The following is a 57671-nucleotide window of genomic DNA, read 5'->3' on the forward strand; positions in this document are numbered from 1 at the left end:
GCGGCTCGTAGTTGGTGCCCTGCAGCACCAGGGCATCGATGGTCTGCGAGTGGCGCTCGACATAGGACAGGCTGATGAACGAGCCCATGGAGTGACCGAGCAGAATCAGCGGGACATTCGGATACAGCGTCCGCACATGGCGATTGATCAGGCGCATGTCGGCGCAGACGGCTTCCCAGTGCTGCGTGCTGCTGACATTACCCAGCGCCTCGATGGGCACCGAGAGGCCATGGCAGCGATGGTCATGGGCGACGACGGCGTAGCCGGCCCGGGTGAAGTACTCGGCGGCGTCGGCATAGAGCCCGCTGTGCTCCGACATGCCGTGGGCAATGTGCAGGACGCCACGCGGCCGGGTCACCGGCCAGTGCCGGATCGGGATGCGATGACCGTCATCGGCGGTCAGGAAGGAGAGGCCGGGCTCGTTGCCCGGCGTGATCTGGTATTCAGCGCCGCTCTTGTTCATATATGCTGCTGAACCTCGTTTTTCAGGTCATTCAGGGGTGTAGCCTGTATGCAATCCGCCGTTTCTTATCGTGTTTCTGTGGCGGCGCCTGCTTCGCATCGCTTTCTTGTCCATCTCGAGATTACGCATCCCGATCCGGCAGGGCAAATGCTTTGGCTGCCCGACTGGATCCCCGGAAGCTACATGATCCGTGACTTCGCCCGCAATGTGTCGCGACTGAGTGCGCGCACAGCCGACGGAGCGCCGGTGACGGTGACTTCCGTCGACAAGTCGCGCTGGCAATGCGCGCCGGTCCGGGGACCGTTGCGGGTCGATTACGAGGTCTATGCCTGGGATCTCTCGGTGCGCAGCGCGCATCTGGATCAGCATCATGGCTACTTCAATGGCACCTCGTTGTTTCTGGCCGTGGCCGGGCAGGAGGACAGGCCGGTGTCGGTCGAGCTCTGTCATCCCGAGGGCGTGAGCGATGCCTGGCGCGTGGCCACGACGCTGACGCCGCTGGCGGCACCGTCATGGGGTTTCGGTACCTACACAGCATCCAGTTACGACGAGCTCATCGATCATCCGGTCGAGATGGGCTGCTTTGATCTGGTCGAGTTCGAGGCCTGCGGTACGCCGCATGCCGTCGTGGTGACCGGCCGCCACCAGGGCGATCTCGATCGTCTGGCGCGCGACCTGAAGCGCATCTGCGAGGCGCAGATCCGGTTCTTCGGCGGGCAGGCCCCGTTTGCGCGCTATCTGTTCCAGCTCATGGTTGTCGGGCAGGGCTATGGCGGGCTCGAGCATCGCAGTTCGACCAGTCTGCTCTGCAGCCGTGACGATCTGCCACTGGCCGGTGAGTCCGAGAGCCAGCCTGGAAACGGCTACCGCGGCCTGCTCGGTCTGTGCAGCCACGAGTATTTCCACAGCTGGAACATCAAGCGGTTGAAGCCGGCGCTGTTCATGCCCTATGACCTGCGTCGCGAGCAACACACGCCGCTGCTCTGGTTCTTCGAGGGCTTCACTTCCTATTACGATGACCTGTTCCTGGTGCGCACCGGACTGATCAGCGTGGACAGCTACCTCGAGCTGCTCGGTCAGCACATCACGCGTCACCTGCGCACGCCGGGGCGTTTCGAGCAGACCGTCAGCGAGTCCAGCTTTCATGCCTGGACGCGCTACTACAAGATGGACGAGAACACGCCGAACCGGGTGGTCAGCTATTACGTGAAGGGCGCACTGGTCGGCCTGTGTCTGGACCTGCTGCTGCGTCAGCACGGACACACGCTGGACGAGTACATGCAGCACTGCTGGCAGCGCTTTGCCCTGCAGGGGCGTGGTGTTGCCGAGGAGGATCTGCTCGCGGCCCTGGACGAGATCGTCACGGCTCCGGCGCTGCGCGACTTCATGCGACAGGCCCTGCACGAGACCACTGAACTGCCCTGGCAGGCGTTGATGGAGCAGGCCGGCATCACGGTCAGCCTGCGAGCTGGCGAGGGCGCCCAGGATGCGGGCGGCCGTCCCGGCAGTCGCAAGACCGTGCTGCCGTGGCTGGGCGTCAAGGTGCAGGCCGGCGAGGGTGGCGCGCAGATCTCTCATGTCACGCCGGACGGGCCGGCAGAGCGCGCCGGGCTGTCGGCAGGTGACTGCGTGGTCGCGCTTGACGGCCTGAGAACAAATGCCGCGAATTGGGAAAAACGCCTGCAGCGGCTGGCTGTCGGCGACTCGGTCTCGGTGTATGCTTTCCGGCGCGACGAGTGGCTGGCGACGACCTGCGTACTGACTGAACCGCCGCTGGATACCTGCGTGCTGGCGCTCGCAGATGACCCGGTGCAACGCGTCATCGCGGAAAAGTGGCTGCTCGATGCGCGAACCTGATTACAACAACATGATCCCGTTGGAGACACCCCCTCATGCAGGCTGACTTCTGGCAAGACAAGTACCCGTCCTCGGTTCCTTTCAACATCAACACCGAGGCCTACGATTCCGTTCTGCAGGTGTTCTCCGAGGCCGTGCACCGCTACGGCGATGCGCCCGCGTTCTCCAACATGGGTCTGACGCTGACCTACAGCCAGGTCGATGAGCTCAGCGCGGCCTTCGCGTCCTACATCCAGCATCACACCGACCTCAAGCCGGGTGACCGCATCGCCATCCAGATGCCCAACCTGCTGCAATACCCGATCGCGGTGTTCGGTGCCATGCGCGCCGGCCTGGTCATCGTCAACACCAACCCGCTCTACACCGCCCGCGAGATGCTGCATCAGTTCAACGATGCCGGCGTGAAGGCCCTGGTGGCACTGGCGAACTTCGGCAACCTGGTGCAGGAAGTGCTGCCGCAGACTGGCATCAAGTACGTGTTCATGACCGAGATCGGCGACATTCTGCCGGTGCCCAAGCGCTGGCTGGTCAATGCCGTGGTCAAGCACGTGAAGAAGATGGTGCCGGAGTTCAACCTGCCGCAGGCCATTCCGTTCACGCGCGTGCTCAAGCAAGGCCGTCGCCGCCCGCCGGTCGATCATGTGCCGACCCAGGCTGACATCGCCGTGCTGCAGTACACAGGCGGCACCACCGGGGTGTCCAAGGGCGCCATGCTGACCCAGGCCAATCTGGTCGCGAACATGCTGCAGGTGCGCGCGCTGCTCGCCACCAGCTTCGAGCCGGGCAAGGAGACGATGATCGTCCCGCTGCCGCTCTACCACATCTTCGCGTTCATGGTCGGCTGTCTGGCCATGATGGAGCTGGGTGGTCACTCCGTGCTGATCACCAACCCGCGCGACATTCCGGCCTTCGTCAAGGAACTGGGCAAGTACCGGTTCACCGCCCTGGCCGGTCTCAACACGCTGTTCGTGGCACTGATGAACAACCCCGAGTTCCGTCAGCTCGACTTCAGCGCCCTCAAGCTGACGGTCGCCGGCGGCATGGCCATGCAGATCAAGCCGGCCGAACAGTGGGAAGAGATCACCGGCTGCAAGATCTGCGAAGGCTTCGGCATGACCGAGACCTCGCCGGTGGTGACGCTGAACCCGCTCAATGCCATCCAGCTCGGCACCATCGGCATGCCGGTGCCCAACACCGAACTCAAGGTGATCAACGACGCCGGCGAGGAACAGCCGGTGGGCGAGGCAGGCGAACTCTGCGTGCGCGGTCCGCAGGTGATGAAGGGCTACTGGCAGCGTCCGGAAGCCACCGCCGACACCATTGATGCCGATGGCTGGCTGAAGACCGGTGACGTGGCGGTGATCCAGCCTGACGGCTACCTGCGCATCGTCGACCGCAAGAAGGACATGATCCTGGTGTCGGGCTTCAACGTGTACCCGAACGAGATCGAGGATGTCGCCGCATCGCACCCGGGCGTGCTGGAAAGCGCGGCCGTCGGCGTGCCGGACGAGAAGTCGGGTGAAGTGGTCAAGCTGTTCGTGGTGAAGAAGGATCCGGCCCTGACCGAAGATCAGCTGATGGCGCATCTGCGTGCCAACCTGACCGGTTACAAGGTCCCGCGCTTCATCACGTTCCGTGCCGATCTGCCGAAGACCAACGTCGGCAAGATCCTGCGCCGCGAGCTGCGCAGTGCCTGATACGCCGATGTCCGGTGAGCAGCAGGAGGGCGGCGCAGGCCGCCCTCCTGCTTTGCGGCGCGGGCGCCGGCGTGGTCCGGGCGAGGCGCGGCCGGCTCCGGTCTATCGTGGCGCGGCGGCCATTCCGTCCGACATCGACTGGTCCGGCGATCTGCCGGTGCTGGCGGTGCGTGAGCAGCTGATTGCGGCGGTGGCGGCGCACCAGGTGGTCATCGTGGCTGGCGAGACCGGCTCCGGCAAGACCACCCAGCTTCCCAAGATCTGCCTGGCTGCCGGACGTGGCCGCACCGGCCTCATCGGCCATACCCAGCCACGCCGCATCGCGGCGCGCGCGGTGGCGACGCGGATTGCCGAGGAGCTGAAAACCGCGCTGGGCGCGGGCGTAGGCTTCAAGGTGCGCTTCAGCGATCAGACCGCTGACTCAACCTATCTCAAGCTGATGACCGACGGTGTCCTGCTCGCCGAGCTGGGGCAGGATCGTCTGCTGCGTGCCTACGACACGCTGATCATTGACGAGGCCCATGAGCGCAGTCTGAACATCGACTTCCTGCTCGGCTACCTGAAGACCCTGTTGCCGCGCCGGCCGGATCTCAAGGTGGTGATCACTTCGGCAACCATCGATGTCGAGCGCTTCAGCCGGCATTTTTCCGACGCCCCGGTGTTCGTGGTGGAGGGCCGCAGCTACCCGGTGGAGATCCGCCATCAGCCGATCGCCACCGATGCGCCGCAGGGCAGCGAGGATGACGGCTTCGATCTGATCGAGGAGGCGATTCCGCGCGCGGTGGTCGAGGCGGTCGAGGACTGTCTGCGCGACGAGCGCATCGGCGGACGCCAGGGGCGCGGCGACTTCCTGGTGTTTTCCAGCAGCGAGCGCGAGATACGCCAGATTGCCGAGGCGTTGCGCAAGTTCGGTCCCCCGCATACCGAGATCCTGCCGCTGTATTCGCGGCTCTCGGTGCAGGAGCAGCAGAAGGTCTTCGCGCGTGGCAGCGGTCGTCGCATCGTCATTGCCACCAATGTGGCCGAGACCTCGCTGACCGTTCCCAACATTCATTACGTCATCGATCCTGGCTTTGCCCGCATCAGCCGCTACTCCTACCGTTCCAAGGTGCAGCGTCTGCCGGTGGAGGCGGTGTCGCGCGCCAGCGCCAACCAGCGCGCCGGTCGCTGCGGCCGCATCGCGCCCGGCCTCTGCATCCGGCTCTACAGCGAGGCGGATTACCTGGCGCGCAGCGAGTTCACCGATCCCGAGATCCACCGCACCAACCTAGCGGCGGTGATTCTGCAGATGCAGGTGCTGGGTCTCGGCGACGTCGAGCGCTTTCCGTTTCTGGATGCGCCCGACGGCCGTCTCGTCAATGACGGCTTCCGGTTGCTCGAGGAGCTGGGCGCGGTCGACCGGGACCGGCGCATCACCGCACTCGGCCGCCAGCTCGCGCGCCTGCCGCTGGATCCGCGCCTTGGCCGCATGGTGCTGGCAGCGGCCAGCCTGGGCGCCTTGCACGAGGTGCTGATCATTGTCGCGGCGCTGTCGGTGCAGGATCCGCGCGAGCGGCCCCACGATCGCCAGCAGGCCGCTGACGAGCGTCATGCCCAGTTCAGGGACAAGGACTCCGACTTCCTGTTCTTCGTCAATCTCTGGCAGGCACTGAGTGCGCAGAAGGAGACCATGACCGAGCGCGAGCGCCGCGAATTCGCGCGCAAGCATTTCCTGTCCTGGATGCGACTGCGCGAGTGGCGCGAAACCTATCGCCAGCTTGCCCAGCTGGCCGAGGATCTCAAGCTGCCGCTGAATCGCGAGCCCGCGCCCTACGAAGCCGTGCATCGTGCCCTGCTCAGCGGCCTGCTTTCGCAGATCGCGCAGAAAGGCGAGGAGCGCGAGTACCTGGCGCCACGCAACCAGAAGGCGCAGGTCTTTCCCGGTTCGGTGCTGGCGCGCAAGGGGCCGCCCTGGATCATGGCCGCCGAGCTGGTCGAGACCCATCGCGTGTTTCTTCGTCTCGTCGCGAAGATCGAGCCGGAGTGGGTGGAGAAGCTGGCCGGTCCGCTGCTCAAGCGCAGCTACGCCGAGCCGCACTGGTCGCGCAGTCAGGGGCGGGTGCTGGCCTGGGAGCAGGCCTCGCTGTTCGGTCTGGTGCTGTACAGCCGGCGCAAGGTCAATTACGAGCCCATTCAGCGCATCGAGGCGCGCGAGATCTTCATCCGCGATGCCCTGGTGGCCGGTGACTGCGAGCTCAAGGCGCCGTTCTTCCGGCACAACCGTGCCCTGGTGGCCGAGGTCGAGCGTCTCGAGGACAAGGCCCGGCGCCGCGATCTGCTGGTCGACGAGCAGGTTCTGTTCGACTTCTACGATGCCCGCATCCCGTCCGACGTGGCGAGCCTGAAGACCTTCGAGGACTGGCGTCACCGCATCGAGAAGGAGGACGCGCAGCATCTGTTCCTGACCGCCGAGCAGGTCATGGCGCGCGAGGCGGATGCGCGTTCGCTGCATGATTATCCCGACAGCCTGCAGGTGGCCGGCCATGAGCTGGCTCTGCGCTATGTCTTCGAGCCCGGTCACGAGGCCGACGGCGTCACGCTCGAGGTTCCTGTCGGCCTGCTTGCCGACCTGCCGGCGTCCCGTCTGGACTGGCTGGTGCCCGGACTCATCGCCGGCAAGGTCGAGGCCCTGATGCGCGGCCTGCCCAAGGCCGTGCGCCGTCAGCTGGTGCCGCTGCCCGACACGGTGGCCTGGGTGCTGGACGACCTGCGCTATGGCGAGGGCCGGCTGCTGGACGTGCTGACCCGGGCACTGACCCGGCGCGGCCATGTGCTGAAGCTCTCGGACTGGCCGCAGGACATCGAGGACCATTACCGGATGAACATCCGCGTGCTGGGGCCGCGTCGCCAGATCCTGGCCGAGGGCAGGGACGTGGCAGCACTGGTCGCGCGGCTGGCGGGCGGGCAGGACGCAGCCACCCTGATTGATCCTGACCTGCGGCGTCAGTGGCAGCGCAGCGGCATCCAGCAGTGGGATTTTCCGGATCTGCCCGAGGTGGTGGAAAGTCGCGAGAACGGCGTGCCGACGCGGGCCTATCCGGCGCTCAGGCTCACGCCGCAGGGGCTGGCGCTGGGGCTGGTGATGCGTGAGCGCGAGGCGCGCGCCAGCCATCGCGAGGGGCTGGTCGAGCTGATACGCCTGCAGTGTGCTGGCGAGGAAAAGACGCTGCTCAAGGCGCTGAACGGCGAGCGCGCCGCCGTGCTGTCGGCCTCCTGCTGGCAGGAGGCTGCAAGCCTGGGCACTGATTTTGTCCGTGCCGTGATCCAGGGCATCTTGGAGCGCGAAGAAACGCTGGTTTACACTCAGGCCGGATTTACCGCCTGTCTGGCGAAGGTGCGTCCGCAGCTGGTTCCGCAGGGTCTGGAATGGCTGAAGCTGCTGGTGCAGACCCTGGTCCTGGCGCATGATGTGCGCAATCGCTGCGAGGCGCTGACCTTGCCGGTGCAGGCCATGGCGCGCGAGGATCTGCGTGCCCAGTTGCTGGGCTTGCTGGGCGAGCGCTTCCTGGCGCGTGTGCCGGTGTCGCGCTGGCTGCATTACCCGCGCTACCTCAAGGGCATGGCGCTGCGACTGGACAAGCTGGGCAACAACCTGTTGCGCGATGACAAGGGCAGTGCCGAGCTGCAGCAGCGGTGGCTGGCGCTGCAGGGCCTGATGCAGCGATGGCGGGAGCGCGGGGAGGACCCGGCGCCGCTGGAAGATTACCGTTGGCTGCTGGAGGAGTACCGCCTGTCGGTGTTCTCGCAGCCACTGAAGACTGCAGTGCCGGTGTCGGCAGCCCGACTCGACAAGCTGTGGTCACAACTTGCGACCTGAACGAGGTATTCATGCAGCGTGTCGTCATCAGTGGCACCGGTCTTTTCACCCCCGAGCAGTCGATCAGCAATGACGAGCTGGTGACGGCCTTCAATGCCTACGTGCGCAGGCACAATGCCGAAAATGCCGAGGCCATCGCCGCCGGCACCCTGCAGGCGCTGGCCGAGTCCAGCGCCGAATTCATCGTCAAGGCCTCCGGCATCCAGTCGCGCTACGTGATCGACAAGACCGGCGTGCTGGATCCGGCGCGCATGTTCCCGCATATCCCGGAGCGTCCGGATGACCAGCTCGGCATCCAGGCCGAGATTGCCGTGATCTCGGCGCGCGAGGCGCTGGCCCAGGCTGGCAAGACCCCGCAGGACGTGGATGCCATCATCGTCGCCTGCTCGAACATGCAGCGTGCCTATCCGGCGGTGGCCATCGAGGTGCAGCAGGCGCTGGGGGCGGGCGGCTATGCCTACGACATGAACGTGGCCTGCTCGTCGGCAACCTTCGGTCTGCAGGCAGCGGTCGATGCCATCCGGGCCGGATCGGCGCGCTGCGTGCTGGTGGTCAGTCCCGAGATCACCTCGGCCCACCTCGAGTTCCGTGATCGCGACTGCCATTTCATCTTCGGTGACGTGGCCACCACCATGGTGGTCGAAGCGGCGGATACCTGCACCGTGGAGGGCGCCTTCGAGGTGCTAGGCACGCGTCTGCAGACCCAGTTCTCCAACGCAATCCGCAACAATTTCGGTTTCCTCAACCGCTGCGACGAGTCTGGCGTCGGTGCGCGTGACAAGCTCTTCCGCCAGGAGGGCCGCAAGGTCTTCAAGGAAGTCTGTCCCATGGTTGCCGAGCAGATTGTCACGCATGCTGGCGATGCCGGGGTGGCCGTGGACGATCTCAAGCGTCTCTGGCTGCATCAGGCCAACCTGAGCATGAACGAACTCATCGCGCGCCGTGTGCTCGGCCGCGATGCCACGCGCGAGGAGGCGCCGGTGATTCTCGACGAATACGCCAACACCAGTTCGGCCGGCTCCATCATCGCCTTCCACAGCTACCGGCATGATCTGGCCAGCGGCGATCTCGGCGTGATCTGCTCGTTCGGTGCCGGCTACTCCATCGGCAGCGTGCTGGTTCGCCGCTGCTGATCCCCAGAGGAGACTGATTCATGCGCATGCTTCGTCATTCCACCCTGGCAGCCGTACTCCTGCTGTCAGCCGTCAGCCCGCAGGCCTTGGCGGCAGACGCCGCCGACCCGTGGGAGGGCTTCAACCGGGCCGTCTTCCGCTTCAATGAAACGCTCGATCGCTATGTCACCAAGCCCCTCGCCAAGGGCTACCAGACGGTGACGCCGCAAGTCGTCGATGACGCCATCAGCCGTTTCTTCAACAACCTGTCCAGTCCGGTGACCCTGGTCAACCAGCTGCTGCAGGGCAAGCCGGCGGCGGCAGCAGCCACCACCTCGCGCCTGATCTTCAACAGCACCGTGGGTGTCGGCGGTCTGTTCGATGTCGCGGCCAGGATGGGCGTGAAACGCGAGAAGGAAGACTTCGGCCAGACCCTGGCGGTCTGGGGTGTCAAGCCCGGTCCCTATCTGGTGCTGCCGCTGCTGGGGCCGAGCACGGTGCGTGACACGGCCGGCAGGGTCGGCGACATTGCCAGTGATCCGCGCGTCTACATGAATGACGATTTCGCCATGGTGCTGGGCTTTGTCGAGGTGGTCGACGTGCGCGCCGACCTGCTGTCGGTGGAGAAGGTCATCGAGGGCGATCGCTACAACTTCATTCGCGACTACTACCTGCAGCAGCGCGAATTTGCCATTGCTGACGGCCGCATCGAGAAGGACGAGTTCCTGGACGAGGATCCTTCTGACGAGGTGTCGGGTGACGTGAGCGAGCCGACCGCGCAATGAGTACCTATGCACCGGGACCGCTCCTGGTGATCGAGGCTGACCAGACCGCCTGCGGGCGACTGGCTGGATGGTTGCGACAGGACGGCTTCGAGGTGGTCGCCGCCGTGTCGGCTGACGAGGGCTACCGGCTTGCCTGCGAGTTGCGCCCGGCCCTGATTCTCAGCGAGTTCTCGCTGGCCATGGCCAATGACTCGCATCTGCTGCGCAGTCTGCTGCAGGCGCTGCCGGCATCCTCCGTGATCGTGCTCACCGAGGATGCCGCCCTGGACGCCGCCGTGCGTGCCCTGCAGCAGGGTGCCAGTGACTTCCTGGTGAAGTCCCTGCTCAACGAGGATGTTCTGCGCGTCTCGGTACGGGCGGCACTGGAGCGCTTCCAGCTGCGCGAAGAGAACCACCGCTACCGCGAGCAGCTCGAGCGCGCCAACCAGCAGCTGCAGCACAGCCTGCAGCTGCTCGAGCATGACCAGCGCGCCGGACGCCAGGTGCAGCGTCGTCTGCTGCCACCCACGCCGCATCTGAGCAACGGCCTGACCCTGTCGCACATGATCCAGCCGTCACTGTTCCTGTCCGGTGACTTCGTGGACTACTTCAGCGTGGGGGTCGGTCGCACCGCCTTCTACCTGGCCGATGTTTCCGGGCACGGCGCCTCCAGCGCCTTTGTCACCGTGTTCCTGAAGACGCTGACCAACCGCATTCGCAGGCACTACGAGAAGCGTGCCAGCATGCTCAGCCTGTCGCCGGCACGCATCATGGCCGCGATGAACGAGGAGCTGCGCGTGCTCGACACCGGCAAGCACCTGACCTTGTTCTGCGGCGTCATTGATACCAACCGCCAGGTGCTGACCTATGCCCTCGGCGGCCATCATCCGCCACCGCTGCTGTGGCAGGAGGGGGTCACCACGCCGCTGCGCGGCCAGGGTCTGCCGCTGGGACTGTTTCCGGATGCCCGCTACGAGGAGCATGAGGTGGCGCTGGCACAACGGTTTTCACTTCTGGCCTGTTCAGATGGTATCCTAGAAGTCATTCCAGCCGGAGATCTGGTCGCCAAGGAAGCCTGGCTGCAAAGCGAGGTCACTGCCGCGAACGGTCAAATGGATACCCTGACGGAGCGCCTGGCGTTGGCCAGCCTGGCAGATGTCCCTGATGACATTGCCTTGCTGATGATTCGACGCGACGAATGACGATGGACGCCTGCAAGATGCACTATGCCGTGCACAACGGCACCTATGTTCTCAAGCTGCGAGGAGACGTTCGCGTCCCCTTGTGCACGTCGCTGGAAACCTTTGTCGAGGAGCAGATCGGTCATGACGACGATCTGCGTGCCGTGCTGATCGACCTGACCGAGACCGAGTCCATCGACTCCACCGCGCTCGGTCTGCTCGCTCGCATCGCCGTGCTGCTGCAGCAGCGCGGGCTGGGCAGGGCGGTGATCTTCTGCATCAATCCCGACATCCAGCACATTCTGGTCAGCATGGGCTTTGACCAGGTCTTCCGCATTCTCAACACCACGGCCGCGCTGCGCGACCGGCTCGACGAGGTGCCGGGAAACTGCATCAACGAAGAGTCGGTGACCCAGGCCGTCATCGACGCCCACCGCACCCTCATGGGTCTCAATGAAAGCAACCAGGCCTGCTTCCGCAGCCTGGTCGACGCCCTCGAAAGCGAGCAGCGTCAGCGTCAGTGAGCCGCCACGTCAGTTCAGACGTGGCTCCAGCAGCCTTTCCAGCTTGACCAGATCCGCCGCGAACAGGCGTATGCCTTCGGCCAGCTTGTCGGTGGCCATGGCGTTGTCGTTGAGCTGCCAGCGGAAGCCGGCCTCGCTGAGTTCGGGCAGGCGCGGCCGGATGGCCACGGCATCGGCTTGCAGCGCCGGAGCCAGCGGCGCGCTTTCCTGAGCCAGCGCATCGAGCAGGGCAGGGCCGATGGTGAGCTTGTCGCAGCCGGCCAGGGCACGGATCTCGCCGGTGTTGCGAAAGCTTGCGCCCATCACCACGGTGGCATGTCCGACGGCCTTGTAATAATCGAAGATCTCGCGCACCGAGACCACGCCCGGATCCGTGTCGGCGCTGTAGTCCTGCCCCGTTTCAGCCTTGTACCAGTCCAGGATGCGTCCCACGAAGGGCGAGATCAGGGTGGCGCCAGCTTCGGCGGCAGCCTGGGCCTGGGCAAAGCAGAACAGCAGTGTCAGGTTGGTTCGTATGCCCTCGCGCTCCAGCACGCGTGCGGCCTGGATGCCTTCCCAGGTGCTGGCGATCTTGACCAGCACACGCTCGCGGTCGACGCCTGCGGCCCGATAGCGCGCAATCACGCGACGTGCCTGCTCGACGGTGCCACGCTGGTCAAACGACAGCCTGGCGTCGACCTCGGTCGACACCAGACCCGGCACATGCTGCAGGATTTCCACGCCAAAGCCCACGGCCACGGCCTCGATCGCCGCGGTCAGGCGCTGCGAGGGTGCCACCCGGCTGGCTGCCGCCACGCCGCGCGCCAGGATGTCCGCGTACTGCGGGTCGCTGGCCGCTTTCAGAATCAGCGAGGGGTTGGTGGTGGCATCGGTGGGCTGCAGTCGCTTGATGCTTTCGATGTCACCGGTGTCGGCGACCACCACGGTGCAGGCTTTCAGTTGTTGCAGCGGGTTCAGCGGGGCATTCATGCAGAGATTCCTGTGGCAGCGGCTGCGTCGAGTAGAACATCCAGACCGGCGCCAGGCAAATGCGCACGCGTGCTCAGCACCTGGCGATAGCGCCGGCCGCCGGGCATGCCCTGGAACAGACCCAGGATATGGCGGGTGATCTGGTTCAGCGGGCAGCCGGCGGCCAGCTCGCGCTCCACGAAGGGCAGGTAGGCGTTGAGGATGTCGGCGCGCGAGGGCAGCTCGGTGTCACCCCAGAGTCGACGCGCCTGCACCAGCAGGTAGGGGTTCTGGTAGGCCTCGCGACCGATCATGACGCCATCGGTGTGCTGCCAGTGACCGACGATCTCGTCGACGGTCTTGATGCCGCCATTGATCTCGATGGTCAGGTGCGGGCGATCCTGCTTGAGGCGATAGACGTCGGTGTAGCGCAGCGGCGGCACCTCGCGGTTTTCCTTGGGCGACAGTCCGGCCAGGATGGCGATGCGTGCGTGAACGATGAAGTGCGTGCAGCCACGGGCAGCGACACGGTCGACGAAGTCGAGCATGTCCTCGTAACGCTCCAGCCCGTCGATGCCGATGCGGTGCTTGACGGTGACCGGGATCTTCACCGCTGCCTGCATGGCGGCCAGCACCTCGCCGACATGATCCGGCTCCGCCATCAGGCAGGCGCCGATGCGCCCCTGCTGCACGCGGTCAGACGGGCAGCCCACGTTGAGATTGACCTCGTCATAGCCCCAGTCCTCGCCCAGCTTCGTGCAGTGCACCAGATCCTTGAGGTCGCTGCCGCCCAGCTGCAAGGCGATGGGATGTTCCTCGGCCTCGAAGCGCAGGTGGCGCGGCACGTCGCCGAACACCAGCGCCTGCGTGGTCACCATCTCTGTGTAGAGGCGGGCATGGGGGTTGCACAGGCGCAGGAAGTTGCGGGCGTGGCGGGTGGTCCAGTCCATCATAGGTGCAATGGATAAATTTTTTGGTTGTAAAATCATCAACTTATCTATATAATTCAATGTGTTGGACGAATGAATTTGCACGCTCGTGTGCACTCATTTTCGCCTGAAAACGCCCTGTTTCGCCCTATCAGTGCACACATAGTGCACACGAAAAGGAGAGTGCCATGGCCAGTTTCACCCGTCTTGAGTCCGGCAACTGGCGTGTCCAGGTGCGTCGCAAGAACTGCTATGTCAGCGAGACCTTCCGCCGTCATGCCGATGCCCAGAAGTGGGCCTTGGAGACAGAGCGAAAGATCGACCAGGGACGCACTCCCACTCGACGATCCATTTCCGACCCGACCACGGTGGGTGATCTGATCGACCTGCATGTGACGGACATGCTGGAAGTGGGCAAGCCCATGCGCCGATCCAAGAGCTTCGTCATGGAGGCGCTGAAGACGCAGCTCGGCAACGTGAAGCTCAAGGAGCTGACCCGCGAGCGCTTGATTCAGTTCGGCAAGGATCGCGCAAGGCAGGGGGCAGGGCCGGTCACCATTTCCATGGATATCGGGTATCTCAAGCTCGTAGTGTCGCACGCGGCCGCCGTGCACGGAATTGACATCTCGCCAGAGCCTGTCGACCTTGCGCGTATCGCGCTCAAGCGATTAGGCCTGATTGGCAAGAGCAAGGAGCGGGATCGTCGGCCGACACCGAACGAGCTGCAGCGTCTGTTTGACCATTTCGACAATAACAATCGCTTGCGATTGCCGATGACGCGTATCTGCAAGTTCGCCATCGCGACGGCCATGCGTCAGGAGGAGATTTGCCGCGTGCGCTGGAGCGATGTGGACGTGGCTGGCAAGACCGTGCTGGTGCGTGATCGAAAGGACCCGCGCGACAAGGATGGCAACCATGTGAAGGTGCCGCTGATCGCTGCCACGGGTTATGACGCGTGGGCGTTGCTGGCCGAACAGAAGATTGCAGGGCGTCGGGAGCCGGAGTGCTTTCCGTATTTCAGCAAATCCGTGGGTACGGCTTTCCGCAGAGCGTGCCAAGAGCTGAAGATCGAGGATCTGCACTTTCACGACCTGCGCCACGAGGCGGCCAGTCGGCTGTTCGAGGTGGGATTCCGCATTGAGCAGGTGGCGCTGGTGACGGGGCACAAGGATTGGAAGATGCTGAAGCGCTATACCAACCTAAAGCCTGAGCATGTACATCAGGTTTCGGCTAGTCTAGGCAATGTGCGCTGGTCAGCATGATCCACTGATTTCAGAGTCGAGATTGTAGTGGCTTAATGAATCATTGCCGGAGTGTATAACTAAAATAAAGCAACAGTTTTCGCTGTAAAAGCTATAATGCTTTCACGGCTAGTTCTTTTAGATATTTAAAATTATCTATAGAAAGTAATAGTATCTGGGATCCACTATTTTCGATTTCGGCGATAATTGAGTCAATATCTGACTTGACTTCGCTTGCAGATGTGTCGATTTTTTTTATTAGCTCGTCTATCCCAGTTTCACAGTACTCAATTTTAACTAAATCTTTTAATTTGCAGTATTTTTTTATTCCAGAGTATTCTGTGTATAAAAAAATGGCTAGAACTTTTCTAATATCTGCTTCTTCAGTGGAAAGGCTTAAATTTTTTCTAAAATATTTCTGGAGCTCAGTATATAAATAATTTAAGGCAACAAGGTCATGTATGTAAAATTCTTTCCTTGTAATTGGATTTTTATTGAGGAGTCGTGCGGAGTTATTTCTTAATAAAGCAACACTAAATTTTGTACACTTCCAGGAGAACTCATCTATAAATAAAAAATTGCTGGCTAGCGCTTTTTCATAAGCTCTAATTGTATCCTCAGGAATTAAGGCAAATCTTGATGTGGCGCTATCGAAGTTTTTATCAACATGATCAATGCATTCATAATATGAGTACATTACTTTTTCAATTGCTTCTTTTTTCTTCTCATAAATTCCGAATGTTCTATTCGATTCGTTTTTAAGGTCCTCCGCTTTTTCAATATTCATGATTTCTAGTTTTTTCTCGAATATTTTTTGTAAGACATAGCCAATTATTGAGATAAATATAACAAGCCAGAGCGGTGTCGATGAGGTTAATAAATTAATAATGTTCATTCTAATTATTTTGTGTGGATTAATTATTAAAATTCACTGAGTTGTATGCTAAAATGCCCGGCAAGAATTATATTTTCATGCCAAATGGCTACTCAAGTTTTAGCACTCCGCGCCGATTTTCTCAAGCTTTGCAAAAATAGTCAAAATTCTAGATTCGATCTGCTTAATTTCAAATTTTCCTCTAGATGTGAGTTTTCTGTTTTGCGCTGGCTAAGTGTACCCGGCACCCCTGCTTCAGTGATAAAGCGCTGAACCGTAAAAGCGTATCTGTACCTTCGTTCACATCCGTAGTTGTGTAAGAGGGCAGTAGGTCGGCCTTGCTGATCCCTTCACCGTACCACACCGTTCTCGCCGACAAGGACTGCGCGTGCTCCGCATGCTCGCGGCTGCGCCGTCTGCGATCCCTGACTGCTGCGCTGCGATGTGTTCCGCCGGTCTCGGGCAAATCCGCCCGCAGATCGGAGAAAGACCATGAATCGCATTGCTCAATCACCAGCTACGCTGATGGTGCGCAACGAAAACGGCCGCTACTCGGTGGCATCGGCTGACGTCATCCTCGAGGTGGCTCGTCAGGTCATCGATCAGAAGCTGCAGCGGGGCGAGAAGTTCTCGTCGCCGGACGCGACGAAAGACTACCTGCAGATGAAGCTTGCAGGCCTGGAGCACGAAGTTTTCGCGGTGCTCTTCCTCGACAACCAGCATCGGCTGATCGCCTATCGCGAGATGTTCCGGGGCACCATCGACAGTGCCAGCGTCCACCCGCGCGAAGTCGTCAAAGCGGCGCTGGCGCTGAACGCGGGCGCCATGATCGTGGCGCATAACCACCCCTCCGGACACCCCGAGCCAAGTCCAGCGGATCGGCAGATCACCCGGCGCCTCAAGGAGGCGCTGGCGCTCGTGGATGTGCGCATCATCGATCATCTCGTGGTCGGCGGCTTCACGTCGGTGTCGTTCGCGGAACGCGGGCTCTTGTGAGCCCCAGGGGGCTTCGCCCCCTTTTTGCTTCGGCTGTTGCAGCCGCAAGCATCAATCGCTGGCCCAGCGGGTCTGGCTCACCAAAAGCCATCAGCACTCAAACAGCCTTCAGCGCCCATGACCTCCGAGACTTGCTGTGACCGGCGGCAAGACGACTGCCGCCGATAGCCCACGCTGGAGGTTCTTGTCATGTCCATGGATACGCTGATGCCCGCTGCCAGCAGCGCCGTTCGATACCTCACCAATGCCGAGGCGGCTGCGTTTCTGCGGCTGTCGCCGCGCACGCTGGAGAAGCGCCGCATGTTGGGCGGCGGTCCGCGCTTTCGCAAGTTTGGCCGGCGCGTCATGTATGCCTTCGACGACCTGGTCACTTGGGCAAATGAGCGCTGCTTTGAGGGCACGCGCGAGCTGGATTAAGGCAAGCCGCACGCAGCGCGCTGAGAGCCACTCGCCATGTCACGTGTGAAGCGAGCGGATAGAACTGAGGCGCATGGCGCCGGGCAGCTCGAACTGTTCCGTGCTTTGCCACCCATCATGGCCCCGCGCGATGCCCAGGACCTGATGGCCTATCCGTTCTTCGCGCTCGGCAAGTCGCGACGGGTGCAGCCCATCGACTTTCGTGCCGGCGGGGTGCAGGTGCGGGTCGAAGGCACGTTGGAGCATGGTCTGGCGACCATCTGGGATGCCGACATTCTGATCTGGGCGGCCAGCCAGATTGTCGAGGCACGCGATCTGGGCATGCGCACCTCGCGGCTCATGCAGGCCACGCCCTACGAGATTCTGACTTTCATCGGTCGTGGCACCTCGCTGCGTGACTACCAGCGTTTGAAGGCAGCACTGGATCGTCTGCAGTCCACCAGCGTCGCCACATCCATCCGCGAAACGACCGGGCGGCGTTTGCATCGGTTCTCGTGGATCAACGAGTGGAAGGAGCTGGCTAACGCCGAGGGCAAGCCCTTGGGACTTGAGCTGATCCTGCCCGACTGGTTCTACGCCGGTGTGCTGGAAGAGGCGCTGGTGCTCACCATCGACCCAGCGTATTTCCGGCTAGGTGGTGGCATCGAGCGCTGGTTGTATCGGCTGGTGCGCAAGCATGGCGGTCGCCAGAAAGGCGGCTGGCACTTTGCGTTTCAGCATCTCTATCTCAAGTCGGGCTCGATGGCCCGCTATTCGGATTTCGCCCTCGACATCCGCCGCATCGTCGCGCGTCAGTCCTTGCCTGGCTACCGACTCAGCGTGCGTCTGCGCGCTGACGGACACGAAACCCTGACTTTCTTGCCGCGCCCGGAGCCGGGTGCTCCAGCGTGCCCAGTCGGAAGATAAAACGGAGGATATCCTGTGATCGCACTCGTGCTATCAGGCGCAGTCAGGGTCGTGCTATCAGGCGCAAACGACCCGTGCTATCAGGCGCACAACTCGGGCTACAGCCCTTGCGGTGTCTGCGTTTCAGCGCTCCGTAACTTATATAACCATAAAAGAATAACAGTAGTAGGGCAGGTCACGGTCTGTGGACAACATCCGCGGTTTTCGGGGGTGAGAACATGATCATTTCCCTGCTCAACCAGAAAGGCGGCGTGGGTAAAACCACGCTCGCCACCCATCTGGCCGGTCAGCTGGCCAGTGAGGGCGCCTCGGTTCTTTTGATCGATGCCGATCCGCAAGGTTCGGCACTGGACTGGTCACAGCGACGCAGCCAGAGCGGCTACGCGCGACTGTTCACGGTCGTCGGTCTCGCCCGTGAGACTTTGCATCAGGAAGCCCCTGCGATGGCCCGTGGCGTTGACCACGTCATCATCGATGGGCCACCACGGGTCACGGCCTTGGCGCGCTCCGCGCTGCTCGCCAGCGACCTGGTGCTGATTCCGGTGCAGCCCAGTCCCTATGACATCTGGGCCAGTGCCGAGATGGTCACGTTGATTCAGGAGGCGAGGATCTTCAAGCCGGCCCTTCAGGCCGCCTTCGTGATCAATCGCCGGGTCAGTCATACCGTTATCGGCCGGGAAGTGCGCCAGGCGCTCTCTGAGCAGACGTTGCCTGCAATTGCTGCCGAGGTGCGGCAACGCATCGTTTTCGCCGACAGCGTCGCCTCAGGGGCATTGGCGTGCGAATTGGAGCCGGAGGGCAGGGCAGCTGATGAGATTCGTCTGCTTGCGGCTGAGTTGCGCACTGTCGAATGGTGCGGGAGGTCGTCATGAGCCGGCGCATGCCCTTCGGTCAGCGTCCGTCTGCCGATCCCTCGCTGGAGGCCTGGGTACGACAGGACAAACCGCCGGCTCCTGTTCCTGATCCTGTCAAAGCGGATATCTACACCGCCCGCATGACACTGGATGTCACGCCGGAGATGCGGGCACGCATCAAGGTCGCGGCGTTCAAGCAGGGCAGGACGGTGACGGATCTGCTGCGTGAACTGCTGGAGCAGCACTTTCCCGAGGATGCGTCATGAGCGCGCCGCTGACGCGGGTGCAGCTGCTGTTCGTGCCGGATAGTGTGAACGTCTGGCTGCGCTTTGGTGAACCAGTGGCGATCCATGACCTGGATGCGCAACAACGTGTCGCCGACTTCGCACCCGGTAGCCTGTTCTGTCGTGTCGAGTGGCAAGCCAATAATTATGGCACGACACGCTGGGTGCTCATGGTTCTGCAGGCGGCAGAACCGGGTGAATGTGTTTCGTGCGTTCGTGGTGTTCAGCCGGGCGCACAGCTTTTGCTGCGTGGCTCTGGCCAGCCGCGTGTGATGCAGCTGTTGGGGCTGATTGATCAGCTGGAGGCGGATGGTCTATCGCCGTGCTCCGTGTCACCCGATTACTGGCGTCTGGTTCAGCATCGAATCGCGGCGCGACAGCCGCTACCGGACTACACGCCAGCGCGACACCTCGCCGCACAGCGTCGGGAGGTGCTGCGATGAGCCGGATGATTCTTGCCGGCATGTCACTGGCCGTCAGCGCGCTGGCGCTGGTGGCGACCGCGAGCATGCCATCGTGCGTGATCTACAACCCCAGTAGCAGTGCGCCGGAAGGTTGGTATGCAGTCGAGGCTGCCGAGCAGTTGCACGTCGGTGAGCATGTGCTGGTGCATTTACCTGCTGTAGCGGCTGCACTGGCCGCCCAGCGCGATTACCTTCCTGCCGGCATCCCGTTGGTGAAGCACATCGCGGCGCGTGCACCGCAGCATGTCTGTGTGCAAGCAGATGCCGTGCTGATTGATGGTCGACATGTTGCCGATCTGCGTGCCGCAGACGCGCAAGGTCGACCGCTTTCTGCCTGGCGCGGCTGTCGTCGTCTCGCGGCAGACGAGCTGTTCCTGCTGAGCGAGACCAGCGCCGCCTCTTACGACAGCCGCTACTTCGGCCCGGTCACGCGTGAGCGCGTGATTGGCCGCGCTCGCCCCCTGTGGACCTGGGCACCTGCGGAGTCGGGTGGCCACTGAGCGAGCGGGAGCGAGCGAAAAGCGGGAGGGCAAGATAAAAGGGGACGGCACGTGGCCGTGCTCCATGCCCTCCCAATGCTGCGTTGCACGCAGCACCAGACCACACCAGCCGCGTGCCGTCAAAAACGCGGACACACGGCAAACACTGGGACGAGTGCGTGCCGTCTGCGACGGAGCGCGCGCAAGCACGCTGGAGGCTACGCCATGTCAGGACGTGATGAAGATGGCTTTGATGTCCGGCCGGGGACGCCCAAGGGTCGGCATCAACGTTTTGTCAGCCAGGTGATCCGTGAGGCGAGCAAGGCCGGAGGCCGTGCGCTGAACCGACCTGCGGCACGCACGGGCGCTTCGCTGGGGCGCGGCAAAGTGGCCTCGCGGATGATGGGGCAGGGGCTTGGTCGCAAGGCCAGGCGCGTGGTCATCAAGACGCGGTTGGTGAACCTGCAGCGGGCTGGCACGCGGTCGACCATCACACATCTGCGGTACATCGAGCGCGAGGGTGTCGGGCCAGAAGGAGAGCAAGGGCAGGCCTATGGGCTGCACACAGATGACGCCGACATGGATGGATTCGAGCGTCGCGTGCGCGATGACCGACACCAGTTCCGGTGCATTGTCTCCCCGGCGGATGCGGACCAGTTGGGCGACCTCAAGAGCTATACCCGCGAGCTGATGATTCAGGTGCAGGTAGACCTGGGCACTTCGCTGGACTGGGTGGCTGTAGACCACTGGAATACCGACAACCCGCATACGCACATCGTGCTGCGTGGGAAGCAGCACGATGGCCGTGACCTAGTGATCGCACGCGAGTACATCAGCTCCGGGATGCGGAAGCGGGGGAGTGAGATTGCGACGCGGTGGCTTGGGCCAAGGACGGAGTTGGAGATACAGCGTGATCAGATGCGCGAGGTCGAGCGACCTGGTTGGACAGAGCTTGATCGGGCGCTGCAGCGGATGGCGCCGGATGGTCGAGTGACGCTGGAGAGGCTTGCAGAGCGGTGTCCGGATCAACGCTACCGACGGTTGCTGATCGGGCGGCTGCAGTATCTGGAGGGAATGGGGCTGTGTGATGCTGTCTCAGGACCGGGCTGGATTTTTAGTGTCGATTTGCGAGTTAGGCTACATAAATGTATTAATGGTAGATTTAAATTTGGTATATCTAAAGAAAAAGAACCTTTTTTGTGATTTGTTATTTCGCTAGAAAGTACCTGTCTTGAGTCCTGTTGAATAGTGAGTGAAAAAAATTAATATCTACTGGCCTCTCAATGCCAATCTTAACTGACGAGGAGTTTTTGAAGAAAAAATCAAAATGAAACCGAGGGTGAATCTTTCCATTTTGATTTATCTCATCATCGTCAAATCTGAAGTATCCATGATCTTCAGATAGAAGTGAGGCAAACGCATCATAATAATAAATTGCCTCATGCACCTCTAAGTCAAAGCTTTCACAGAATGAAAAAATAATATCCTCGTGTGAAATTTGAATTTTGCTTGTTGAGATCGCATTTTTTAGGATTGAAAGAAGCTTTCCACTAACCTCCTCGCCAACTTCATCGCAATTGAATCGGAGGATTTCTCCGTCATTTATGGCTTGAAATGGAATTGCCATTGTAAAGAAGCCGTCAGGCTTCTTTACAAGTGCGCGACAATGGTCGCCAGTAAAAATTACAAAATCGAAATTTTCTTGATGCAACGTAGTCATATGATGGCCGCATGTATTAACAAGCTCCACTATCTCGAGTATATTGCTAAGATTGTCAAGTGCGCTTCTAACTGGCCGAAATCCTTTAAGTCTCGACTCCGGTATATCTTTATAATAAAAGATGCTCATAAGATCATATTTCTCTTGTACTCTGCTTCAAGCATATCTCTTAGATATTCCTCGTCATAATCTGAGTCCTCTAAAATATCATTCATTCTTTTTATTAACTTGGCGACAAGCCTTGGACTTGCTGATTTCGTTGCGCAAAATTGCTTCACATGTTCTTCAATAGAAGTTTGCTCATTTAAAATTATAAGTTCTTTTTGGCTGGCTATTTCTTCAGGTGATGGAATTCTAACGTTCATTACTCCATGTTGAGTGATATGCTCAAGCCCTATACTTATGCTGGATAATACTTCGGTATTGGCGCGTCTTCCTAGAACCAAGTGGCTTTCAAGAAATGATCTAGCCATCATTGTGTATAATGCATTACGGAATGAGGGATTTCTATTTAAATTTGCTGCGAAGCAAATTACAAATGGAAACTCGAGCCCTTTTGCATTATTTATATTTGATATAAAAAATTTATCTGGGTGGCTGTTCTTTGATTCAAAAGATATATTTGCATCCCAATTGAATTTTTCTTTTATTGCAATTTTTAGATCGCTGATCGCATCATAAATATAGCCGTCTTTATCTAGGAATATTACTGCAATGTCGCCTTGCTTAAGGGTTTGATGTCTTGATTTTATTTCTTGAACTATATCCAGGATTGAATCTGATATTGTTTGACCCTCTTTTAATGAATAAATTCTTGTGCTTTCGAAGTTATTTGGAATATCTTCGAATCTTCTCAGTGGATCACGTGATAGTAATGCATGATCATTTTTCTCTTCAATTTTATATCCGCAAGAATCCCATTCGTTTGGTTTTAACCATCTGAGAACTGGGGTTTCAAAAAGCCCCATGCCAAGAGCATGTGAAAACATAAGATTTTTTGGGTCGGTTCGGTAGCATTTTTTCAGAACCATATCTGCGCCATTAACATCATCATCAAATGGACGAAAAATATTTTGAAAGACATCGCCGGCAACAAAGACTCTTTTCTTTGTTGTCATTTCGCAGAGATCTATAAAGCTCTTTGGGAAGTCTTGGCTCTCGTCAATGAAAACATAATCAAATATATGGTCTTTCTCTTCTTGAATAGCAGATATTTCTTTAATTGCTTTCTTGCACAGGCTATCAAAACTACCTGCTTGTAGGCTGCCGAATGGAATTTCATAGTGATGGCAAATATAGCGATACATCCCCGAATGAGGGTCGCGCCCACTTCCCCAAGAGTGAAAGCAAAATAATTTTTTATTCCAGTCAATTTGCCTTTCAACGCGCATGAAATCAAAAAAAACTGGTATTCTATCCTTCATTGACGAGGCAAGTATTTTATTATAGCAAGTGAATGCAATTTTTGCATTCAAATCATTTGAGTATATTTCTTTCATTTTGTGTAGCAGTAGTTCTGTTTTTCCAGAGCCTGCCAAGCCTTGAATTACAAATTTTCTGCTGCCGCTTGATCTAAAAACAAAACTTGTCTGATCAGTATCAAAAAGTATTATTTTTGATTTGACGGATTCTAGAAGGTCTGTTGCTTCTAAACTTATTTTTGATACATCATTAATGCTTCCAACTACTAACGAGGTTATCAGGTCTACACGACGACCATCGGGTGGGCTCTGTACTGCTAATGACTCGATATTTAAATTACTAGGATCGAGGGTTTCAAAGAGTAACATCCAATTTTTTTTGCGACCAATCTTCTCTCTATACTTAAACTTTTCTGACAAAAAAGAAACATCTTCAAGAAAATCGGCTTTGTATTCCTCGAAAGCTTCTGGGTTATTTCCAAGATCTATAAAAAATGGTCGATGACCGGATGAAAATATGACAACTGCATCGTCATAGTCATAGGTTGCGTCATCTTTAGAAAGAGGGCGACATAAAACATATGTTTGCTTCTTGTTGCCTTCTGAAAAGCTTTCAATATTCTCTTTTATTTGTGCTCTTTCTATGAGTTCAAGTGCGTCTGGAGCAATAAAACAATAACTTGACATGTGCATTCCTTTTGATATTTATTTTCTTTTTATCAGATTTTATGTTGGCTAATATTAAGGCTATCTAAACTCAGTCTTAGGTTCTAGTGGCTAAATATCTTATTTTTGCACTTCGGGCAACTTCATTGATCTTATGGAGTTAGGCAAGGTACTTTGCTTAGCCGCTTTAGATGTATTGATGTCCAAGTTGTAGATGCATGTTCTCGGTGTGGGATGGAAAGCCTGAATTGATCAAGAGCGCAATAATTGTTGCCCAATAGGAATTTGTCCAGCACGCCTCACGCCCCTGACCCTGCCATAACGGCACGGACCTCCTGTGCCGCATGGTCTGGGTCGGGAGTTCGCCATGCAGGCGTCCGGTGTGCTGGTTGGTCAGATGCTGCTGGTCCTCGGCATTGTGCTGCTGGGAACCTGGGGCGCGACGCAGTACGTCGCCACGGCACTGGCCTTTCAGCCCGAGCTCGGAGCCCCGTGGTTCCTCCTCGCTGATTACCCGGTCTTCTATCCCGCGCAGTTCCTGCACTGGTGGTACTTCTACGACGTCTATGCCCCGCATGTCTTCGCCACAGGCGGTCTGATTGCCGCAGGCAGCAGTCTGGTCGCGGTGGCTGTCGCGATTGGCCTTTCAGTCTGGCGGAGCAGGCAATCGCAACTCGTCACCACCTACGGGTCAGCGCGCTGGGCGGCAGATGATGAGGTTGTCACCGCCGGCCTGACCGGCACCGCTGGGGTGTTCCTGGGCCGCCATGAGGCGAGCTACCTGCGGCACGACGGGCCTGAGCATGTCATGGCGTTTGCTCCAACACGCTCGGGCAAGGGCGTGGGTTTGGTTGTGCCAACGCTCCTGACCTGGCCAGGCTCTGCCGTCATCCATGACATCAAAGGCGAGAACTGGTTTCTGTCCGCCGGATGGCGCTCTCGGTTCTCACACTGCGTACTGTTCAACCCCACCGATACGCACTCGGCTGCCTACAACCCGCTGCTTGAGGTGCGTCGCGGCACTCATGAAGTCCGCGACGTGCAGAACATCGCTGACATTTTGGTCGATCCTGAGGGCGCGCTGGAAAAGCGCAATCACTGGGAGAAGACCAGCCATGCCTTGCTGGTCGGCGCCATCCTGCATGTGCTCTATGCCGGTAGCGACAAGACGCTGCGCGGTGTCGCCAATTTCCTCTCTGACCCGGCCCGCACCTTCGAGAACGCGCTGCACTTGATGATGACCACCCGGCACCTGCCGGAGGGGGCCCATCCGGTGGTGGCGTCAGCGGCTCGTGAGGTGATGAACAAGAGCGAGAACGAGCGCTCCGGCGTGCTGTCCACGGCCATGAGTTTCCTCGGGCTTTATCGTGATCCGACCGTGGCCGAGGTGACCTCGCGGTGCGACTGGCGCATCGCAGACCTGATCAGTGCTGAACATCCGGTGTCGTTGTACTTGGTGGTCCCGCCGTCGGACATCAGCCGCACCAAGCCGCTGATCCGTCTGTTGTTAAACCAGATCGGTCGCCGCCTGACCGAGTCGCTGGATGGCAGCGACGGCATCGCACGCAAGCACAAGCTGCTGCTCATGCTCGATGAGTTCCCAGCACTGGGCCGGCTCGACTTCTTCGAGAGCGCGCTTGCGTTCATGGCTGGTTATGGCTTGCGGGCGTTCCTGATCGCCCAGTCGCTGAACCAGATCGACAAGGCCTACGGGCCCAACCACGCGATCCTCGACAACTGTCACGTACGCATTGCCTTTGCCACCAACGACGAGCGCACCGCCAAGCGCATCTCAGATGCCCTGGGTACGGCCACCGAGCTGAAGGCGCAGCGCAATTACGCCGGCCACCGGCTGGCGCCGTGGCTGGGGCATCTCATGGTGTCCCGTCAGGAGACGGCACGACCGCTGCTGACGCCGGGCGAGGTGATGCAGCTGCCACCCGATGAGGCCGTGGTCATGGTCTCCGGCTATCCCCCGGTACGCGCCAAGAAGATCCGCTACTTCAACGATCGCAATTTCATGACCCGCGTCGTGCCACCGCCCGAGCTGGTGGATGGTGACTATCGCGACGCCCCGGCGGCACGACCCAATGACTGGGCCGGTCAGCTGGCGTTGTTTGCGGACAACGACGGCTCGCTGCTGGCATCCGGTCTGCCTGGCGGTAGCGATCTGCCGGGCATGGCCAGCAAGCCGCTGACCGATGTCGGTCTGCTCGATGACGAAGCGGCTGCCAACGCCCCGCGACCCGTTCTTAAGACCAATCGCGCTTCGCGACTGGCTGCCCTTGATCCCAACGATGGAATCTCGCTATGAGCCGCGCCCGCCTGAACATCTTCATCGAGCCTGATCACGCGCGCCGGCTCGATGAGCTGGCCACCATGAAAGGCCTGTCCAAGTCGTCGATCATCGCTGCTGCCCTGGCGTCCTTCCTGTCACCTGATGCGGCGGATCGGCGCGATGCCGCTTTCGCCAAGCGGCTGGATCGACTGTCGAACCAGTTCGACAAGCTGGAGCGCGACCAGACCATCCTCATCGAGACGCTGGCGCTCTATGTCCGCTACTTCCTGACAGTCTCGGCCCCCGTGCCGGAGGCCCAGCAGGAGGCGGCACGTGCACAGGGCCGCCTGCGCTTTCAGCAGTTCATCGAACAGCTGGGTCGCAACCTGATGCGGGGCCGCAGTCTCGTGAAGGAAGTCCATGAAGAGGTCTTCCCGGATGCCGGGCAGTTCTTCGCAATGGACGATCCGGCGGCACCGGGTGCGGGCGCGCCGGACGAGGAGCGGCTGGCATGAACAGCGCCGTCACCGCTCTGCCGGAGAGCAGCGAGTCGCAGGCGTTGAGCCGGCGCATCCGCATGCTGCGCACGGCGCTGGGGCCGACCATCACGGCGGCACTGGATGACCCCGAGGTCGTCGAGGTCATGCTCAACCCGGACGGCACGCTCTGGCTGGACAAGCTGGGTGCGGGCAGGGCGCCGGTTGGTCTGTCCCTATCGCCGGCGGATGCCGAGCGCATCATCCGACTGGTCGCGGCCCATGTCCGAGCTGAGGTGCATGCGAGCGCACCCATTTTGTCGGCTGAGCTGCCGGAGACCGGCGAGCGCTTCGAGGGGCTGCTGCCACCGGTGGTGCGGGCACCAACTTTCGCCATCCGCAAGCGTGCGGTCGGCGTGATCCGGCTGGAGCACTACGTCAGCGAACACATCATCACGGTCGAGCAGGCCGATTTTCTGCGCAAGGCCGTACAGCGCCGACTAAACATCCTAATCGCCGGCGGCACCAGCTCCGGCAAGACCACGTTGGCCAATGCGCTGCTGGCCGAGATGGCGGTCACGGGCGACCGCGTCATCCTCCTGGAAGACACGCTGGAGCTGCAGTGCAGCACGCCGGATCACGTGTCGCTGCGTGCCAAGCCCGGTGTGGTGTCCATCAGCGACCTGGTGCGCTCAACCATGCGCTTGCGCCCGGATCGTGTCGTCGTCGGCGAGGTTCGGGGTGCCGAGGCACTGGACCTGCTCAAGGCCTGGGGCACGGGCCATCCCGGTGGCGTTGCCACCATTCATGCCGGCTCCGCCATGGGTGCACTCACGCGCCTGGAGCAGCTGATTCTGGAGGTGGCGCTGACGCCACCCCGCGCGCTGATCGCCGAGGCGGTCAACGTCATCGTCTTCATTGCCGGTCGCGGACGCGAGCGCCGCGTGCAGGAGATCGCCTGCGTGACCGGCTTTGATGCCCACAGCTACGCCCTTACTGCCATCCCTGCCGAACCCGGAGTTACGTCATGACGCATTCACGCTTTTACGGAAACACGCTTTCCCGTGCATCACAGGCCGCCGGCCTGCTGCTCATCAACTTGATGCTGAGCTCAGCCGCACAGGCGGCTGGTTCCAACATGCCGTGGGAAGGCCCGCTGCAGTCGGTACTGGACTCGGTGCAGGGGCCGGTGGCCCGCATCATGGCGGTCATCGTCATCATCGTGACCGGCCTCGCGCTGGCTTTCGGTGACACCAGCGGCGGCTTTCGCAAGCTGATCCAGATCGTCTTCGGGCTCTCGATTGCCTTCGCAGCCTCGTCGTTCTTCCTGGCCTTCTTCAGCTTCTCCGGCGGGGCGGTGGTGTCATGAGCCTACCCATCGCGCCGGGCTTCGAGGTGCCCCTGCATCGGTCGCTGACCGAGCCCATCCTGCTGGGCGGTGCGCCGCGCACCGTTGCCGTGGTCAACGGCACGCTGGCAGCCGCTGTAGGACTAGGGCTGCAGCTCTGGCTGCCCGGTCTGGCCTTGTGGCTGGCCGGGCACACGCTGGCCGTGTGGGGCGCCAAGCAGGATGCACAGTTCATGGAAGTGTTCGCCCGGCATCTAAAGCACAAGTCGCTGCTCGACGCGTGAGGTCGCCATGATCAATCTCGCCGAGTTCAGAAAACGTCCCGCCCAACTGGCGGACTGGCTGCCGTGGGCCGGTCTGGTGGCGCCCGGCGTCGTGCTCAACAAGGATGGCTCCTTCCAGCGCACCGCGCGCTTTCGCGGGCCGGATGTCGACAGCGTCACCGAGAGCGAGCTGGTCGCCACCACCGCGCGCATCAACAACGCCCTGCGCCGGCTGGGGTCGGGTTGGAGCCTGTTTGTCGAGGCTGCACGCGAGCCGGCGGCGGGCTACCCCGAGTCTCGCTTTCCGGAGGGGTTGTCCTGGCTGGTGGAGCAGGAGCGCAAGGCTGCCTTCGAGGAGGCGAGCAGCCACTTCGAGAGTCGCTATCACGTCACGCTGGTCTACCTGCCGCCCGAGGAGTCGCGGGCCAAGGCTGGCAACCTGCTCTACGAGCATGGTGGCCAGACGGGCGTGAACTGGCGCGAGCAGCTGCAGACTTTCATCGCCGAAACCGACCGCTTTCTGGATTTGCTCGACACGGTCATGCCGGAGCTGGGCTGGCTGGATGACGAAGCCACGCTCACCTACCTGCACGGCACGGTATCGACGCGGCGCCATCCTGTCCGTGTCCCGGACGTGCCATTCCACCTTGATGCACTGCTCACCGATGTCTCGCTCAGCGGGGGCTTGGCGCCCATGCTGGGGGATCAGCACCTGCGTATGGTCTCGGTTCGCGGCTTTCCCACCTCGACCTGGCCCGGGCTGCTCGACGAGCTGAACCGGCTGGGCTTCGACTACCGCTGGAGCACGCGCTACCTGTGCCTCGACAAGGCCGAGGCGGAGCGAGAACTGACCCGGTTGCGTCGGCAATGGTTTGCAAAGCGCAAATCCGTGCTCACGCTTTTACGGGAAACCGTGTTTCAGCAAGAGAGCCCGCTGGTCGACAGCGATGCCGACAACAAGGCGGCGGACGCTGATGCGGCCTTGCAGGAGCTGGGCGGCGATTCCGTAAGCTTCGGCTACGTCACGGCCACGGTCGTGGTGATGGATGCCGATCCCGAGCGCGCGGACGAGAAGCGCCGCGCCATCGAGCGCGTCATCCAGGGTCGTGGCTTTGTCACGCTTACGGAAAGCCTGAATGCCGTGGATGCGTGGCTGTCCACCATCCCCGGCCAGTGCTACGCCAATGTGCGCCAACCGCTGATCTCGACCTTGAACCTGGCCCACCTGCTGCCGGTCTCAGCCGTGTGGGCAGGCCCTGAGCGCAACGACCATCTGGCGGCGCCACCGCTGATGGTGACCCGTACCGAGGGCTCGACGCCGTTCCGGCTCGTGACCCACGTCGGCGATGTCGGTCACACGCTGGTCGTGGGGCCGACGGGCATGGGCAAGTCAGTGTTGCTGGCCACGCTCATGCTGCAGTTCCGTCGTTACGCCGGTTCGCGCCTGTTCATCTTCGACAAGGGGGGCTCCGCCCGCGCCACGGTGCTGGGGCTGGGTGGCGACCACTACGAGCTGACGCTGGAAGGCGGAATGGCGTTTCAGCCGCTGGCGCGCATCGACGAGGAGGGCATGCGTGCCTGGGCAGCCGAGTGGCTGACCGGGCTGCTGACCCATGAAGGCGTGACCATCACCCCGGAGGTCAAGGAGGCGGTGTGGTCGGCACTGACCAGCCTGGCCTCTGCTCCGGTCGAACAGCGCACGCTCACGGGGCTGTCCGTGTTGCTGCAGTCCAACGCGCTGCGCACGGCATTGCAGCCCTACACCTTGGGTGGTCCGTTCGGGCGGCTGCTGGACGCAGAGCGTGACCGCTTTTCGGTATCGGACGTGCTGTGCTTCGAGATGGAGGAGCTGATGCACAGCCCCTCTGCCGTGCTGCCGGTGCTCAGCTACCTGTTCAAGCGGCTGGAAGAGCGCTTCGATGGCGCCCCGACGCTGCTCATCCTCGATGAGGCTTGGGTGTTTCTCGACGATCCGGCCTTCGCCATCCGCATCCGTGAGTGGCTGAAGACGCTGCGCAAGCGCAATGTGTCGGTGATCTTTGCCACCCAGTCGCTGGCCGACATCCAGCGCTCCAGCATCGCGCCGTCCCTGATTGAAAGCTGCCCCAGCCGTATCTTCCTGCCCAACCCGCAGGCGGTGGAGCCACAGCTGCAGGGGATCTACCAAGGCTTCGGACTCAACGACCGCCAGATCCAGCTGATCGCTCGGGCAACCCCAAAGCGCGAGTACTACTACCAGTCCCGTCTCGGCAACCGCGTCTTCGAGCTGGGCCTCGGACCGGTGGCGCTGGCCTTTGCCGCCGCGTCACGCCCGGAAGATCAGCAGGCGATCACCGCCGTGCTGGCTGACACCCCGCCATCCGACTTTGCCCGCGCCTGGCTGCAGCGCGTCGGGCTGACCTGGGCCGCAGACCTGCTGGCCAATCACCACTCCCCGGAGCAGACACCATGAACAAGCCACTTTCCGTCGCCATTGCCCTGGTACTCGGTCTCAGTCAGCCGGCTCAGGCCATGACCGTGTTCGATCCCAGCAACTTCTCCCAGAATCTGCTGATCGCGATCCGCACCTTGGAGCAGATCAACAACCAGATCACTCAGCTTCAGAACGAGGCGCGCATGCTAAGCAACGACGCGCGCAACCTCGCCGGGCTGGACTATGACGCCAGTGCGCGCCTGCGAAACACGCTGGCGACCACCAACCGACTCATCCAGCAGGCCCAAGGGCTTGCCTACGAGGTCAGTCAGGCCGATACCACGTTCGCGCGGCTTTACCCGGACGCTTACGGCACAACGGTCTCCGGCAGCCAGATGGCCGTGGATGCGCGCGAGCGCTGGAAGAACTCGCTTGAAGCGCTGCGCACCAGCCTGCAGATGCAGGCGCAGTCGGCACAGAACTTCGCAGCTGATGAGGCCATGCTGAGTGAGCTGGTCGCGCAGAGCCAAGGTGCTACCGGCAACCTGCAGGCTACCCAGGCCACCAACCAGCTGCTCGCCTTGCAGTCCCGGCAGGCCATTCAGGCCCAGCAGCTGCAGATCACGCAAGGTCGTGCGGATGTCTTGGAGCAGGCCCGTCAGGTCGCGGCGCAGGAGCGTTCGCGTGAAGTGCGTCGCCGTTTCGACAGCGGTTCCACGCGCTACACCCCGCAGCCCGTCACCTTCTACGAGCGCTGAGGGGACAATCATGCGAACTCGTCTCCTGCTGATGGCGTGGGTCCTGGGGCTGGCCGGCTGTGGCCAGCCAGCCCCGGAGGTGACGGTTGAGTACCTGCTCGCGAATCCGGACCGGCTGCGTGCCTTGCAGGCGTATTGCCGGGACCGGCGCGAGGAGGTCAGCGAGAAGGTCTGTGCTGTTGTCAGCGACGCGCAGCATCGCCGCTTCTGGGGCAACGGGCAGACCCGCTACACACCGGGTGGCGGGGTGAGCCATGAATGACATCGGCGTCATCGACCGCTTTCTGGATGTCTTCTCGCGCTACATCGATTCCGGCTTTGGGCTGGTGGGCGGGGAGGTGGCGTGGCTGAGCGCCACCCTCATCGTCATCGACATGACGCTGGCAGGCCTGTTCTGGGCCATGGCGGGTGACGAGGTGATGGGCAAGCTGATCAAGAAGATCCTCTACGTCGGCGCCTTCGCGTTCATCATCACCAACTTCAACCAGCTCGCCGGCATCATCTTCAACAGCTTTGCCGGTCTGGGGCTGGTGGCCTCCGGGGGCACGCTGACCCAGGCCGAGCTGCTGCAGCCGGGACGGCTGGCCGAGGTCGGCATCGATGCAGGCCGGCCGATCATGGAGCACATCCGCACGCTGTCCGGTTTTCCGGATTTTTTCATGAACATCGACACCATCGCCGTGCTGTTTCTGGCGTGGGTCATCGTGATCATCAGTTTCTTCATCCTGGCCGTTCAGCTTTTCGTGACGCTGATCGAGTTCAAGCTGACCACGCTGGCCGGCTTTGTGCTGGTGCCATTCGCGCTCTGGAACAAGACCAGCTTCCTCGCCGAGCGCGTGCTCGGCAACGTGATGATGGCCGGTGTGAAGGTACTCGTGCTGGCCGTCATCGTCGGCATCGGCACGACCATCTTTGGCGAGTTCCAGGCGCCGCCCAATGCCGAGCCGTCCATCGACGAGGCTCTGGCCCTGATGTTGGCCTCGCTGTCGCTGTTCGCGCTGGGGATCTTCGGACCGGGCATCGCCAGTGGTCTGATCGCGGGCGCTCCCCAGCTGGGCGCGGGTGCAGCGGCCGGTGCGACGCTGGGCGCCTCCGCGATTGCTGTCGGCGGCGGGGCAGCTGCGCTTGGTGCCGGCAAGCTTGCGGCGTCAGCGACTGGGAGCGCCGTGCGCTCAGCCAGCTCGATGGCCTCCGGTGCCCGCGACGCCTATGCCGCCGGGCAGGCCACCACCTCAGGTGGCTTCAAGGGTGCCGTCGCAGGCATGGCACAGGTCGCTCGCAGCGGAGCGGCAGCCGTGAAGGGCCGTTTCCAAGGCGGCAATGACGGGCCCGAGGGGGCGTCATCGGGTCAGCCAGCCGCACAGCAACCTGCATGGGCACAACGCCTGCAGCGCAACCAACGCATCGCCCAAGGCGTCACCACCACTGCCCATGTCATGCGCTCTGCCGATCACGGTGGCAGCGGCGCCACCCCCAGCCTGCGTGATCAAGGAGAGTCCTGATGCGATTCAAGCGAGCGCATGTGCGCTATTCGGAAACCCCGGTGCCGGAGACGCCGTATCAGGCGGCCGGGCAGGTCTGGGACCAGCGTCTGGGCAGTGCCCGGCTACAGGCCAGCAATTGGCGCTTGATGGCGTTTGGCTGCCTGGGATTGAGCCTGATCATGGCCGGTGCGCTGGCGTGGCGTGCTGGCCAGTCGATGGTCACGCCCTATGTCGTCGAGGTCGACAAGACTGGGCAGGTCAGGGCGGTGGGCGAGGCGTTGACGCCCTATCAGCCTACCGATGCGCAGGTGGCCTATCACTTGGCGCAGTTCATCAACAACGTCCGCTCGCTGGCGATTGATCCCATCGTCGTGCGTCAGAACTGGCTGCGTGCCTACGACTACACCACGGACAAAGGTGCCGCGACGCTCAACGAGTTCGCACGCCAGAACGATCCGTTTGCCAACGTCGGTCGCAAGTCCGTGTCGGTGGAAGTCACCAGCGTGGTGCGTGCCAGCGACACCTCGTTTCAGGTGCGCTGGATCGAGCGTCACTACGACAGCGGTACGCCGGTCGGCCAGGAGCGCTGGACGGCCATGCTGACCATTGTGCAGCAGCCGCCTCGTGACGAGTCACGCCTGCGCAAGAACCCGCTTGGCATCTACATCAATGGCCTGAGCTGGAGCCGCGAGCTGGGCGCAGCCGACATCAACCCCCTGACCTCCGGAGTGAGACCATGAAGCGTTCGTCTGTGTGTGCGGTTGTTCTGCTGGCCGGCTGCGCCAGCCAGCCTGCGGTCCCGCTGGATCAGGCCATCCAGGCGGAGCCTTTGCCGGAGCCGCCCAAGCCGGTTCAGGTCATCGAAGTGCCCAAGCCCTTGCCACTGCCCGGTCAGCTCAAGCGCCTGCCTCCGAAAGGGCTGGAGAAGGCGCGTGAGCCGCTGGATGCCCGTGCGCGGGTGGCTCGTGCCACCGAGGAGGCGAGGGTGGTGCCCTCGCAGGAGGGCTTCATCAACGCCATTCAGGTCTGGCCCTACAGTGACGGCGCGCTCTATCAGCTCTACACGAGTCCGGGCCGCGTCACCGTGGTGTCGTTGCAGCCGGGCGAGGAGCTGGTCTCGTTCTCCGCCGGCGACACCGTGCGCTGGATCGTCGGTGACACGGTCAGCGGCTCTGGCGCCGGCCAGCGCGTGAACCTGCTGGTGAAGCCGATCCGCAGCGGGCTCAAGACCAACCTCGTGATCAGCACCAGCAAGCGCACCTACCTGCTGGAAATGACCTCCACCGAGAAGGCGTGGATGGCCTCGGCGTCATGGGAATACCCCAAGGACCAGTCGATGGCCTTGCAGAGTCAGTCCCGCCTGGCAGACGCCAAGGCACCGGTGGCCGAGGGACTGGATATCTCGCAGCTGCGCTTTCGCTACGCCATCTCCGGAGACAAGCCGTCGTGGCGTCCTGTGCGCGCGTTCGATGACGGGGAGCATGTCTACATCCAGTTTCCCCCGCGCATTGCCCAAGGCGATTTGCCACCGCTGTTCGTGATCGGCCCCGAGGGTGACGGTCAGCTGGTGAACTACCGCTACCGGGCGCCGTACTACGTTGTCGACCGCCTTTTCGGTACGGCCGAGCTGCGACTGGGTGGCAAGAAGGCGCAGGTGGTGCGTATCGCTCGCGATGACTTGCGTCAGGGAGGTCGCCATGACGACAGCGAGTGAGCCGTTGCCGCCCAAGGTCGATCCCGACAGCCTGGCGCTGCGTGCGCAGCCCAGTCCGGTCAAGCGTCTCAACCGCAAGGTGCTGATCGCAGGGGCGGGGACAGTGTCGTTGGGACTGCTGGGTGTCACGGTCTGGTCGTTGCAGCCGGTGACCCGCTCGGCCAGCGAGGCGCCTGCGGAGCTGCACAACGTCGAGCGCGTGGCGCGCGCGGAAACGCTGGATGCCTTGCCGCAGGAGTACAGCCAGATGCCTCACCCGGCAGCGTTGCCGCCGGAGGTGCCGGTGTTGGGTGAGCCGTTGCCCGGTGATCTGGCCAAGCCCATGCTGGATGCCCAGCGGGCGGGTACCTATACCCCAACCTATCAGGGCGGATCACCGGGGGCTGCGTCGGGACAGGCTGCTGCCAGCCATGAAGAGGTCGCCAAGTCGCCGCTGTTCTTTCGCAGCAATTCCTCCGGACCGGTGCGTGGTGCCTCGGACGTTGCCGCAGGCCTTGCACCCATTGTGGGCGGTGACATTGCTGCCGCAGGCATCACGACTGTTCAGGGATCGGCCGGAGCCACAGACCCGACCGTGGGCCAGAACCAGCAGGCCAGCAAGCAGGCCTTTGTCGACACAGCGGAAAGCCGTGATTCCGTAAATCCGTCTTCCCTGAAATTGCCCGCGTCGCCCTATCAGGTGATGGCCGGGACGCTGATCCCGGCCGCCCTTATCACCGGCCTCAAGTCCGATTTGCCGGGGCAGGTGATCGCCTCGACCACCGAACCGGTCTACGACACGGCCACCGGCCGTCATCTGCTGATTCCGCAGGGCTCGCGTCTGATCGGTCGCTACGACAGCCAGGTGACGTTTGGTCAGCGTCGGGTGTTGCTGGTCTGGCAGCGGGTGATCCTGCCGGACACCTCATCCATCGCCCTCGACCGGTTGCCCGGGGTCGATACTGCCGGCTATGCCGGTCTGGAAGACGGGGTGGATTGGCACTGGGACCGCATTCTGGCAGGTGCCGCCCTGTCGACCTTGATCGGTGTGGGTGCCGAGCTTGCGGCCCCTACTCGCGATGGCGCTGATGGTCGCGTTGTTGTCGCGACCCGTGAAAGCGTGCAGGAGACCATCAATACGGTGGGGCAGGAGCTGACCCGCCGCAATCTAAACATCCAGCCGACCTTGACCATCCGCCCCGGCTTCCCGGTGCGCGTCATGGTCAACAAGGATCTGGTGCTCAGGCCTTACCAACCATTGTTCTTCACACGAGGATTGCCGCAATGACAACACTGAAACTGGGCCCGCTGCCCAAGACCGAAGCCGTGAAAATGACCATCAGCGTGACCACCGAACTCAAGCAGCAGCTGGATCGCTACGCGCAGCTGCACAGCGAGACCTGGGGCGACACCGTGGATGCCACGGCGCTGATTCCGCACATGCTGGAGGCGTTCATGGCCAAGGATCGGGGTTTTCGCCAGCAGACAAGGGTCAAATCGAGAGGCCTGCAGAGTATCTAGTCCCTGCGCTATTTTGGTTTGCTGCTGGTCACGTCATCACTTCTTTCGACCATCTTTGACGTAGACCAGCTTGCCTCGCCACTCAACTTCGAAAAGACCGATTGCTTTGATCAATTCACTGAGCTTCTTGAAGCCATAATTTCGTGGATCAAAGTCGTTAGCGGTCTTGTTGAGCAGACTCCCAATCGGTGCTAAGGCTGCCCAACCAGTTTCGTCAGAGACGGCTTCAATAGACTCCCGCAGCATCGTGACCAATTTCGTGTCTGAACGCAGTGTTTTGACGTTTGGGGTCGTGACTGCTGGAGCGCTCTCATCACTGGCTGGTTGCGTGAACACTTCTGTGTAGATGAATCGATCACATGCAGCGACAAAGGGGCGAGGCGTCTTCTTCTCTCCAAATCCGTAAACACGCCTGCCTGACTCTCGAATGCGTGATGCCAGTCGCGTGAAGTCGCTGTCACTTGAGATCAGGCAAAAGCCGCTGAAATGGCCCTCATAGAGCAGGTCCATCGCATCGATGATCATGGCGCTGTCGGTGGCATTTTTACCGGTGGTGTAGCGGAACTGCTGTATGGGCTGGATGGAATGCTCCAGCAGTGTCTGCTTCCATGATCCAAGATTTGGTGTTGTCCAGTCACCGTAGATGCGCTTGACGCTGGCAACGCCGATCTTGGCGATTTCTGCCAGCAGTCCTTCAACAATCGCAGGTCTGGCATTGTCGGCATCAATCAGGACCGCCAAGGCAGCGTTATTGTCGTTATGGGGTTGCATGCGATATCTATCCTGAAGTCCGTTTCATTCCCTAGTTGAGCATGAAAAAGAATTTCAGGCATGACTGTTTGTCACTGTGACGACGAAGTGCCTGTACGCCCAAATGCAGTAATCAAGGGCTTCAGAGCGTTTCCAGACCGACTTGGATGATTCGGCGCAGTGGGCCTAGGTCATTGTCGTCAATGCTGGCAATGCACGCTTGCTTCATGGCTTCCTGGGATACACCAGCCCAGTTGATGAAGTACCCAGCGCCATTGGCGAGCTGCTGAATGAATTCACGCTGAGCCCTGCCGTTCCCTTCGCGAAACGGGTGCATGAGGTTGATGCGAGCCAGGTAGTACGCAGCGCGCTCACTGAATGTGCGTGCATCCAGTCCGGTCAGTAGCTGCTCCTGATGCAACTCATCATGAATGCGAGCTGCCATCTCGGGGATGTCTTGATGGCGCAAGAATGCGGTCGCGTTCTTGCCGATATCGACGACACGAAGTTCACCAGCCCACGGATAGATATCCTGAAACAGGAATGCGTGAATGGCTTGCAGATGCGCAAGGTCGAATTGGCCGCGAATCGGGGACTCGCTGATGATGGCGGCCCGGATGGTCACCAGTTCTGTTTCAGCGGCGTTCAGCTCAGCGGTGGTGGTGAAGCCCAGACGGTTGATCAGGACACCGTTTGGAAGGACGTAGGGGTCATCACTGACGGAGTATCCAGTCAGGTAGTAATGACCATCATCCTCGTACATAACGAGCCTGGGCGGCCTGCAATATCTCTTCGAGTGAGGTCGTGCCTTCAACGTACTGGCGAAAGCTTGTCTGCAGTGCCTTGGGAACAACCAAGCCTTCCAAGGCAGCACTCGCAACGGCATTGCGGGTTGCACGCTCGCGTCGCTGTCTGAGTTGAAGTTCAGTCATGGCTGATTGCCTTGGTCATGATGTTCAAATTTTAGGCTGTAATGCCGCATGCGTCCAGCGCCTACAGCATGTCACCTGTGTCCCCATCATGCCAGTTCTGCGTCACTTGGCATCTCTGGCTCATCGTCTTCCAGCAGCTTCATGAACGGCAGCACTGTGTCTGGCAGATGCTGGGCATGGTGCAGCATGTAGGTCGTGATCACTGGAGCAAAGCCACCCAGTGGTTTGATGACAACTTCAGCCGTGTCGTGACCTCGCAACTGCGCCTGCGTGGCGAAGCCAATGCCGATGCCGGCTTTCACCAGGCTCATCATCAGGCTGACGCTGTCCGTGCGCTGAACCACGTTCAGAGTGCGGTCGTGTTGGCGGACCAGGCGGTAGATGGCTTGATGCAGGGAATTGGTGCCACGCGCTTCTGGCAGGATCAGCGGATAATGTGTCAGCTCGGCCAGTGAAAATCCTTTGCCGCGTGACATCGGATGTGATGCGGGCATGAGGGCGCACAGGCCATCGTGCCAGAGGCGCGAGGAAGATACCGTCGGCTGATCATCAAAGCTGTTCAAGGAAAGACCAAGGTCCACTTCACGGCTTTGAATTGCTTGCAGCAGGCGTGTGGCCGACATCTCGTACAAGCGGATGTCGATCTCTTCGTTCATTCGACGTTGCTTGGCGATCAGTTCTGTCACGCGCTGCATGGGTACGCCATCAGAGAGCGCGATGCGCAGTTGTTGCGAATACCCCAACGAGGCGGACTTGATGGCGGATTTAGCTTGCTCAACCGCCGCTAGAATGCGGCGTGCCTCCATCAGGAAGATCTGGCCAGCACGCGTGATCTTGGTGCAGCGGGTCGTGCGCTCGAGAAGCTGAACACCGAGCTGGTTTTCCAGATCCTTTATGGCCCGAGAGAGCGGCGACTGCTCGATGTGCAGCCGCTTGGCTGCGCGTTGAAAATGAAGCTCTTCGGCAACAGCCACGAAGTATCGCAAGTGTCGAAGTTCCATTCGCGTTTAACCCCCATCCTTGGCCAAACAGATACGCAGTCAGTGTTAAGACTTTGTTTCCCAAGGATAGTAAGTATTAAATGGTGTAAAGGAAGTACCTATTCAGACTTTTGACGCATATGTGACATATGTCGGCATCAAGATATGATTTTCACGACAAATATCTGTATTTTCGATGCTGATCTTTAGTAATTTGCGTAATTTGCAATCATATTTGCGTTTAGCGAAAGCTATTTTCGTGTGAGATCACAGCATGCGGTGTTGACAAGGCGTAGCAGGTCCTAAATATACTGGCCATATGGACAGTATAAATTTCCCGACGTGGAATCCGCCCAAGCAGCTTCTGCCGTTGTACGAAGGTCGTGTACCGGCAGGATTTCCCTCGCCAGCTGCGGACTATGTGCAGCGCCGCATTGATCTAAATGAGCGTTTAGTTCACGACAAGATCGCCACGTTCTTCATCCGTGCCTCTGGCGACTCGATGCGCGATGCCGGCATTCAGGATGGCTCCATCCTCGTGGTGAACAGTGCTCGACCTCCCATATCGGGTGATGTCGTTGTGGCCAGCGTAGATGGCAAGCACACAGTCAAGCGGCTAGTGAAGCGGGGTGATCGATTCGAGCTCCACCCGGATAATGCGTCCGGTGAATACCCCGTGATCACGGTCGAGCACGAACTCAACATCTTCGGGGTCGTGACTTCTGTCATCACCGAGTTCGTGCGCTTGGCGCCCAGGAAGGGCTGACATGCCGCGTCAGGCGTTTGCTCTGGTGGATGCCAACAACTTCTATGCAACCTGCGAGAAGGTCTTTCAGCCTGAGCTGGCCACGCGTCCGGTTGTGGTGCTGTCAAACAACGACGGCTGCATCGTCGCGCGATCTGCCGAGGCCAAGGCCTTGCAGATCCCGATGGGGGCGCCGATCCATGAGTGGCGTGAGTTCTGCGATCGTCATGACGTGGTGATCAAGAGCTCCAACTACACGCTCTATGGGGACATGAGCGCGCGCATGCTGGGCGTGCTTCAGGACATGTGTCCTGAGGTGGAGAGCTATTCGATTGACGAGTCGTTTCTAAACCTGACGAGTTTGCGTGACCATACCCAGCTGGGTTTCGAACTCCGGAGAGCCATTCGCTGTCGAACACACATCACCTGTGGTGTGGGCATCGGGCAGACCAAGACGCTCGCGAAGTTCGCCAACTTCATCGCAAAGAAGCAGCCATTCTGGGGAGGCGTGTTCAACCTGCTCGATCAGCCAGCTGAGATGATGGATGGCCTGATGTCCGGATATCCGGTGGATGAGGTCTGGGGGGTGGGGCGGAGGCTCAGCAAGCGCCTCAACGAGGAGGGCATCCTCACGGTCCTGGATCTCAAGCAGGCTGACCCGGATCGAATTCGTGTTCGTTATGGGGTCGTCCTCGAAAAGACCGTGCGCGAGCTGAATGGATTGTCTTGCTTGAGCATGGAGGAGGTGGGGCGCCCCAAGCAGCAGATCATGGCGTCGCGCTCCTTTGGCGCGACGCTCACCGAACTGCTGCCAATCCGCTCAGCGGTCTCTCATCACATCGCACGAGCCGCCGAGAAGCTGCGCCAGCAGAACGGTTTGGCCCAGCATGTCTACGTGATGCTGCGTACCAACCCGTTCCGAGAGCAGGATCTGCAGTACCGACGTACCACTCTGATCCCGCTGGCTATGCCTACGTCGGACACTCGGGTGCTCATGGCTGCCGCTATGGCGGGGCTCAAGGATATCTATGTGCCAGGGTTTCGGTATCACAAAGTCGGCGTGATGCTTGGACAGATCACCGATGCCGGCGTTCAACAGCAAGATCTGTTCTCGCAGCCTGACGATCCACGGCGGTCTCGACTCATGAGCTTGGTCGATCAGATCAATCAGGTGCAGGGCAGGGGGACGCTGCATTTTGCAAGTACTGATCTGGACGATGGCTGGCAGATGCGGACGGGGAGCAGGTCGCCTCGTTACACAACCTGCTGGGAGGAATTGCCGGTCGCTCTTTGTTGCTAGTTGGTATGTCTCTGCCTTAGGTCACAAACTAGCTTGTTTGTCACTTGATGTTGCCGGGTTATGTTTACAGACATACCCTAAGACTCTTTGAGAGTACGTGATGCACTACTGACTAGTGTTCTACGTGCAAGCTCACCACTCTCTTTTCTTCTCTTCGTCGTGCACAACTTACAACGGTCATTCGACGTCGAAGGGCATTGCTACAGTGGTGCCTGAACTAGGTAAATAAGAAAAATCGGGACACCGAGTAAGGGAAGCAGCAATGAAGTTTGTCAGCAACGCTGGATCTGATCGAGTTTTGGATCTGATCCGCCCATGGCTCAAGCCTGAGCACCGGATGGATATGGTGTCCCCGTCATTTTCTCTGTACGCCTTCTCAGAGGTCTTGACTGAGCTACCTCATCTGTCGAATGCACGACTGGTAGTGCCGCCTACCTCCACAGCCCCAACCAAGGGTACGGAGCAAGAGCAACTGGGCTTGTTGGGGACGGCAGCCGACCGGGCTTCCCGAAACAAGTTGCAAGCTCCTTGGTTGGCGAAAAAGTTGGCGGCCTGGCTGGAGAGCAAAGCTGATGTTCGTCATGCAAGCGGCCCCATTCCCCAAGGCACATTGGTTCTGAGGGATGGCAACGGCTCAGCACAACAGGCTGCGCTGGGCTCGTTTTCCTTCAGCAGTGAAGGCTTGGGCGTCACCCCCGGCAACCCTCTCAGCCTTATTCAGGCTTCCGAAAGCCCTGCTGAGGCGCAAATGCTCAGTCAGTGGTTCGACATGCAATGGGCCACGCTGAAGGAGCATCCTCAAGCCAAGGCCGACCTGATCGCAGCGATCAAAAGCCTCTCTGTCCATCGAGACGCCACCAGCGTGTATGCGTTGATGCTGCAGCACCTGTTTGCCTCCAGTGGCGACGGGCTTGACGAGGAGCGCATCGTCAAATCGGCAACGGGTATCCGCAATACGGTGGTTTGGAAGAAGCTGTACAAGTTCCAGCGTGATGGTGTTGTGGGGGCCATCGACAAGTTAGAACGGTTTGGCGGCTGCATCATCGCCGATAGCGTGGGCTTGGGTAAGACGTTCGAGGCACTGGCGATCATCAAGTACCACGAGCTACGCAACGACCGCGTATTGGTGCTTTGCCCGAAGCGTCTCCGTGACAACTGGACGCTCTACAAGGCCAACGACCGGCGCAATGTCCTCGCACCGGATCGCCTGAACTATGACGTGCTCAACCACACGGATTTGTCACGTGACGGCGGCCATTCCGGAGACATCGACCTGTCTCACATCAACTGGGGCAACTACGACCTGGTGGTGATCGACGAGTCGCACAACTTCCGCAACAAGAAGTCACCTCGCCAAGGCAACGAAACCCGTTACGACCGGCTGATGCGAAAGATCATCCGTGAGGGTGTTAAGACCAGGGTGCTGATGCTGTCTGCCACCCCAGTCAACAACCGTTTGGCTGACTTGCGAAACCAGATCGCTTTCGTGACCGAAGGGGACGATACCGCGCTGTTCGACCATGGCATTGCCAGCATCGACAGCACCACGCGACGAGCGCAGAAAGCCTTCAACCGCTGGCTTGAGCTACCCAACGAAGAAAAGACACCATCGCTGCTGGTGGAGATGCTTGGCTTTGACTACTTCGCCTTGCTCGACCATCTGACCATCGCCCGCTCACGCCGTCACATCGAAAAATACTACGGCACGAGTGAGACAGGCCGCTTCCCTGACCGACTGCCCCCGATCAACATCAAGGCGGATGTAGATCGGGCGGGAGAGTTTCGCTCGATCCGCGAAATCAACCTGGAAATCAAGCGGCTCAATCTCGCAGCCTATGCGCCACTGCGCTACGTGCTGCCTCACAAACAGGCTGCTTATGATGCCAAGTACAGCACTCAAATTCGTGGCGGCGAGAGCTTCTTCCGTCAGGTGGACCGTGAAGAAAGTTTGATTCACCTGCTGCGCGTCAATGTCCTCAAGCGCATGGAAAGTGCGGTTTCGTCGTTTGCATTGACCGTTCGTCGCCAGCTTAAAGACGTCGAAACGACCCTGGCACAGATTGAAGCGCACAGCGAGGAAATCGAAGAACTCGACATTGCAGATGTGGACATTGACGACCCGGCCTTTGAGGCCTTGCTGGTAGGACGCAAGGTCAAGGTGCTGCTGGGCGATGTTGATTTGCTGCGCTGGAAACAAGACCTGATCGAGGATCGCAACCGCCTTGCCACGTTGTACGCGGCAGCAGAGCAAGTCAGCATTGCGCGGGACGACAAGCTGCTGAAATTGCGAGATCAAATCGCCAGTAAGTGCAAGAACCCCATCAACGCCGGTAACCGCAAGGTCATGGTGTTCACGGCTTTTGCTGATACAGCCACCTACTTGTACGAGCAACTGGCCGGGTGGGCCAAGGCAGAGTTGGGCCTTGAAACAGCCCTGGTTACCGGATCTGGCCGCAACCAGACCACGCTTCCCAGCTTGCGGCGTGATTTGACCAGCATCCTGACCGCCTTCTCCCCACGCGCAAAAGAACGCCCCGAGGAGTTGGCTGGTGAAGGCGAAATCGACCTGCTGATCGCCACCGACTGCATCAGCGAGGGCCAGAACCTGCAAGACTGCGACTGGCTCATCAACTACGACATCCACTGGAACCCGGTTCGCATCATTCAGCGGTTTGGCCGCATCGACCGAATCGGCTCCACCAACAGCCGTATTCAACTGGTCAACTTCTGGCCCAACATGGAGCTGGAGGAATACATCAACCTGGAGCAGCGCGTCAGCGGTCGCATGGTCCTGCTGGACATCTCCGCCACGGGCGAAGAAAACATCATCGAGCAGCAGTCCGGCAACCAGATGAACGATCTGGAATACCGCCGAAACCAGTTGCTCAAGCTTCAGGAAACCGTCATCGACCTGGAAGACCTGTCCAGTGGCGTTGCCATCACAGACCTCACGCTGACCGACTTTCGTATTGACCTGGCCGAGTTCGTAAAAGCGCACCCAGGCAAGCTGGAATCCCTGCCGCTGGGCTGTTTTGCCGTGACGACCAGCATCAATGCCGAAGTTCCCCCAGGAATCATTTTTTGCTTACGTGCAGAAGATGCGGCTGCCGAGAAATCCATCGACCCCGGCTACCCCTTGGCCCCCCATTACCTTGTCCACGTGGGCGAAGATGGCTCGGTGCTGTTGCCCTATACACAAGCCAAGCGCATCCTGGATCGACTCAAGCGCATGAGCCTTGGCCGGGACTTGCCTGACGCTTCTGCATGTGCCCAGTTTGACCGCGCTACCAAGCAAGGCGAAGACATGCGCCACGCACAAAAGCTCTTGTCTGCGGCAGTGTCGTCCATCGTCGGTAAGTCGGAAGAACGGGCCATTGCCAGTTTGTTCTCACCAGGTGGCACTCACGCCATGAAGGGCGAGTTTGCTGGCTCGAATGACTTTGAAGTGCTGGCCTATCTCGTGGTGCTGCCCAACCACGCTGAAGGGGCCGCTGCGTGAGTAAAGCCATGCAGGGCCTAACTGCCGATCAAGTCGTGTCAGCCATGGGCTTGCCAGATGCGGCCATGGTGAACCAGCGCGTTCCCAAAAAAATGCTGCTTGAAAACGGAGTGCCCACGGCAGCAGACCGCAAGTTGATTCAGGACCACATTGAACAGGTGACGTGGGTCGCCGCTCTGAAGCCAGCAAACGCCGGGGTGCCCGACTTTCAAGACGAACAGCGCACCTACCTGGAGGTGGCTGTCCTAACTGTTGCCATGCGTGACTTGGGCGGATTGACCGCAAACTCAACCAAAGTGAAGCGCATCAGCGAACTGCTCCACCGCGCCATTCCGTACCCCGTCGTGGTGGTGCTGAGCGAAGGCGAGAACCTGTTCATGTCAATGTGCCACATCCGCTGGGCGCATAAAGAAGCAGACAAAACTTTGCTCGATGGGGAGCCCTTGTTCGCCGCGCTAACGGCTGATGAGTTCTGCTCCGCCTTTCTGGAGGCGTTGGCGATGAGCCAACAGCCACGCACCCATTTGTACACGCTGTACCAGGGCTGGATGGACACGCTGTCAGCATGGCAAGCCGCCAAAGTATCTGGGCGGTTTGCCCTTAGCCAATCGACCGTCCATGCCGCTGAGCGGCGTGCTGCACTGCAGCGTTGCCGGGAACTGGATGCCAAGATTGCCAGCTTGCGTTCAGCCGCCAGCAAAGAAAAACAACTGGCCCGCCAAGTGGCAGCCAACCTAGAAATCAAGGCGCTGTTGGCTGAACGCCAGCGTGTCGCTGCCAATGTTTAAGGGATTAAAGAGTGAAAGCAACTGAAGCCAGCCTGCTCCTGTTTTTACAAAAGTCGCCGCAGTTCGCCATTCCCATTTACCAGCGCAACTACTCCTGGACGGCCACGCAATGTCGCCAGCTATGGGCAGATTTGCTGCGAGCAGGACGTAGCGACGCGATCAAGGCCCACTTCATAGGTGCAGTCGTCTATGTCAAGCGGGGGCAAGACAACGTGGTGGCGCAAGAGCCGTTGATGGTCATCGACGGGCAACAGCGTTTGACAACGAGTACTCTGTTGATTGCCGCCCTGGCAAAGCACTTTGAAGCCAAGAAGGTGGCAGAGCTGCTGGAGTCGTTTTCAGCCATCAAGCTTCGTAACTACTACCTTCTGAATCCCTATGAGGAAGGCGAGCGCCACTACAAGTTGATTCTTTCGGAGACCGACAAAGACACCTTGTTGGCGATCCTGAACAACGCCCCGATGCCTGCTGAAGCCAGCCAACGCATCGTGGAGAACTATGAGCTTTTCCAGGAACTGATTGCAGCCCATCAAAGCGAACTGGAGGCCATTTGCCGTGGACTTTCCAAGCTCGTGATCGTGGACGTATCCCTGGACCGTTCACAAGACAACCCGCAGCTAATTTTCGAGAGCATGAACTCCACCGGCCTGGAGCTCAGTCAGGCCGACTTGATTCGTAACTACATCTTGATGGGGCTTGAGCCCAAGCTGCAAACCGACCTGTACAAGACGTACTGGCGGCCCATGGAGAAAGCCTTTGGTCAGACCGCGTATGGGGTGCACTTTGACCCTTTCATGCGTCACTATTTGACTGCCAAAACGGGGGAAATCCCAAATGTGCGTGAGGTGTACACCGCTTTCAAGAGCTTTGCTGCCAGCTTTAAGGGGGACATCACCAGCTTAGTGGCCGACATTCACGCCTATGCAACTTACTACTGTGCGATGGCCTTGGGCGCAGAGCAAGACAGTGCGCTCAAGCAAGTCTTCCATGATCTGCGAGAGCTGAAGGTCGATGTGGCCTATCCCTTCCTGCTGGACGTGTACCACGACCTGAAGCAAGGCCGTCTGACCAGCGAAGAGGTGCTGACCATCGTGCGGCTGGTTGAAAGCTACGTCTTCCGCCGGGCGATTTGTGCCATCCCTACGAACTCACTGAACAAAACGTTTGCGGGCATGAGTGGCACCCTGAAGAAGGATCGCTATTTGGAAAGTGTGAAGGCGGCTTTTCTGTTGCTGCCGTCGTACCGCCGCTTCCCGAGCGACGAGGAGTTTCAACGAGAAATCAAACTGCGGGACCTGTACAACTTCCGCAGCCGCAGCTACTGGTTGCGTCGCCTTGAAAACCATGGCCGTAAAGAGCGCGTGGTGGTGGAGGACTACACCATTGAGCATGTCATGCCTCAGAACGAGGCACTTTCGGCTGAATGGCAAACCGAACTTGGCTCCGAGTGGCAGCGGGTTCAGCAAACCTGGCTGCACACGCTGGGCAATCTAACGCTGACGGGATACAACAGCGAATACAGCGATCACCCTTTCGCCTACAAACGCGATCAGGTCACTAGCAAGGATGGCAAGAAGATCGGCTTCAAGTACAGCCCCTTGAACCTGAACGAGGGGATGGGTGAGGTCGAAAAATGGGACGAAAATGCCATCAAGGCACGTGCCACCAAGTTGGCTGCCGAAGCGGCCAAGGTCTGGACTGCGCCGCAACTCGCTGCTGATGTGTTGGATGCTTATCGCCCGGCAGCCGTCAAGGGTAGTCAGCAGTACGCCATCACCGACCATCCCCACTTGGCGAGCGGCCCAATGCAAGGGTTGTTCGAGGCGCTCCGCAAAGCAGTTCTCGCTCTTGACCCCTGCGTGAGCGAAGAGTTTTTGAAGCTGTACGTGGCATACAAAGCGGAAACCAACTTTGTCGATGTGGTGCCACAAGCCAAGCGTTTATTGCTCGTGCTGAATCTGAGCATTGAAGACATCGAAGACCCCAGGAGCATGTGCCGAGACATTTCAAACATTGGCCGGTGGGGCAACGGCGACGTGGAGGTCGGGGTGTCAAACCTCAACGATCTGCCCTATGTGATGGGGCTGATACGTCAGTCCTTCGATCACCAAATGGGTAACCCGCAGGACGTTTGAGTTCGTCACCGATGCTGAATCACAAGAGATTAACCAAATGACCATGCAAAAAATCGAAGCTCACAGCTCTGAAGCTCAGACCGCGAACATCTTGGCTGACAATATTGCCCAACTGAAGGCAATTTTTCCTGAATTGTTGACTGAAAATACGAAAGGTGCCGCTGCTATCAATGTGGATGTATTGAAGCAGCTGGTGGGTGATGCCATAGCCTATGACGGCGATGAAAAGTACGGGTTGAACTGGCACGGCAAGCGCAAAGCGCGCCAAATTGCGCTGACGCCTAGTACTGGCACCCTTCGTCCTACGCAGGAGGAGAGCGTTGATTGGGACACTACTCAGAACTTAATTATTGAGGGTGATAATCTTGAGGTATTGAAGCTCCTGCAAAAGAGCTATGGCGGAAAGGTCAATTTAATATATATAGACCCACCATACAACACTGGAAAAGATTTTGTCTACCCAGACAATTTCCAAGATAGTATAAAAAATTATCTCGATATTACTGGCCAATCCGATGGCGGAGCAAAAATTTCAACGAATACTGAGTCAAGCGGGCGTTTTCATACTGACTGGTTAAATATGATTTACCCACGTCTAAAGCTATCTCAGTCACTTCTAGCCGATGATGGAGCAATATTTGTTAGCATTGCGGACCACGAAATTCACAACCTTCGCCATGTAATGGATGAAATTTTCGGCCCCGAAAACTTTATCGCTAATGTTATTTGGCACAAGATGGATAGTCCGAAAAATTCGGCAGTTCATCTGAGTGAAGACCATGACTACATCGTGATTTACGCCAAAAACAGCGAAATTTGGCGCCCGGTACCTCTTCCTCGAACGGAAGAAATGATTGCCAGATATAAAAACCCTGACAATGACCCTCGTGGACCTTGGTTACTGGGAGACTTGGCAGCTAGAAACTTTTATGCTCAAGGTCGCTATCCTATAACAACACCTTCTGGAAAAGTTATCTCCGGTCCGCCCGCAGGGAGCTACTGGAGAATTAGCGAAGAAAAGTTCCGAGAGTTTGAAAAAGATGGACGTATCTGGTGGGGCAGCTCCGGCGACAATCGCCCAGGAATAAAACGCTTCATTTCGGAGGTGAAGGATGGGGTTGTTCCACAGACATACTGGCCATGGAAGGATGTCGGCAGTACTCGTCATGCCAAACAAGAGCTCTCACAAATTATGGAGGCCGATGCAGGCGAGGATCTTTTCATTACCCCCAAGCCTGTTCGACTTATAAAACGGGTCCTTCAAATTGGTGCAGGAAAAGATAGTTTGATTCTGGATTTTTTCGGAGGCTCTGGTACTACGCTGCATGCAACCTACGAATTAAATTCAGATGACAATGGGTCGCGCAGGTGCATACTTGTTCAGTTACCTGAGCCATTAGCCGAGACATCGAAAAAAGGATATCGAAATATTGCAGATATTACTCGAGATAGAATTCGCCGGGTAGGCAAAAAGCTTCGCGAAAAGAATCCAATGGGGGGGCAGGATCTTGGGTATCGGGCATTTAAGCTCGATACATCAAATATCCGCGCCTGGAATCCAAGTTCCAGTGACCTTAAAGCGTCGCTTTTCGATCATCTTGAGCACCTAGAGCCGGGCCGCACCTGCGATGACATCCTCTACGAGATCCTGCTCAAGCTGGGGCTCGACCTTTGCATACCCATCGAAACACGTGACATCGCTGGCAAGCAGGTGAACAGCGTTGGTGCTGGTGTGCTGATGGCTTGCCTGCACGAAAGTATCAAGGCGTCTGAAGCGGAGGCTCTTGCCTTGGGTATGGTCGCCTGGCACGAGGAGCAAGGCACCGTGGGTGATACCACCGCCGTCTTCCGAGACAGCGCATTCGAGAACGACATTGCCAAGAGCAACCTGGCTGCGATCCTGAACCAGCATGGCATCAAGCAGGTGCGGAGCCTGTGATGAAACTGCATTTTGAATCCGACCTGCCGTACCAGATCGACGCCATCGAGGCGGTGTGTGACCTGTTCCGTGGTCAGGAGGTCTGCCGCTCGGTTTTCACGGTCACCGCGCAGGCATTGACTGCTCGCGCACAGCAAAGCTTTGAGGGCAAGCACTTCACCGAAGGCGGTGGCATTGGCAATTCGCTGCAACTGGTGGTGGATGAAGAGCTGTATACCAACTTGCAGCAGGTGCAGCTTCGCAATGGCTTGCCTCCGTCTCAGCCTTTGTTAGCTAAGCAACCGCTCGACTTCACCGTGGAGATGGAAACAGGCACAGGCAAGACTTACGTGTACTTGCGAACCGTGTTCGAGTTGAACCAGCGGTATGGCTTCACCAAGTTCGTGGTTGTGGTGCCTTCTGTTGCCATCAAAGAGGGTGTGAACAAGACCCTTCAGATCACCCGGGATCACTTCGAAACGCTATACCCAGGCGCCAAGGGTTACGAGTTCTTCCAGTACGACTCGGACAAGCTCGGCCAAGTGCGTAACTTTGCGACCAGCCCGAATATCCAGATCATGGTCATCACGGTTGGTGCCATCAACAAGTTCGGTGATGAGACTGCTGCATTGGCAGAAGAGTCTGACGAGGCCAAGCGCCGGGAGAAGTCCAAGAACAAGATGTACCGCACCAGTGAGAAAACGGGCGGCGAGCGCCCCATCGACCTGATTCGAGGCACTCAACCCATTTTGATCGTGGATGAGCCACAAAGTGTGGATGGTGGCATCGACGGCAAAGGCAGGAAGGCGTTGGCGCACATGTCACCTCTTTGCACGTTGCGCTATTCCGCCACGCACGTTGACAAGCACAACATGGTGTACCGGCTCGACGCCGTGGACGCCTATGAGCAACGGCTGGTGAAGCAGATCGAGGTGGCCGCAGCCACGGTGCAAGGGGGTAACAACAAGCCCTATGTGAAGCTACTTGCGGTGAGCAACAAGCGTGGTGTCATCACGGCCAGCATTGAGGTGGATCGTGAAAACGCGGCTGGGGCTGTCAGGCGAGATGTCATCACGGTGCAAGACGGCTTCGACCTGGAGCAAGAAACCGGACGCCCGCTGTATGCCGACATTTGCATTGGTGAGATCCGCACGGCCAAGGGCGATCAGTTCCTGGAGCTGAAGGTGCCCGGCAGCGAAGTGTACCTGCGGGTGGGTGAAGCATGGGGTGATGTGGACGCCAGTGCCGTGCAACGCGAAATGATCCGCCGCACGATCAAAGAGCATCTAGACAAGGAAAAGCGACTGCGCCCACTCGGGGTCAAGGTGCTCAGCCTGTTCTTCATCGACGAGGTAGCTAAATACCGCCAGTACGACGATCAAGGCAACCCGGTGAAGGGGGAGTACGCCTTGATGTTCGAGGAAGAGTACAAACGCTGGGCGCGTCATCCAGACTACCAAAGCCTTTTTGCAGAGGTGGACCTGAGCATGGCCGCCCATGACGTGCACAACGGCTACTTCTCTATCGACAAGAAGAAGATTGGCGGTAAGACAGTTGAGGTGGTGAAGGACACTAGCGGCAGCACGGCAGCCGATGACGACACTTACAACCTCATCATGCGAGACAAGGAAAAGCTGCTGAGCTTTGAGTCTCCCCTGAAGTTCATCTTCTCCCACTCGGCCCTGAAAGAGGGTTGGGACAACCCCAACGTCTTCCAGATCTGCAACTTCTCGACCCGTGAAACCGAGCGTTGGCGTAGGCAAACCATTGGCAGAGGCTTGCGCCTGTGTGTGAACCAGAAGGGTGAGCGACTGCACGGCTTTGAGGTCAATACGCTGACGGTGATTGCTACCGAAAGTTATGAACAGTTCGCCGAGAACCTTCAGAAGGACATTGAGAAAGACACCGGCATTCAGTTTGGCGTGGTGCAAGACCATGAATTCGCAGGCATTGCGGTTGTGCAGGCTGCCGGTGATGTGCAACCGCTGGGCTTTGAGGCATCCAAGGCCCTGTGGGCTCACCTGAAAGCCGAGGGGTATATCAATGAAAAGGGCAAGGTACAGGACACGCTGAAAACTGCCCTGAAGGAGGGCACCCTGTCGCTGCCAGGTGAGTTCGAGGCTCAACGTCAGCAAATCATAGCGGTGTTGAAGAAGCTGTCAGGCAAGCTCGAAGTCAAGAACGCCGATGACCGCAAACCCATTGCAGTGCGTAAGTCGGTGCTGGTCAGCCCGGAATTTCGTGCCTTGTGGGATCGAATCAAACACAAAACCACATACCGGGTGCAGTTTGACAATGAGAAGCTGATTGAGAGTTGCATCGAAGCCTTGAACGATGCGCCCCCCGTGGCAAAAACCCGGCTGCAGTGGAAGAAGGCGGGCATGGCGATTGGCAAGGCGGGTGTTGATGCTTCCTTGATCTCCGTGTCTGATTCGATCACTTTGAACGAGGGTGACGTTGAACTGCCCGACGTTCTCACGGAGCTGCAGGATCGAACGCACCTCACCCGCAAAACGATTGCTCGCACCCTGACCGAAAGCCACCGGCTGAACGACTTCAAGCGCAACCCGCAACAGTTCATCGAACTGGCAGCCGATGCCATCAACCGTTGCAAGCGGCTCGCGTTGGTTGATGGCATCAAGTACCAGCGCCTGGGTGATGAGCATTTCTATGCCCAAGAGCTTTTCGAGACTGAAGATCTGACCGGCTACCTGAAGAACCTTGTGCAAAACACCACGAAATCGGTTTACGAGCACGTGGTGTACGACTCCTCTGTTGAGCGTGACTTCGCCGAGGCGTTGGAGAGGAATGAGGCTATAAAGGTCTATGCCAAGCTACCCGGTTGGTTCAAGGTGCCTACCCCATTGGGATCCTACAACCCTGATTGGGCCGTGCTGGTTGAGCGCGACGGTCAGGAGAGGCTGTACTTTGTTGTGGAGACCAAGAGCAGCCTTTTCGATGATGACCTACGAGATGCAGAAAGTGCCCGGATCAAGTGCGGCGCGGCGCACTTCAAGGCACTGGCGGTGGGCGAAAATCCAGCGATCTATCTCAAGCTCAAGGATGTAGATGGCCTGCTTGAACAAAATTGATCGAGCCAACTTGAGTCTTGTGAGCAATATCGAAAATACAGTTAAAAAGTGCGCTGAGCACAGAAGTTATCGGCCGCAGTCTGGCGTAATCCAGCAAAGCCAATCATAGCCCAACGTGCAAAAAATCGTGTGCAACTACTGCACACGAATAACTTTAAAGCATTGATTTATATGTTAAATATGCTCTTTCCATCATGGGGGCGACGGAGAGGCTTTTTGCGTCAGAAGTCATGGTGTCGTCTGGTTTTGAAAAGTGGCGTGGCCGGGCGCTGGCTGACAATCGAGATGCCTCGACCAGCGCCGGTCACGTCACTAGTGTCGCATGGTGGCGTCGTATGCGGAATTCTCCGGCGACAGCGCCATCCAGTGCTCCACCACCGGCTTGTCATGCCCGTGATGCAGCGCATGTACCCGCGCCTGCACCTCGCGATCGGCCTGCGAGACACGTTCGTGCTGACGCAGATGCTCTTCCCAGCTGCCCAGCAGGAACCACTCCATGACGTGTTCGGGATGTGCCATGTCGAACATCACGCCCCAGGCGTAGGCGCCATCGCGGCGGCGTATGCGTCCGAGCGGGCGTATGGCCTCGAGAAAGGCGGCCTGGTCGGCAGCCGACACGCGATAGCTGATGCGTATCATCACCGGTCCGCCGGTGGCGTCGACATCGTCGGCAATCGCCGGTTCGGGCCAGTGCAGGGAGGGTGTCAGGTCACGGTCGCCGGATGGCAGCTGCCAGCGGTGCGCGAGCAGGCCGATGCTGGCGGTGGCGGCAGCCGCTACCGCCAGCGTGACGGGAATTCCATGCAGCGAGGCGAGCTGGCCCCAGCAGGCGCTGCCCAGGGTCATCGCCCCGAAGAACACGGTCAGATACAGCGCCAGGCCGCGACCGCGAACCCAGTCCGGCAGTACCGACTGGGCGGTGGCATTGAGTGTGGTCAGCACGGCAATCCAGGCCGCGCCGGCCATCAGCAGCAGGGCAATGCCCTGTGCCGGCGAGCTGGCCACGGCCAGGCCGGCCATGACGGCGGCGGTCAGAAGCGCGCCGGCCAGCACGGTGGCGTTGGCTGACAGGCGGTGCTTGAGGCGCGGCAGCAGCAGGGCACCCGTGATGGCCCCGGCGCCGATGGCAGCCATGGCCAGACCGTACACGGTGGCATCGCCGTTCAGCTGCTGGCGCACGATCAGCGGCAGCAGCGCCCAGTAGCAGCTGCCCGCGATGAAGAACAGGAAGGCACGCAGCAGCACGCGTTGCAGGTCGTGATGGAACAGGGAAAAGCGCAGGCCGCTTTTCATGGCATCGACGATGTGCTCCGGGTCGCGAACCGCGACGGGCGCCGGCCGCCACCAGTACAGGGCGGCAATGATCAGCAGGTAGCTGAAGACATCGACCAGATAGGTGGCAGCGATGCCCAGCGTGGCGATCAGAACGCCCGCGATGGCGGGCCCGATGGCGCGCGCGATGTTCACGCCCAGGCTGTTGAGCGCCACCGCCGGCCGCAGCAGCGGGCGCGGTACCAGCTGCGGCACGATGCTTTGCCAGGCAGGTGCGATCAGTGCCGCGCCAATGCCGCCGCAGAACGTCAGCGCGAGCAGGATTTCCGGCGTCATGCCGTTGCGCCAGGTGAGCAGGCAGAGCAGGGTGCTGATCATGGCCAGGGCGATCTGTATGGTGATCATCAGACGGCGGCGGTCGACGATGTCGGCGAGTGCGCCTGCCGGCAGCGCGAGCAGGAAGACCGGCAGCGTCGTGGCGGCTTGCACCAGCGCCACCAGCGTCGGGGATGGCGACAGCGAGGTCATCAGCCAGCCCGAGGCGGTGTCGCGCATCCAGGTGCCGGTGTTGCCGGCGACGGTGGCGAGCCAGAGAATCAGGAACGCGCGCTCACGCAGCGGGGCAAAGGCGGATGGCTGATGCGAGGCGAAGGTCATGGCCGTGTCTCTGGGGGTCAGAAGGTGAGCGTGATGGCAGTTTGCAGATAATCGATGCCGTCATCCTGCAGGTCGTCCAGGGCCGCGCCGGGCTGGAAGCGCACGTAGCTGGCCTGCAGGCGCAGCGTGTCGCTGGCTTGCCAGGTTCCGGCCAGCTGCAGCTGCTGGCCAATGAAGCGGTCGCTTCCAGCCGTGCCGGCGATGGGGTTGAGGGGCACCGGGCTGGTGTACACGGCATCCTCGCGGCGGTGCTTCCAGAGCAGGTTCCAGCCCGCCTGAAGGCTGATGTCGGCACGCGGCGTCAGGGTCAGGCCGGGTTGCACATCGATCAGGTTGGCAGGTGCGATGAAGCCGGCATCGCTGAAGTAGCTGGGATTGGGGTAAAGCGCATTGAAGGTGTTCAGGCGGCCATCCCCGGGCGTGCCGTCGCCACTGGCGAGATCCGCCTTCAGGCCCAGCCGGGGCTGCCAGGGCAGGCGGGGGAGATGCCAGCCGATGTCATTGGCGACGGTCCAGGCCCGGATGCGTTCATCCTGCCAGCGTCCGGTCTGCCAGACGGCTTCGCTGTTGAGCGTCAGCGCGCCATGGCCGCCATGCAGGCGCGTGCCCCAGGACTGCCGCTCCTCGTTGCCGCTGCCGCTGGCGAAGCGGGCGTTGTCGCGTGTGTAGTCCAGCGCGTACAGCTCCAGTTGCAGCGTCTTTGACAGCGGTCGCGTCAGCTGCATGGCCGTCAGGCGCTGTGCGGGATGCCCCCGGTCATCGAAGTCGCCATCACGATTGAGCACGGGACGCCCCGCCAGCACGCGCAGCGTGGCAGCGCCGAGACCGGCCTCGGCATCGAGACCGTCGAAGGCGCGCCGGATGTTGGGGCCGTCACGCAGGGCAAGCAGGCGGCCGCTGCCCAGCAGCCACTCCTGACGGCCGGCCGTGATGCGCAGATCGCTGCGCGGGCGCCAGACCAGAAAGCCCTGATGCAGATCCGGCGCACTGTCATCGACCGGTGACGGGCCGTCGTTCCGGCCATTCTGGGCATAGGCGCCGAGTTGCACGAAGGCGCGCAGCGATGCCTGCGGCCGCCAGTCGGCATGCCCCAGCAGCCGATGCTGGAATACCGTATCGGTCTCGCCGCCGGCGCCCAGGCGATTGTCGGAGACATGCTCGATCTTCTCGCGCAGGCTGGCGCCGAACGACAGTGCCTCCGCGCCTGCCACGGCCGGCAGCAGCCCCGTTGCCAGCAGGCAGGGAAGCAGCCGTCGCGCTGTCACGGCGCCGTCACGCATCAGACAGCCCAGCAGGCGCAGCCAAGCGCGCCCCAGAAGGCAGACTGCTGATCGTCCGTGACCGCTCCGGCACTGGCCCGGCCGTGGGCATGGCCATGCACGTTGCAGCTGCTGGCACAGGCGCAGCTGGCGGCGGCCAGGGCATGCATCGCGGCCTGGTTGCGCTCGGATTTCCAGTAGCGCGAGCCGTGGTTCACTGGCGACCAGTCCGGCATGGCCGGCGGCAGGCCGGGATCGAAGCCTGAGAAGCTGCCGGCGCCATAGACCACCTTGCCATCGACCACGGTGAGTACCGAGGTGAGTTGGCGAATTTCCTCCACCGGGACGCTGAAGTAGTCATCCGAGAGCACGGCCAGGTCGGCGTACTGACCGCTCCGGATCTGGCCCTTGACGCCATCTTCGTTGGAGAACCAGGTGTTGTGGCGGGTATACAGCGCCAGCGCGGTCTGGCGGTCGACCAGATTGGCATCGGGATACAGGCTGAGGCCTCCCAGCGTCTTGCCGCTGACCAGCCAGTACAGCGCGTTCCAGGGGTCGTAACTGGCGACACGGGTGGCATCAGTGCCGACACCGACCGGCAGCCCCATGTCCAGCATGCGCTTGAAGGGGGGCGTGCGTTCGGCGGCACGGCTGCCGTAGCGCTGGACGAAATACTCGCCCTGGTAGCTCATGCGATGCTGGATGGCGATCCCGCCACCGAGCCTGGCAATGCGTTCCAGGTTGGCATCGCTGACGGTTTCGGCGTGGTCGAAGAACCAGTGCAGACCGTTGAAGGGCTGGTCGCGATTGACCTTCTCGAACACGTCGAGGGCGCGCGCGATGGTCTCGTCATAGGTGGCATGCATGCGCCATGGCCAGCGGTTTTCCACCAGCAGGCGCACCACGGCTTCGAGGTCGTTTTCCATGCTGGCCGGCATGTCCGGGCGCGGCATGCGGAAGTCCTCGAAGTCGGCGGCCGAGAACACCAGCATTTCGCCGGCACCGTTGTGACGGTACATGCCGCTGCCCTGACCGGGGCTGACCTGCCCGGACCAGCGCGCGAAATCGGCAACTTCCTCTTTCGGCTTCTGCGTGAACAGGTTGTAGGCGATGCGCAGGGTCAGCTGTCCGGCCTCATGCAGCTCCTCGATGACCTGGTAATCGTCCGGATAGTTCTGGAAGCCGCCGCCGGCATCGATGACCGAGGTCACGCCCAGGCGATTGAGCTCACGCATGAAATGCCGAGTCGAGTTGACCTGGTATTCGTGCGGCAGCTTCGGCCCCTTCGATAGTGCGGTGTAGAGCAGCAGGGCATTGGGCTCGGCCAGCAGCAGACCGGTGGGTTCGCCACGCGAATCCTTGACGATCAGTCCGCCGGGCGGATTGGGCGTGTCACGCGTGTAGCCGGCAGCGCGCAGCGCGGCCCGGTTGAGCAGCGCCCGGTCATAGAGATGCAGGATGAACACCGGCGTATCCGGTGCCACGGCATTGATCTCGTCCAGTGTCGGCAGTCGCTGCTCGGCAAACTGCAGCTCACTGAAGCCGCCCACGACCCGTACCCATTGCGGTGCCGGTGTTCTGGTGACCTGCTCCTTGAGCATGCGCATGGCATCGGCCAGCGACGGCACGCCATCCCAGCGCAGCTCGAGGTTGAAGTTCAGGCCGCCGCGAATGATGTGCATGTGCGAGTCGATCAGACCGGGCACGACACGGCGCCGTCCGACGTCGATCACTGTGGTGTCGGCGCCGGCCAGACGCAGGATGTCGGCATCCTGGCCGACGGCAAGGAAGCGACCGTCCTGCATGGCCACCGCCGTGGCCTCGGGATGGCTGGCGTCAAGGGTGGTGATGCGGGCGTTGTGCAGGATCAGGCTGGGACAGCTCATGCGGAGGCTCCGGGATCAGGTGCTGGCAGGCGGTGTCAGCATGCTGGCTGCATAGCGCAGCCCGATGCCGTAACCACCGGCGTTTTCCTCGATGATGGCGCGTGCCTGGGCATAGGTATCGCGGCGGGTCCAGTCACGCTGCAGCTCCAGCAGCAGCTGGATCCAGCTGATCAGGCGCGCACCGGCCTGTTCCATGCGTCTCAGCGCCAGTTCATGCGAGGTCGTGCTGGCGCCGCCGCAGGTGTCGGCCACGACAAAGACCTCGTAACCGTCGGCCAGCGCGCTGAGTACCGGAAAGGTCACGCAGGCTTCGGTCAGCAAGCCGGAAACGATCAGCCGCGGGCGCCCGGTGTTGACGATGGCGGTGCGCACCTGCTCGTCTTCCCAGGCGTTCATGTTGCGACGCTCAAGCGATTCCACGTCGGGCAGCAAGGCCTTGATCGAGGGCATCAGCGGGCCGGAGTAGACCTTGCTGGCGGACGTGCTGACGATGACGGGCAGATCGAAGGCCAGGGCCGTCTTGACCAGCGACAGGGTGTTGTTGAGCAGGGTTTGTCGTGCCTGTGACTCG

Annotated in this window: 50 protein-coding genes (2 of these 50 only partly in view); 36 read left to right on the forward strand and 14 right to left on the reverse strand. The window is 59.9% G+C overall.

Annotated features, from left to right (window positions below):
* Window positions 1-463, reverse strand: partial view of an alpha/beta hydrolase gene (locus F595_RS0104490; RefSeq protein ID WP_022955675.1) — the 5' end (the start) only. 560 nt of this gene lie to the left of the window's left edge; 463 of the gene's 1023 nt are visible here — the first part of the coding sequence; it begins with the start codon at window positions 461-463; its stop codon lies beyond the left edge, outside the window.
* Window positions 464-511: 48 nt separating this feature from the next.
* On the opposite strand from F595_RS0104490, the gene F595_RS0104495 reads away from it, so the two are divergent.
* The 7 genes from F595_RS0104495 to F595_RS0104525 are packed head-to-tail and all read left to right on the forward strand — an operon-like array spanning window position 512 to window position 11454.
* Window positions 512-2320: a M61 family metallopeptidase gene (locus tag F595_RS0104495; RefSeq protein ID WP_022955676.1), complete on the forward strand. Its 1809-nt coding sequence runs from the start codon at window positions 512-514 to the stop codon at window positions 2318-2320.
* 35 nt (window positions 2321-2355) lie between these two features.
* Window positions 2356-4017: an AMP-binding protein gene (locus tag F595_RS0104500; protein ID WP_022955677.1), complete on the forward strand. Its 1662-nt coding sequence runs from the start codon at window positions 2356-2358 to the stop codon at window positions 4015-4017.
* A 7-nt stretch (window positions 4018-4024) separates the two neighbouring features.
* On the forward strand, window positions 4025-7873 hold the full coding sequence (hrpA, locus tag F595_RS12745; protein ID WP_022955678.1) for an ATP-dependent RNA helicase HrpA: 3849 nt from the start codon (window positions 4025-4027) through the stop codon (window positions 7871-7873).
* An 11-nt stretch (window positions 7874-7884) separates the two neighbouring features.
* Window positions 7885-9006 (forward strand): beta-ketoacyl-ACP synthase III, encoded by a 1122-nt coding sequence (locus F595_RS0104510; protein WP_022955679.1) that lies wholly within the window; start codon window positions 7885-7887, stop codon window positions 9004-9006.
* Window positions 9007-9026: 20 nt separating this feature from the next.
* Window positions 9027-9770 (forward strand): MlaA family lipoprotein, encoded by a 744-nt coding sequence (locus tag F595_RS12750; RefSeq protein WP_022955680.1) that lies wholly within the window; start codon window positions 9027-9029, stop codon window positions 9768-9770.
* Window positions 9767-10951 (forward strand): PP2C family protein-serine/threonine phosphatase, encoded by a 1185-nt coding sequence (locus F595_RS0104520; protein WP_022955681.1) that lies wholly within the window; start codon window positions 9767-9769, stop codon window positions 10949-10951. Before F595_RS12750 ends, F595_RS0104520 begins: the two co-directional genes overlap by 4 nt.
* A gap of 2 nt (window positions 10952-10953) precedes the next feature.
* Window positions 10954-11454, forward strand: coding sequence for an STAS domain-containing protein (locus tag F595_RS0104525; protein ID WP_026913227.1), 501 nt, complete (start codon window positions 10954-10956; stop codon window positions 11452-11454).
* A gap of 9 nt (window positions 11455-11463) precedes the next feature.
* Here F595_RS0104525 and tal read toward each other — a convergent pair whose 3' ends face one another.
* Window positions 11464-12423: a transaldolase gene (gene tal, locus F595_RS0104530; RefSeq protein WP_022955683.1), complete on the reverse strand. Its 960-nt coding sequence runs from the start codon at window positions 12421-12423 to the stop codon at window positions 11464-11466.
* The gene (gene dusA, locus F595_RS12755; protein ID WP_084682826.1) at window positions 12420-13391 is read right to left on the reverse strand and encodes a tRNA dihydrouridine(20/20a) synthase DusA; all 972 of its coding nucleotides are present in this window, start codon (window positions 13389-13391) and stop codon (window positions 12420-12422) included. The genes tal and dusA overlap by 4 nt, the downstream gene beginning before the upstream one ends.
* Window positions 13392-13519: 128 nt before the next feature.
* Between dusA and F595_RS0104540 the strand changes: the two genes are divergently transcribed.
* On the forward strand, window positions 13520-14593 hold the full coding sequence (locus F595_RS0104540; protein ID WP_022955685.1) for a site-specific integrase: 1074 nt from the start codon (window positions 13520-13522) through the stop codon (window positions 14591-14593).
* Window positions 14594-14684: 91 nt separating this feature from the next.
* On the opposite strand, the gene F595_RS14615 is transcribed toward F595_RS0104540, so the two are convergent.
* Window positions 14685-15359: a hypothetical protein gene (locus F595_RS14615; protein WP_156873792.1), complete on the reverse strand. Its 675-nt coding sequence runs from the start codon at window positions 15357-15359 to the stop codon at window positions 14685-14687.
* A 579-nt stretch (window positions 15360-15938) separates the two neighbouring features.
* Between F595_RS14615 and radC the strand changes: the two genes are divergently transcribed.
* The 8 genes from radC to F595_RS12770 all read left to right on the forward strand — a co-directional run bounded on the left by radC (window position 15939) and on the right by F595_RS12770 (window position 21049).
* Window positions 15939-16442 (forward strand): RadC family protein, encoded by a 504-nt coding sequence (gene radC, locus F595_RS0104545; RefSeq protein WP_022955686.1) that lies wholly within the window; start codon window positions 15939-15941, stop codon window positions 16440-16442.
* A 189-nt stretch (window positions 16443-16631) separates the two neighbouring features.
* Window positions 16632-16859 (forward strand): helix-turn-helix domain-containing protein, encoded by a 228-nt coding sequence (locus tag F595_RS0104550; RefSeq protein WP_022955687.1) that lies wholly within the window; start codon window positions 16632-16634, stop codon window positions 16857-16859.
* Between the two features lie 36 nt (window positions 16860-16895).
* Window positions 16896-17765 (forward strand): replication initiator protein A, encoded by an 870-nt coding sequence (locus F595_RS12760; RefSeq protein ID WP_022955688.1) that lies wholly within the window; start codon window positions 16896-16898, stop codon window positions 17763-17765.
* A gap of 218 nt (window positions 17766-17983) precedes the next feature.
* Entirely contained in the window at window positions 17984-18637 is a 654-nt protein-coding gene (parA, locus tag F595_RS0104560) for a ParA family partition ATPase (RefSeq protein ID WP_022955689.1), read from the forward strand.
* Entirely contained in the window at window positions 18634-18885 is a 252-nt protein-coding gene (locus tag F595_RS0104565; RefSeq protein WP_026913229.1) for a hypothetical protein, read from the forward strand. The genes parA and F595_RS0104565 overlap by 4 nt, the downstream gene beginning before the upstream one ends.
* Window positions 18882-19346, forward strand: coding sequence for a DUF2840 domain-containing protein (locus F595_RS12765; RefSeq protein WP_022955691.1), 465 nt, complete (start codon window positions 18882-18884; stop codon window positions 19344-19346). The genes F595_RS0104565 and F595_RS12765 overlap by 4 nt, the downstream gene beginning before the upstream one ends.
* On the forward strand, window positions 19343-19867 hold the full coding sequence (locus tag F595_RS0104575) for a S26 family signal peptidase (protein WP_026913230.1): 525 nt from the start codon (window positions 19343-19345) through the stop codon (window positions 19865-19867). The genes F595_RS12765 and F595_RS0104575 overlap by 4 nt, the downstream gene beginning before the upstream one ends.
* 204 nt (window positions 19868-20071) lie before the next feature.
* Window positions 20072-21049 carry a hypothetical protein gene (locus F595_RS12770; protein WP_022955693.1) on the forward strand — a complete coding sequence of 326 codons (978 nt, stop codon included), beginning with the start codon at window positions 20072-20074 and terminating at the stop codon, window positions 21047-21049.
* A 4-nt stretch (window positions 21050-21053) separates the two neighbouring features.
* Here F595_RS12770 and F595_RS14425 read toward each other — a convergent pair whose 3' ends face one another.
* Together F595_RS14425 and F595_RS14430 are read right to left on the reverse strand one after the other, a co-directional pair.
* The gene (locus F595_RS14425) at window positions 21054-21695 is read right to left on the reverse strand and encodes a hypothetical protein (RefSeq protein ID WP_084682827.1); all 642 of its coding nucleotides are present in this window, start codon (window positions 21693-21695) and stop codon (window positions 21054-21056) included.
* On the reverse strand, window positions 21692-23674 hold the full coding sequence (locus F595_RS14430; RefSeq protein WP_084682828.1) for a DEAD/DEAH box helicase: 1983 nt from the start codon (window positions 23672-23674) through the stop codon (window positions 21692-21694). Before F595_RS14430 ends, F595_RS14425 begins: the two co-directional genes overlap by 4 nt.
* A gap of 346 nt (window positions 23675-24020) precedes the next feature.
* On the opposite strand from F595_RS14430, the gene F595_RS0104590 reads away from it, so the two are divergent.
* The 13 genes from F595_RS0104590 to F595_RS0104650 are packed head-to-tail and all read left to right on the forward strand — an operon-like array spanning window position 24021 to window position 35887.
* A complete protein-coding gene (locus F595_RS0104590) occupies window positions 24021-25967 on the forward strand; it encodes a conjugal transfer protein TraG (RefSeq protein WP_022955695.1) in 1947 nt (648 codons plus the stop codon).
* A complete protein-coding gene (locus F595_RS0104595; RefSeq protein WP_022955696.1) occupies window positions 25964-26446 on the forward strand; it encodes a CopG family transcriptional regulator in 483 nt (160 codons plus the stop codon). The genes F595_RS0104590 and F595_RS0104595 overlap by 4 nt, the downstream gene beginning before the upstream one ends.
* Window positions 26443-27438 (forward strand): P-type conjugative transfer ATPase TrbB, encoded by a 996-nt coding sequence (trbB, locus tag F595_RS0104600; RefSeq protein ID WP_022955697.1) that lies wholly within the window; start codon window positions 26443-26445, stop codon window positions 27436-27438. Before F595_RS0104595 ends, trbB begins: the two co-directional genes overlap by 4 nt.
* Window positions 27435-27776 (forward strand): TrbC/VirB2 family protein, encoded by a 342-nt coding sequence (locus tag F595_RS0104605; protein WP_022955698.1) that lies wholly within the window; start codon window positions 27435-27437, stop codon window positions 27774-27776. The genes trbB and F595_RS0104605 overlap by 4 nt, the downstream gene beginning before the upstream one ends.
* Window positions 27773-28039 (forward strand): VirB3 family type IV secretion system protein, encoded by a 267-nt coding sequence (locus F595_RS0104610; RefSeq protein WP_022955699.1) that lies wholly within the window; start codon window positions 27773-27775, stop codon window positions 28037-28039. Before F595_RS0104605 ends, F595_RS0104610 begins: the two co-directional genes overlap by 4 nt.
* Before the next feature lie 7 nt (window positions 28040-28046).
* Window positions 28047-30470, forward strand: a complete 2424-nt coding sequence (trbE, locus tag F595_RS0104615; protein WP_022955700.1) for a conjugal transfer protein TrbE — start codon at window positions 28047-28049, stop codon at window positions 30468-30470.
* A complete protein-coding gene (trbJ, locus tag F595_RS0104620) occupies window positions 30467-31189 on the forward strand; it encodes a P-type conjugative transfer protein TrbJ (protein WP_022955701.1) in 723 nt (240 codons plus the stop codon). Before trbE ends, trbJ begins: the two co-directional genes overlap by 4 nt.
* 10 nt (window positions 31190-31199) lie before the next feature.
* Window positions 31200-31451, forward strand: coding sequence for an EexN family lipoprotein (locus F595_RS0104625; protein ID WP_022955702.1), 252 nt, complete (start codon window positions 31200-31202; stop codon window positions 31449-31451).
* Window positions 31444-32691 carry a P-type conjugative transfer protein TrbL gene (gene trbL / locus F595_RS0104630; RefSeq protein WP_022955703.1) on the forward strand — a complete coding sequence of 416 codons (1248 nt, stop codon included), beginning with the start codon at window positions 31444-31446 and terminating at the stop codon, window positions 32689-32691. The genes F595_RS0104625 and trbL overlap by 8 nt, the downstream gene beginning before the upstream one ends.
* Window positions 32691-33413 (forward strand): conjugal transfer protein TrbF, encoded by a 723-nt coding sequence (gene trbF, locus F595_RS0104635; RefSeq protein ID WP_022955704.1) that lies wholly within the window; start codon window positions 32691-32693, stop codon window positions 33411-33413. Before trbL ends, trbF begins: the two co-directional genes overlap by 1 nt.
* The gene (gene trbG, locus F595_RS0104640) at window positions 33410-34387 is read left to right on the forward strand and encodes a P-type conjugative transfer protein TrbG (RefSeq protein WP_022955705.1); all 978 of its coding nucleotides are present in this window, start codon (window positions 33410-33412) and stop codon (window positions 34385-34387) included. The genes trbF and trbG overlap by 4 nt, the downstream gene beginning before the upstream one ends.
* The gene (locus tag F595_RS0104645) at window positions 34371-35654 is read left to right on the forward strand and encodes a TrbI/VirB10 family protein (protein WP_026913231.1); all 1284 of its coding nucleotides are present in this window, start codon (window positions 34371-34373) and stop codon (window positions 35652-35654) included. Before trbG ends, F595_RS0104645 begins: the two co-directional genes overlap by 17 nt.
* The gene (locus tag F595_RS0104650) at window positions 35651-35887 is read left to right on the forward strand and encodes a DUF2274 domain-containing protein (RefSeq protein ID WP_022955707.1); all 237 of its coding nucleotides are present in this window, start codon (window positions 35651-35653) and stop codon (window positions 35885-35887) included. The genes F595_RS0104645 and F595_RS0104650 overlap by 4 nt, the downstream gene beginning before the upstream one ends.
* Before the next feature lie 36 nt (window positions 35888-35923).
* Here the strand turns inward: F595_RS0104650 and F595_RS0104655 are convergent, their stop codons facing one another.
* The 4 genes from F595_RS0104655 to F595_RS0104665 all read right to left on the reverse strand — a co-directional run bounded on the left by F595_RS0104655 (window position 35924) and on the right by F595_RS0104665 (window position 38570).
* Window positions 35924-36658, reverse strand: coding sequence for an NYN domain-containing protein (locus F595_RS0104655; RefSeq protein WP_022955708.1), 735 nt, complete (start codon window positions 36656-36658; stop codon window positions 35924-35926).
* A 121-nt stretch (window positions 36659-36779) separates the two neighbouring features.
* Window positions 36780-37400, reverse strand: a complete 621-nt coding sequence (locus tag F595_RS0104660) for a Fic/DOC family protein (protein ID WP_022955709.1) — start codon at window positions 37398-37400, stop codon at window positions 36780-36782.
* On the reverse strand, window positions 37387-37569 hold the full coding sequence (locus tag F595_RS14970; protein WP_169446951.1) for an antitoxin VbhA family protein: 183 nt from the start codon (window positions 37567-37569) through the stop codon (window positions 37387-37389). Before F595_RS14970 ends, F595_RS0104660 begins: the two co-directional genes overlap by 14 nt.
* A gap of 86 nt (window positions 37570-37655) precedes the next feature.
* The gene (locus tag F595_RS0104665) at window positions 37656-38570 is read right to left on the reverse strand and encodes a LysR family transcriptional regulator (protein WP_022955710.1); all 915 of its coding nucleotides are present in this window, start codon (window positions 38568-38570) and stop codon (window positions 37656-37658) included.
* 349 nt (window positions 38571-38919) lie between these two features.
* Between F595_RS0104665 and umuD the strand changes: the two genes are divergently transcribed.
* From umuD to F595_RS0104710, 7 genes are all read left to right on the forward strand, one after another.
* Window positions 38920-39315, forward strand: a complete 396-nt coding sequence (umuD, locus tag F595_RS0104670; protein WP_265596738.1) for a translesion error-prone DNA polymerase V autoproteolytic subunit — start codon at window positions 38920-38922, stop codon at window positions 39313-39315.
* Between the two features lies 1 nt (window position 39316).
* Window positions 39317-40594 carry a Y-family DNA polymerase gene (locus F595_RS0104675; protein WP_022955712.1) on the forward strand — a complete coding sequence of 426 codons (1278 nt, stop codon included), beginning with the start codon at window positions 39317-39319 and terminating at the stop codon, window positions 40592-40594.
* Between the two features lie 262 nt (window positions 40595-40856).
* The gene (locus F595_RS0104680) at window positions 40857-44093 is read left to right on the forward strand and encodes a helicase-related protein (RefSeq protein ID WP_022955713.1); all 3237 of its coding nucleotides are present in this window, start codon (window positions 40857-40859) and stop codon (window positions 44091-44093) included.
* The gene (locus F595_RS0104685; protein ID WP_228126944.1) at window positions 44090-44881 is read left to right on the forward strand and encodes a DUF4391 domain-containing protein; all 792 of its coding nucleotides are present in this window, start codon (window positions 44090-44092) and stop codon (window positions 44879-44881) included. The genes F595_RS0104680 and F595_RS0104685 overlap by 4 nt, the downstream gene beginning before the upstream one ends.
* A gap of 11 nt (window positions 44882-44892) precedes the next feature.
* On the forward strand, window positions 44893-47016 hold the full coding sequence (locus F595_RS0104690; RefSeq protein ID WP_022955715.1) for a GmrSD restriction endonuclease domain-containing protein: 2124 nt from the start codon (window positions 44893-44895) through the stop codon (window positions 47014-47016).
* A gap of 37 nt (window positions 47017-47053) precedes the next feature.
* Entirely contained in the window at window positions 47054-48955 is a 1902-nt protein-coding gene (locus F595_RS12775) for a site-specific DNA-methyltransferase (protein ID WP_228126945.1), read from the forward strand.
* Entirely contained in the window at window positions 48955-52026 is a 3072-nt protein-coding gene (locus F595_RS0104710; protein ID WP_022955719.1) for a type III restriction-modification system endonuclease, read from the forward strand. Before F595_RS12775 ends, F595_RS0104710 begins: the two co-directional genes overlap by 1 nt.
* A gap of 312 nt (window positions 52027-52338) precedes the next feature.
* On the opposite strand, the gene F595_RS0104715 is transcribed toward F595_RS0104710, so the two are convergent.
* The 4 genes in view from F595_RS0104715 to F595_RS14620 are tightly spaced (at most 17 nt apart) and all read right to left on the reverse strand, a layout consistent with a single transcriptional unit that may run on beyond the window.
* Complete coding sequence (locus tag F595_RS0104715) at window positions 52339-53955, reverse strand: MFS transporter (protein ID WP_022955720.1); 1617 nt, start codon at window positions 53953-53955, stop codon at window positions 52339-52341.
* 17 nt (window positions 53956-53972) lie between these two features.
* The gene (locus F595_RS12780; RefSeq protein WP_022955721.1) at window positions 53973-55235 is read right to left on the reverse strand and encodes an alginate export family protein; all 1263 of its coding nucleotides are present in this window, start codon (window positions 55233-55235) and stop codon (window positions 53973-53975) included.
* Window positions 55235-57100 (reverse strand): amidohydrolase, encoded by a 1866-nt coding sequence (locus F595_RS0104725; RefSeq protein ID WP_022955722.1) that lies wholly within the window; start codon window positions 57098-57100, stop codon window positions 55235-55237. The genes F595_RS12780 and F595_RS0104725 overlap by 1 nt, the downstream gene beginning before the upstream one ends.
* Before the next feature lie 15 nt (window positions 57101-57115).
* Window positions 57116-57671, reverse strand: the 3' portion of a protein-coding gene (locus F595_RS14620; protein ID WP_022955723.1) for a hydrolase. The gene runs 83 nt beyond the window's last position; only the last 556 of its 639 coding nucleotides appear in the window; its start codon lies off the right edge, out of view; the stop codon is at window positions 57116-57118.

It is taken from the genome of Perlucidibaca piscinae DSM 21586 (genome assembly GCF_000420045.1).
Taxonomy (GTDB): Bacteria; Pseudomonadota; Gammaproteobacteria; order Pseudomonadales; family Moraxellaceae; genus Perlucidibaca; species Perlucidibaca piscinae.

Coding starts and splice junctions, on each gene's coding strand:
- F595_RS0104495 (WP_022955676.1), top strand. CDS start 512: ATGCAATCCGCCGTTTCTTATCGTGTTTCTGTGGCGGCGCCTGCTTCG.
- F595_RS0104500 (WP_022955677.1), top strand. CDS start 2,356: ATGCAGGCTGACTTCTGGCAAGACAAGTACCCGTCCTCGGTTCCTTTC.
- hrpA (WP_022955678.1), top strand. CDS start 4,025: ATGTCCGGTGAGCAGCAGGAGGGCGGCGCAGGCCGCCCTCCTGCTTTG.
- F595_RS0104510 (WP_022955679.1), top strand. CDS start 7,885: ATGCAGCGTGTCGTCATCAGTGGCACCGGTCTTTTCACCCCCGAGCAG.
- F595_RS12750 (WP_022955680.1), top strand. CDS start 9,027: ATGCGCATGCTTCGTCATTCCACCCTGGCAGCCGTACTCCTGCTGTCA.
- F595_RS0104520 (WP_022955681.1), top strand. CDS start 9,767: ATGAGTACCTATGCACCGGGACCGCTCCTGGTGATCGAGGCTGACCAG.
- F595_RS0104525 (WP_026913227.1), top strand. CDS start 10,954: ATGGACGCCTGCAAGATGCACTATGCCGTGCACAACGGCACCTATGTT.
- tal (WP_022955683.1), bottom strand. CDS start 12,423: ATGAATGCCCCGCTGAACCCGCTGCAACAACTGAAAGCCTGCACCGTG.
- dusA (WP_084682826.1), bottom strand. CDS start 13,391: ATGATTTTACAACCAAAAAATTTATCCATTGCACCTATGATGGACTGG.
- F595_RS0104540 (WP_022955685.1), top strand. CDS start 13,520: ATGGCCAGTTTCACCCGTCTTGAGTCCGGCAACTGGCGTGTCCAGGTG.
- F595_RS14615 (WP_156873792.1), bottom strand. CDS start 15,359: ATGAATATTGAAAAAGCGGAGGACCTTAAAAACGAATCGAATAGAACA.
- radC (WP_022955686.1), top strand. CDS start 15,939: ATGAATCGCATTGCTCAATCACCAGCTACGCTGATGGTGCGCAACGAA.
- F595_RS0104550 (WP_022955687.1), top strand. CDS start 16,632: ATGTCCATGGATACGCTGATGCCCGCTGCCAGCAGCGCCGTTCGATAC.
- F595_RS12760 (WP_022955688.1), top strand. CDS start 16,896: ATGTCACGTGTGAAGCGAGCGGATAGAACTGAGGCGCATGGCGCCGGG.
- parA (WP_022955689.1), top strand. CDS start 17,984: ATGATCATTTCCCTGCTCAACCAGAAAGGCGGCGTGGGTAAAACCACG.
- F595_RS0104565 (WP_026913229.1), top strand. CDS start 18,634: ATGAGCCGGCGCATGCCCTTCGGTCAGCGTCCGTCTGCCGATCCCTCG.
- F595_RS12765 (WP_022955691.1), top strand. CDS start 18,882: ATGAGCGCGCCGCTGACGCGGGTGCAGCTGCTGTTCGTGCCGGATAGT.
- F595_RS0104575 (WP_026913230.1), top strand. CDS start 19,343: ATGAGCCGGATGATTCTTGCCGGCATGTCACTGGCCGTCAGCGCGCTG.
- F595_RS12770 (WP_022955693.1), top strand. CDS start 20,072: ATGTCAGGACGTGATGAAGATGGCTTTGATGTCCGGCCGGGGACGCCC.
- F595_RS14425 (WP_084682827.1), bottom strand. CDS start 21,695: ATGAGCATCTTTTATTATAAAGATATACCGGAGTCGAGACTTAAAGGA.
- F595_RS14430 (WP_084682828.1), bottom strand. CDS start 23,674: ATGTCAAGTTATTGTTTTATTGCTCCAGACGCACTTGAACTCATAGAA.
- F595_RS0104590 (WP_022955695.1), top strand. CDS start 24,021: ATGCAGGCGTCCGGTGTGCTGGTTGGTCAGATGCTGCTGGTCCTCGGC.
- F595_RS0104595 (WP_022955696.1), top strand. CDS start 25,964: ATGAGCCGCGCCCGCCTGAACATCTTCATCGAGCCTGATCACGCGCGC.
- trbB (WP_022955697.1), top strand. CDS start 26,443: ATGAACAGCGCCGTCACCGCTCTGCCGGAGAGCAGCGAGTCGCAGGCG.
- F595_RS0104605 (WP_022955698.1), top strand. CDS start 27,435: ATGACGCATTCACGCTTTTACGGAAACACGCTTTCCCGTGCATCACAG.
- F595_RS0104610 (WP_022955699.1), top strand. CDS start 27,773: ATGAGCCTACCCATCGCGCCGGGCTTCGAGGTGCCCCTGCATCGGTCG.
- trbE (WP_022955700.1), top strand. CDS start 28,047: ATGATCAATCTCGCCGAGTTCAGAAAACGTCCCGCCCAACTGGCGGAC.
- trbJ (WP_022955701.1), top strand. CDS start 30,467: ATGAACAAGCCACTTTCCGTCGCCATTGCCCTGGTACTCGGTCTCAGT.
- F595_RS0104625 (WP_022955702.1), top strand. CDS start 31,200: ATGCGAACTCGTCTCCTGCTGATGGCGTGGGTCCTGGGGCTGGCCGGC.
- trbL (WP_022955703.1), top strand. CDS start 31,444: ATGAATGACATCGGCGTCATCGACCGCTTTCTGGATGTCTTCTCGCGC.
- trbF (WP_022955704.1), top strand. CDS start 32,691: ATGCGATTCAAGCGAGCGCATGTGCGCTATTCGGAAACCCCGGTGCCG.
- trbG (WP_022955705.1), top strand. CDS start 33,410: ATGAAGCGTTCGTCTGTGTGTGCGGTTGTTCTGCTGGCCGGCTGCGCC.
- F595_RS0104645 (WP_026913231.1), top strand. CDS start 34,371: ATGACGACAGCGAGTGAGCCGTTGCCGCCCAAGGTCGATCCCGACAGC.
- F595_RS0104650 (WP_022955707.1), top strand. CDS start 35,651: ATGACAACACTGAAACTGGGCCCGCTGCCCAAGACCGAAGCCGTGAAA.
- F595_RS0104655 (WP_022955708.1), bottom strand. CDS start 36,658: ATGCAACCCCATAACGACAATAACGCTGCCTTGGCGGTCCTGATTGAT.
- F595_RS0104660 (WP_022955709.1), bottom strand. CDS start 37,400: ATGTACGAGGATGATGGTCATTACTACCTGACTGGATACTCCGTCAGT.
- F595_RS14970 (WP_169446951.1), bottom strand. CDS start 37,569: ATGACTGAACTTCAACTCAGACAGCGACGCGAGCGTGCAACCCGCAAT.
- F595_RS0104665 (WP_022955710.1), bottom strand. CDS start 38,570: ATGGAACTTCGACACTTGCGATACTTCGTGGCTGTTGCCGAAGAGCTT.
- F595_RS0104675 (WP_022955712.1), top strand. CDS start 39,317: ATGCCGCGTCAGGCGTTTGCTCTGGTGGATGCCAACAACTTCTATGCA.
- F595_RS0104680 (WP_022955713.1), top strand. CDS start 40,857: ATGAAGTTTGTCAGCAACGCTGGATCTGATCGAGTTTTGGATCTGATC.
- F595_RS12775 (WP_228126945.1), top strand. CDS start 47,054: ATGACCATGCAAAAAATCGAAGCTCACAGCTCTGAAGCTCAGACCGCG.
- F595_RS0104710 (WP_022955719.1), top strand. CDS start 48,955: ATGAAACTGCATTTTGAATCCGACCTGCCGTACCAGATCGACGCCATC.
- F595_RS0104715 (WP_022955720.1), bottom strand. CDS start 53,955: ATGACCTTCGCCTCGCATCAGCCATCCGCCTTTGCCCCGCTGCGTGAG.
- F595_RS12780 (WP_022955721.1), bottom strand. CDS start 55,235: ATGCGTGACGGCGCCGTGACAGCGCGACGGCTGCTTCCCTGCCTGCTG.
- F595_RS0104725 (WP_022955722.1), bottom strand. CDS start 57,100: ATGAGCTGTCCCAGCCTGATCCTGCACAACGCCCGCATCACCACCCTT.